This window comes from Xylophilus sp. Leaf220 (assembly GCF_001421705.1).
Lineage (GTDB): Bacteria > Pseudomonadota > Gammaproteobacteria > Burkholderiales > Burkholderiaceae_C > Xylophilus.
This window is the reverse complement of the sequence record NZ_LMKO01000025.1, coordinates 115344-171746: the sequence shown is the minus strand read 5'-3', so window position 1 is coordinate 171746 and position 56403 is coordinate 115344. Positions and strand designations below refer to the sequence as shown.

General features: G+C 69.3%; 50 protein-coding genes and 3 tRNA genes (2 of these 53 running past the window's edge). 15 read left to right on the top strand and 38 right to left on the bottom strand.

Translation table 11 applies throughout. The features are described from left to right. The 6 genes from ASE76_RS17235 to hda form a co-directional block, all read right to left on the bottom strand. Positions 1-373, bottom strand: partial view of a glucose-1-phosphate adenylyltransferase gene (locus ASE76_RS17235; protein WP_082448683.1) — the 5' portion only. It extends 974 nt beyond the left edge of the window; the window shows 373 of its 1347 coding nt (coding positions 1-373); the start codon lies at positions 371-373; its stop codon lies beyond the left edge, outside the window. A 10-nt stretch (positions 374-383) separates the two neighbouring features. After that, positions 384-2375 carry a 1,4-alpha-glucan branching protein GlgB gene (gene glgB, locus ASE76_RS17230; protein ID WP_156362849.1) on the bottom strand — a complete coding sequence of 664 codons (1992 nt, stop codon included), beginning with the start codon at positions 2373-2375 and terminating at the stop codon, positions 384-386. A 242-nt stretch (positions 2376-2617) separates the two neighbouring features. Then, positions 2618-3133 carry a 2-amino-4-hydroxy-6-hydroxymethyldihydropteridine diphosphokinase gene (folK, locus tag ASE76_RS17225; protein WP_055842356.1) on the bottom strand — a complete coding sequence of 172 codons (516 nt, stop codon included), beginning with the start codon at positions 3131-3133 and terminating at the stop codon, positions 2618-2620. Beyond that, a complete protein-coding gene (pcnB, locus tag ASE76_RS17220) occupies positions 3130-4809 on the bottom strand; it encodes a polynucleotide adenylyltransferase PcnB (RefSeq protein WP_055842355.1) in 1680 nt (559 codons plus the stop codon). The genes folK and pcnB overlap by 4 nt, the downstream gene beginning before the upstream one ends. Further along, positions 4806-5534 (bottom strand): HAD family phosphatase, encoded by a 729-nt coding sequence (locus ASE76_RS17215; RefSeq protein WP_055842352.1) that lies wholly within the window; start codon positions 5532-5534, stop codon positions 4806-4808. Before ASE76_RS17215 ends, pcnB begins: the two co-directional genes overlap by 4 nt. A gap of 46 nt (positions 5535-5580) precedes the next feature. Further along, positions 5581-6270, bottom strand: coding sequence for a DnaA regulatory inactivator Hda (gene hda, locus ASE76_RS17210; protein ID WP_055842349.1), 690 nt, complete (start codon positions 6268-6270; stop codon positions 5581-5583). Positions 6271-6479: 209 nt separating this feature from the next. On the opposite strand from hda, the gene purM reads away from it, so the two are divergent. Then, positions 6480-7526: a phosphoribosylformylglycinamidine cyclo-ligase gene (gene purM / locus ASE76_RS17205; RefSeq protein WP_055842346.1), complete on the top strand. Its 1047-nt coding sequence runs from the start codon at positions 6480-6482 to the stop codon at positions 7524-7526. Between the two features lie 103 nt (positions 7527-7629). Beyond that, positions 7630-8715, top strand: a complete 1086-nt coding sequence (locus tag ASE76_RS17200) for an AI-2E family transporter (protein ID WP_055842343.1) — start codon at positions 7630-7632, stop codon at positions 8713-8715. Positions 8716-8800: 85 nt separating this feature from the next. On the opposite strand, the gene ASE76_RS17195 is transcribed toward ASE76_RS17200, so the two are convergent. Continuing rightward, positions 8801-9652 (bottom strand): SirB1 family protein, encoded by an 852-nt coding sequence (locus ASE76_RS17195; RefSeq protein ID WP_055842340.1) that lies wholly within the window; start codon positions 9650-9652, stop codon positions 8801-8803. 95 nt (positions 9653-9747) lie between these two features. Further along, positions 9748-11313 (bottom strand): murein biosynthesis integral membrane protein MurJ, encoded by a 1566-nt coding sequence (gene murJ, locus ASE76_RS17190; RefSeq protein WP_055842337.1) that lies wholly within the window; start codon positions 11311-11313, stop codon positions 9748-9750. A gap of 135 nt (positions 11314-11448) precedes the next feature. Here murJ and rpsT point away from each other — a divergent pair, with 135 nt between their 5' ends. Next, on the top strand, positions 11449-11757 hold the full coding sequence (gene rpsT, locus ASE76_RS17185; protein ID WP_201781881.1) for a 30S ribosomal protein S20: 309 nt from the start codon (positions 11449-11451) through the stop codon (positions 11755-11757). Between the two features lie 128 nt (positions 11758-11885). Here the strand turns inward: rpsT and ASE76_RS17180 are convergent, their stop codons facing one another. Beyond that, a complete protein-coding gene (locus ASE76_RS17180; RefSeq protein WP_055842331.1) occupies positions 11886-13916 on the bottom strand; it encodes a UvrD-helicase domain-containing protein in 2031 nt (676 codons plus the stop codon). 10 nt (positions 13917-13926) lie between these two features. Then, a complete protein-coding gene (locus ASE76_RS17175; RefSeq protein WP_055842328.1) occupies positions 13927-14253 on the bottom strand; it encodes a DUF3579 domain-containing protein in 327 nt (108 codons plus the stop codon). Between the two features lie 268 nt (positions 14254-14521). On the opposite strand from ASE76_RS17175, the gene ASE76_RS17170 reads away from it, so the two are divergent. The 4 genes from ASE76_RS17170 to ASE76_RS17155 all read left to right on the top strand — a co-directional run bounded on the left by ASE76_RS17170 (position 14522) and on the right by ASE76_RS17155 (position 17816). Beyond that, a complete protein-coding gene (locus tag ASE76_RS17170) occupies positions 14522-15730 on the top strand; it encodes an aspartate aminotransferase family protein (RefSeq protein WP_055842325.1) in 1209 nt (402 codons plus the stop codon). A 75-nt stretch (positions 15731-15805) separates the two neighbouring features. After that, a complete protein-coding gene (gene argF, locus ASE76_RS17165) occupies positions 15806-16762 on the top strand; it encodes an ornithine carbamoyltransferase (protein WP_201781880.1) in 957 nt (318 codons plus the stop codon). Between the two features lie 26 nt (positions 16763-16788). Next, complete coding sequence (locus ASE76_RS17160) at positions 16789-17484, top strand: hypothetical protein (protein ID WP_055842322.1); 696 nt, start codon at positions 16789-16791, stop codon at positions 17482-17484. After that, the gene (locus ASE76_RS17155; RefSeq protein ID WP_055842319.1) at positions 17481-17816 is read left to right on the top strand and encodes a YkgJ family cysteine cluster protein; all 336 of its coding nucleotides are present in this window, start codon (positions 17481-17483) and stop codon (positions 17814-17816) included. Before ASE76_RS17160 ends, ASE76_RS17155 begins: the two co-directional genes overlap by 4 nt. Before the next feature lie 135 nt (positions 17817-17951). Here the strand turns inward: ASE76_RS17155 and ASE76_RS17150 are convergent, their stop codons facing one another. The 8 genes from ASE76_RS17150 to ASE76_RS17115 all read right to left on the bottom strand — a co-directional run bounded on the left by ASE76_RS17150 (position 17952) and on the right by ASE76_RS17115 (position 30124). Next, positions 17952-19184, bottom strand: coding sequence for an FAD-dependent monooxygenase (locus ASE76_RS17150; RefSeq protein ID WP_055842316.1), 1233 nt, complete (start codon positions 19182-19184; stop codon positions 17952-17954). A gap of 55 nt (positions 19185-19239) precedes the next feature. Further along, the gene (locus tag ASE76_RS17145; RefSeq protein ID WP_168389268.1) at positions 19240-22227 is read right to left on the bottom strand and encodes an EAL domain-containing protein; all 2988 of its coding nucleotides are present in this window, start codon (positions 22225-22227) and stop codon (positions 19240-19242) included. A 291-nt stretch (positions 22228-22518) separates the two neighbouring features. After that, positions 22519-22818, bottom strand: a complete 300-nt coding sequence (locus ASE76_RS17140) for a hypothetical protein (RefSeq protein ID WP_055842310.1) — start codon at positions 22816-22818, stop codon at positions 22519-22521. A 13-nt stretch (positions 22819-22831) separates the two neighbouring features. Then, positions 22832-24712 (bottom strand): ferrous iron transporter B, encoded by a 1881-nt coding sequence (locus tag ASE76_RS17135; protein WP_055842308.1) that lies wholly within the window; start codon positions 24710-24712, stop codon positions 22832-22834. Next, positions 24709-25002 (bottom strand): FeoA family protein, encoded by a 294-nt coding sequence (locus ASE76_RS17130; RefSeq protein WP_055842303.1) that lies wholly within the window; start codon positions 25000-25002, stop codon positions 24709-24711. The genes ASE76_RS17135 and ASE76_RS17130 overlap by 4 nt, the downstream gene beginning before the upstream one ends. Positions 25003-25191: 189 nt before the next feature. Next, a complete protein-coding gene (locus tag ASE76_RS17125) occupies positions 25192-28065 on the bottom strand; it encodes an aconitate hydratase (protein ID WP_055842302.1) in 2874 nt (957 codons plus the stop codon). Between the two features lie 371 nt (positions 28066-28436). Next, positions 28437-28742, bottom strand: coding sequence for an H-NS family nucleoid-associated regulatory protein (locus ASE76_RS17120; RefSeq protein WP_055842297.1), 306 nt, complete (start codon positions 28740-28742; stop codon positions 28437-28439). A gap of 74 nt (positions 28743-28816) precedes the next feature. After that, positions 28817-30124 (bottom strand): hemolysin family protein, encoded by a 1308-nt coding sequence (locus ASE76_RS17115; RefSeq protein WP_055842294.1) that lies wholly within the window; start codon positions 30122-30124, stop codon positions 28817-28819. 23 nt (positions 30125-30147) lie between these two features. On the opposite strand from ASE76_RS17115, the gene ASE76_RS17110 reads away from it, so the two are divergent. Further along, complete coding sequence (locus ASE76_RS17110) at positions 30148-30990, top strand: symmetrical bis(5'-nucleosyl)-tetraphosphatase (protein WP_055842291.1); 843 nt, start codon at positions 30148-30150, stop codon at positions 30988-30990. A 112-nt stretch (positions 30991-31102) separates the two neighbouring features. On the opposite strand, the gene ASE76_RS17105 is transcribed toward ASE76_RS17110, so the two are convergent. Both ASE76_RS17105 and ASE76_RS17100 read right to left on the bottom strand, forming a co-directional pair. Further along, positions 31103-32692 carry a DEAD/DEAH box helicase gene (locus ASE76_RS17105; protein WP_082448681.1) on the bottom strand — a complete coding sequence of 530 codons (1590 nt, stop codon included), beginning with the start codon at positions 32690-32692 and terminating at the stop codon, positions 31103-31105. 131 nt (positions 32693-32823) lie between these two features. Continuing rightward, entirely contained in the window at positions 32824-33705 is an 882-nt protein-coding gene (locus ASE76_RS17100) for a neutral zinc metallopeptidase (RefSeq protein WP_055842288.1), read from the bottom strand. A gap of 267 nt (positions 33706-33972) precedes the next feature. Here ASE76_RS17100 and ASE76_RS17095 point away from each other — a divergent pair, with 267 nt between their 5' ends. Next, complete coding sequence (locus ASE76_RS17095; protein WP_055842283.1) at positions 33973-34809, top strand: alpha/beta fold hydrolase; 837 nt, start codon at positions 33973-33975, stop codon at positions 34807-34809. A gap of 89 nt (positions 34810-34898) precedes the next feature. Here ASE76_RS17095 and ASE76_RS17090 read toward each other — a convergent pair whose 3' ends face one another. The 4 genes from ASE76_RS17090 to ASE76_RS17075 form a co-directional block, all read right to left on the bottom strand. Continuing rightward, entirely contained in the window at positions 34899-35261 is a 363-nt protein-coding gene (locus ASE76_RS17090) for a hypothetical protein (RefSeq protein ID WP_156362845.1), read from the bottom strand. Positions 35262-35394: 133 nt separating this feature from the next. Then, complete coding sequence (gene dcd / locus ASE76_RS17085) at positions 35395-35961, bottom strand: dCTP deaminase (protein ID WP_055842278.1); 567 nt, start codon at positions 35959-35961, stop codon at positions 35395-35397. A 129-nt stretch (positions 35962-36090) separates the two neighbouring features. After that, positions 36091-37392, bottom strand: coding sequence for a guanine deaminase (guaD, locus tag ASE76_RS17080; protein ID WP_055842275.1), 1302 nt, complete (start codon positions 37390-37392; stop codon positions 36091-36093). Between the two features lie 85 nt (positions 37393-37477). Continuing rightward, positions 37478-38584 carry a BMP family ABC transporter substrate-binding protein gene (locus ASE76_RS17075; RefSeq protein WP_055842273.1) on the bottom strand — a complete coding sequence of 369 codons (1107 nt, stop codon included), beginning with the start codon at positions 38582-38584 and terminating at the stop codon, positions 37478-37480. 385 nt (positions 38585-38969) lie between these two features. On the opposite strand from ASE76_RS17075, the gene ASE76_RS17070 reads away from it, so the two are divergent. From ASE76_RS17070 to ASE76_RS17060, 3 genes are all read left to right on the top strand, one after another. Next, a complete protein-coding gene (locus ASE76_RS17070; protein WP_055842264.1) occupies positions 38970-40280 on the top strand; it encodes a dicarboxylate/amino acid:cation symporter in 1311 nt (436 codons plus the stop codon). Between the two features lie 24 nt (positions 40281-40304). After that, a complete protein-coding gene (locus ASE76_RS17065) occupies positions 40305-40775 on the top strand; it encodes a CYTH domain-containing protein (protein ID WP_055842261.1) in 471 nt (156 codons plus the stop codon). A gap of 268 nt (positions 40776-41043) precedes the next feature. Beyond that, complete coding sequence (locus ASE76_RS17060) at positions 41044-41802, top strand: CHASE3 domain-containing protein (protein WP_156362843.1); 759 nt, start codon at positions 41044-41046, stop codon at positions 41800-41802. A gap of 32 nt (positions 41803-41834) precedes the next feature. Here the strand turns inward: ASE76_RS17060 and ASE76_RS17055 are convergent, their stop codons facing one another. The 3 genes from ASE76_RS17055 to ASE76_RS17045 form a co-directional block, all read right to left on the bottom strand. Then, a complete protein-coding gene (locus tag ASE76_RS17055) occupies positions 41835-43433 on the bottom strand; it encodes a PepSY domain-containing protein (protein ID WP_055842255.1) in 1599 nt (532 codons plus the stop codon). A gap of 15 nt (positions 43434-43448) precedes the next feature. Then, entirely contained in the window at positions 43449-45632 is a 2184-nt protein-coding gene (locus tag ASE76_RS17050; protein WP_055842252.1) for a TonB-dependent siderophore receptor, read from the bottom strand. 306 nt (positions 45633-45938) lie between these two features. Next, on the bottom strand, positions 45939-46298 hold the full coding sequence (locus tag ASE76_RS17045) for a hypothetical protein (RefSeq protein WP_055842249.1): 360 nt from the start codon (positions 46296-46298) through the stop codon (positions 45939-45941). A gap of 144 nt (positions 46299-46442) precedes the next feature. Between ASE76_RS17045 and ASE76_RS17040 the strand changes: the two genes are divergently transcribed. Beyond that, positions 46443-47414, top strand: a complete 972-nt coding sequence (locus ASE76_RS17040) for a class I SAM-dependent methyltransferase (RefSeq protein WP_055842247.1) — start codon at positions 46443-46445, stop codon at positions 47412-47414. Positions 47415-47432: 18 nt separating this feature from the next. Here the strand turns inward: ASE76_RS17040 and ASE76_RS17035 are convergent, their stop codons facing one another. The 9 genes from ASE76_RS17035 to folC all read right to left on the bottom strand — a co-directional run bounded on the left by ASE76_RS17035 (position 47433) and on the right by folC (position 54009). After that, positions 47433-47768 carry a hypothetical protein gene (locus ASE76_RS17035; protein ID WP_055842244.1) on the bottom strand — a complete coding sequence of 112 codons (336 nt, stop codon included), beginning with the start codon at positions 47766-47768 and terminating at the stop codon, positions 47433-47435. A 181-nt stretch (positions 47769-47949) separates the two neighbouring features. Next, positions 47950-48026: transfer RNA gene (locus tag ASE76_RS17030), tRNA-Asp, on the bottom strand. Positions 48027-48080: 54 nt separating this feature from the next. Next, positions 48081-48156, bottom strand: a tRNA-Glu gene (locus ASE76_RS17025). A gap of 26 nt (positions 48157-48182) precedes the next feature. Then, a tRNA-Ala gene (locus ASE76_RS17020) sits at positions 48183-48258 on the bottom strand. 75 nt (positions 48259-48333) lie between these two features. After that, positions 48334-49722 carry a glutamate--tRNA ligase gene (gene gltX / locus ASE76_RS17015; protein ID WP_055842241.1) on the bottom strand — a complete coding sequence of 463 codons (1389 nt, stop codon included), beginning with the start codon at positions 49720-49722 and terminating at the stop codon, positions 48334-48336. 20 nt (positions 49723-49742) lie between these two features. Then, on the bottom strand, positions 49743-51254 hold the full coding sequence (gene purF / locus ASE76_RS17010) for an amidophosphoribosyltransferase (RefSeq protein ID WP_055842238.1): 1512 nt from the start codon (positions 51252-51254) through the stop codon (positions 49743-49745). Positions 51255-51267: 13 nt separating this feature from the next. Further along, complete coding sequence (locus ASE76_RS17005) at positions 51268-51756, bottom strand: CvpA family protein (RefSeq protein ID WP_055842235.1); 489 nt, start codon at positions 51754-51756, stop codon at positions 51268-51270. 12 nt (positions 51757-51768) lie between these two features. Then, a complete protein-coding gene (locus ASE76_RS17000; RefSeq protein WP_055842232.1) occupies positions 51769-52674 on the bottom strand; it encodes an SPOR domain-containing protein in 906 nt (301 codons plus the stop codon). 15 nt (positions 52675-52689) lie between these two features. Then, positions 52690-54009 carry a bifunctional tetrahydrofolate synthase/dihydrofolate synthase gene (gene folC, locus ASE76_RS16995; RefSeq protein ID WP_055842229.1) on the bottom strand — a complete coding sequence of 440 codons (1320 nt, stop codon included), beginning with the start codon at positions 54007-54009 and terminating at the stop codon, positions 52690-52692. A gap of 73 nt (positions 54010-54082) precedes the next feature. Between folC and ASE76_RS16990 the strand changes: the two genes are divergently transcribed. Then, positions 54083-54433, top strand: coding sequence for a Spx/MgsR family RNA polymerase-binding regulatory protein (locus ASE76_RS16990; protein ID WP_055842224.1), 351 nt, complete (start codon positions 54083-54085; stop codon positions 54431-54433). Positions 54434-54580: 147 nt separating this feature from the next. Continuing rightward, positions 54581-55336, top strand: coding sequence for a glycine zipper 2TM domain-containing protein (locus ASE76_RS16985; protein WP_055842222.1), 756 nt, complete (start codon positions 54581-54583; stop codon positions 55334-55336). A gap of 117 nt (positions 55337-55453) precedes the next feature. Here ASE76_RS16985 and ASE76_RS16980 read toward each other — a convergent pair whose 3' ends face one another. Both ASE76_RS16980 and ASE76_RS16975 read right to left on the bottom strand, forming a co-directional pair. Then, positions 55454-56299, bottom strand: coding sequence for an anti-sigma factor domain-containing protein (locus ASE76_RS16980; protein WP_055842219.1), 846 nt, complete (start codon positions 56297-56299; stop codon positions 55454-55456). After that, a protein-coding gene (locus tag ASE76_RS16975; RefSeq protein WP_055842215.1) for an RNA polymerase sigma factor crosses the window boundary here: on the bottom strand, positions 56296-56403 show its 3' end. Its footprint extends 477 nt past the window's final position; the window shows 108 of its 585 coding nt (coding positions 478-585); the start codon falls outside the window, past its right edge; its stop codon occupies positions 56296-56298. The genes ASE76_RS16980 and ASE76_RS16975 overlap by 4 nt, the downstream gene beginning before the upstream one ends.

Below are 56403 nucleotides of genomic sequence, written 5' to 3'. Positions count from 1 at the left end.
AGACGGCCACGATGTCGGGCCTGAAGCTCTCGATCAGGTGCAGGTTCTGGTACACGGCATCGGCCGTGCCCTGGAACCACTCGGGCCCGTTGCGCATCTGCGGCGGCACCACCGTCACGAAATGGTCGGGACCGAAACGCGGCATCGTCCACGCGGTGCGCACATGCTCGATCAGCGACTGCGATTTGTACTGCACCAACAGGTAGATCGAGAAGATGTCGGAGTTGATCAGATTCGAAAGCACGAAGTCGACCACCCGGTGCTTGCCGTTGAACGGCACTGCCGGCTTGCAGCGGTCGGTCGTGAGGGGATGCAGCCGGGAGCCTTCGCCCCCCGCCATCACGAAGGCCAGGACGTTCTTGGTACTGTGCATGGTCGGCTCCTCAGTTGGAGATGGATGGATTCGCGCTGCCCGCAAGCCGCGCCGCGGAATGCGTGGGGCCGCCGTCGGAGAGCATCACCACCGCCAGCGGCGGCAGTGTCACCAGCAGGCTGTGGCCATGGCCGCCGCAGGCGATCGGGTCGGCATCGCGGCCGCCGAGGTTGCCCATGCCGCTGCCGCCGTAGATGGAGGCATCGCTGTTGAGCAATTCGGTCCAGTGGCCGCCGCGCGGCACGCCGATGCGCAGGGCCTGCACCGGCGATGCGGTGAAGTTGCAGAGCACCAACACGTCGCCCTGGCCGTCGCCCGCATGGCGGAAGAAGTTCATCACCGTCGGCAGGCCGTGTTCGGCATGGGCCCACGAGAAACCCTCGGCCGCGAAATCGCGGCGGTGCAGCGCGGGCGTTTCGCGGTAGACGCGGTTGAGGTCGGCCACCCAGCGGCCGATGCCCGCATGCAGCGGCCGCCCCCACAGGTACCAGTCGAGCGTGCCCTCGTGGGTCCACTCGGCTTCCTGGCCGAATTCGCCGCCCATGAACAGCAGCTTCTTTCCGGGATGGCCCCACATGAAGCCGTACAGCAGCCGCAGGCCTGCCGCCCGCTGCCAGTCGTCGCCCGGCTGGCGCTCCCACAGGCTGCCCTTGCCGTAGACGACCTCGTCATGCGACAGCGGCAGCATGAAGTTCTCGTCGAAGGCGTACCAGAACGAGAAGCGCAGTTCGTCCTGGTGGTACTCGCGGTAGAAATGCGGCCGCTCGATGAAGCGCAGGGTGTCGTTCATCCACCCCATGTTCCATTTCATACCGAAGCCCAGCCCCCCGTGGTCCACCGGACGCGACACGCCGCCCCAGCTGGAGGACTCCTCCGCGATCATGTGCACGTCGGGGAAGGCCGCGTACACGGCGGTGTTGAGTTCCTGCAGGAACTTGACCGCGGCCAGGTTCTCGTTGCCGCCATGCTCGTTGGGCAGCCACTGGCCCTCTTCCCTGGAAAAATCCAGGTAGAGCATCGACGCCACCGCATCGACCCGCAGCCCGTCGAAGTGGTAGTAGTGCAGCCAGAAGAGCGCATTGCCGATCAGGAAGTCGCGCACCTCGTAGCGGCCGTAGTTGAAGATCAGGCTGTTCCACTGCGGGTGGAAGCCCAGGCGCGGATCGGCATGCTCGTAGAGGTGGGTGCCGTCGAAAGCGCCCAGGCTGTGCGCATCCGACGGGAAGTGCGACGGGACCCAGTCGAGCAGCACGCCGATGCCGTGCTGGTGCAGCGTGTCGACCAGCGCCATCAGGTCCTGCGGCGTGCCGTAGCGGGCACTGGGCGCGTAGTAGCCGGTGACCTGGTAGCCCCAGGAGCCGTAGAACGGGTGCTCGGCCACCGGCATCAGCTCGACGTGGGTGAATCCGAGCGCGGTGCAGTGGGCCGCCAGGCGGCGTGCGATTTCGCGGTAGTTGAGATAGTTGCCGTCGTCGTCGCGCTGCCAGGAGCCCAGGTGAACCTCGTAGACCGCCATCGGCTGGTCCAGCGCCTGGCGGGAGGCGCGGCCGGCCATCCACTCCGCATCGCCCCAGGCGTAATCGAGCGTGGCGACGCGCGAGGCGGTGAGCGGCGGGCACTCGGTCTGGAAGGCATGCGGGTCGGCCTTGTCGAAGGCATTGCCTTCGGGCGGCTGGATCCGGAATTTGTAGCGCTGGCCAATGTCCACGCCGGGGATGAAGCCGTGCCACTGGCCGCTGCCGTCGTCACTAGGGGCGAGCGGCTGGGGCTCCCAGCCGTTGAAGTCGCCGATGACCCCGACGGCGCGGGCATTGGGCGCCCAGACGCCGAAGCGGACACCGCGCTGGCCGTTCTGCGTATCCGGGTGGGCGCCGAGCGTGGTGAACGCCTGGTGGTGGGAAGCCGCGCGGATCGGCAGCGGGGCCGCCACAGCGGTTTGCACAGACGCGCCCCACTCCTCTGGCCCGGTGGAGACAGGAAGCGCAGCGTCTGGCAATTGCATAGAAAACCTTGTCCGGAGAAGCGGCTGAAGTGCCGTCGATGAGTGTCTGCTGCACTGCACCACCTCTGCGCCGGACGGCGGTTTCTCGGTTTGTAGGCGCATGCCGACAACCGGCCGGCACCCCGTTCCCACCCGATGCAGACGGCTGCCATGTGACGCGAGTCGACCGACGCATTCGCCACAACGCTATGCTTTCAATAGCATCAAGTCGTTGCAGCACGCCGGCTACAGCCCTTTTTTATCTAGAAAGGTCGCTGCGGCAGCTTCTCGATGGCCTGCCCCGCCACGGCGGCGAGGGCTTGCGCCGGCACCAGGGACGGTGCGATCTCGGCCAGCGGTACCAGCACGAAGGCCCGATCGCCCATGCGCGGATGCGGCACCTGCAGCTCGGGCAGCGCGATCTGCGCGGTCCCGTACAGCAGCAGGTCCAGGTCCAGGGTACGGGGTGCGTTGGGCCAGGGCCGGGTACGGCCGGCACCGGCCTCGATGGCCTGGAGCTGGCGCAGCAGGTCCAGTGCCGGAAGGGCGGTGTGCACTTCGGCCACCGCGTTGACGTAGTCGGGCCCCGAGGAATCGACCGGCGCGGTGCGGTAAAGGGCCGACCGCTTCGACACGTCGGTTCCCGGCAGGGCGGCGATCGCGTCGAACGCGGCGCCCACCGCGGCGAGCGCATCGCCCAGGTTGGCACCCAGGGCGACATAGGCCACCACGACGGGCGCCTCGTCGCCCACGCCCGCAGGCGGCGCCGGCGCGGTCACACCCCGTCGCTGCCGGTGCCGCCGTCGCGCGGGCCGGCACTGCCGCCGGAGGGCTTGCGGCGACGGCGGCGCTTGCGGGGCGCGCCGGTGGCATCGCCCTCTTCCCCTGCGGCGGGCGCTGTTCGGCCATCAGTGTCTTGCTGCGCCGCATCGGCCGGACCCGTCGCGGTGCGGGACGGGTCCTGCAGCGGCTCGGCGCCGTCGCGCTCGGGCGCGCGGTTGCGCACGCGGGGCGGGTGCGGTGCGGCTGCGGCGCCCTCGCCTGCGGCGGGCTTGCGGGTCCGGACCTTCTGCTCCTCGCGGACCTGGTCGACCAAATCCTGGCGGCGCAGATCGTCTGCGGTGCTGAACTCCTGCCACCATTCCGCCAGCGCCTCGTCGACCTCGCCGATGTCGGCGCGCAGCCGCATGAAATCGAAGCCGGCGCGAAAACGCGGCTGCTCGGCCAGGCCGTAGGGGGTGCTGCCGGTGCGCTTCTCGAAACGCGGCTGCATGACCCAGATCTCGCGCATGTCGGCGGCCAGCTTGCCGCGGCCCGACACGTCGCCGATGCGCTTGTCGAACACCTCGTCGATCGCCTCCTGCAGCGCCGGGAACACCGGCTGGCGCTGCTGCTCCACCCGGCGGTTCCAGCCGGTGCGCACGTCGTCCCACAGTACGGTGGCCAGCAGGAAGCTGGGCGCCACCGGCTTGCCCTCGCCGACGCGGCGATCGGTATCGAGCAGGGCGGCCTTCACGAAGGGCTGGTCGGCGCGCTCCACCACCACGTCGAGCAGCGGGTAGATGCCGCGGGCCATGCCGAGCTTGCGCAGTTGCTCGACGCTGGCGATCGCATGGCCGGTCTGCAGCAGCTTGAGCATCTCGTCGAACATGCGGCTCTGCGGCACGTCGGCCAGCAGGGCTTGGGAGGCGACCAGGGGGGCACCGGTCTTGGCATCCAGCGTGAAGCCCAGGCCGCTCAGCTTGGCGGCGAAGCGCACCGCGCGGATGATGCGCACCGGGTCTTCGCGGTAGCGGGTGGCGGCGTCGCCGATCATCCGCAGGGTGCGTTTCTTGGCGTCCTTGAAGCCGCCGTGGTAGTCGACCACGGTCTGCGTCTCGGGGTCGTAGTACATCGCGTTGACGGTGAAGTCGCGGCGGGTGGCGTCCTCGTTCTGCGGGCCCCAGACGTTGTCGCGCAGCACCCGGCCGGTGGAATCGACCGCATGGGTCATGCCGGCCAGTTCGCTCTTGCTGGTCTTCTCGTTGCCGGCCACCTGTTCGGCGGCGGCGTTGTCCATGTAGGCGCGGAAGGTCGAGACCTCGATCACCTCGTGCTCCCGGCCCCGGCCGTAGACCACGTGCACGATGCGGAAGCGCCGGCCGATGATGAAGGCGCGCCGGAACAGGCCCTTGACCTGCTCGGGCGTGGCGTTGGTCGCCACGTCGAAGTCCTTGGGCCGCAGGCCGACCAGCAGGTCGCGCACCGCGCCGCCCACCACGTAGGCCTCGAAGCCGGCCTGCTTCAGGGTGCGCACCACCTCGACCGCCCGGCGGTCGACCAGGTCGGGGTCGATGTTGTGCACGCTGGCGGGCACCTCCTCGCGCTTGCCGAAGCTGGGCCGCTTCGGGGCCTTGGCGCCCGCGGAGGCCGGGGCCTTCTTGCCCAGCAGCTTGTCGATGAACTGTTTGATCATTTTTCTTCTTCGGTGGCGCCCACGGGCGCAAAGAGGTCCAGGATGCGCCAGCCGCGCTCGGCGGCCAGGGCGCGCAGGCGCGGGTCGGGGTTGGTGGCGACCGGATGGTCGACCTTCTCGAGCAGGGCCAGGTCGTTGAGGGAATCGCTGTAGAAGGTGGTCTCCACGTCGGCCCAGCGCCAGCCGCGCGCGTCGAGCCAGGCCTCCATCCGCAGCACCTTGCCCTCGCGGGCGGAGGGCACGCCCTCGATCGCGCCGGTGATCCAGCCGTCGGCGCCGCGGGCCAGGTCGACCGCGATCAGCTCGCGCACGCCGAGCGCCTGGGCGATCGGCCGGGTGACGAAGGCGTTGGTGGCGGTGACGATCACGATCTCGTCGCCGGCGGCGCGGTGCGCCTCGACCAGCGCACGGGCCGCAGGCAGCAGCACCGGGCCGATCACCTCGGCCATGAAGCGGCGGTGGGCGGCATCGGCCGCCTCGGGGCCCTGCAGCCGCACCGCATCGGTCGCGAAGCGCACGTAGTCGTGGATGTCGAGCGTGCCGGCGCGGTATTGGGCGAAGAATTCCGCGTTGCGGCGGGCGAAGGCCACCGGATCGGTCCAGCCGAGGGTGGTGGTGAACGCGCCCCAGGCGTAGTCGGAATCGATCGGCAGCAGCGTGTGGTCGAGGTCGAACAGCGCCAGCCGGGGGCGCGACGAGGGAGAGGGGGAAGCGGCTTCGGCCATGGCTAGGAAGGCGGCAGGAGAGGACAAGGAAGCGAAGCGGCCGCGTTCATTCGGACGCGAGCATCGCCTTGAGCAGCGGGATGGTGACGGCGCGCTGGGTGCGCAGGGCATAGCCGTCGAGGCTGTCGAGCAGCTGCATCAGGCTGCCCAGGTCGCGGCTGAAGCGGCTGAGCATGAAATCGACCACGTCGTCGCCCAGCACCACGCCGCGGGCGTCGGCCGCCTGGCGCAGCACCGCGCGGCGCTCGGTCTCTCCCAGCGGATGCAGCTGGAACACGTGGCCCCATCCGAGCCGGGTGCGCAGGTCTTCCCGCAGCCGCAGGTCGGCCGGCGGCAGGGCGCCGGCGGCCAGCACCCAGCGAGCGCGGCCGTCCTTCGGCGTGAGGGCGTTGACGAACCAGTTGAAGGCGGTGTGCTGCTGGGCCGCGTCGTAGAGGTGGACGTCGTCGAGCAGCACCGCCGTCCAGTCCTCGTCGTACTCGGCCCCGCCCGACGCGGCGTCGAGCCAGCCGACCGTCGCGCCCTGGTCGCGCAGCGCCTGGCGGGCGGCCTGCAGCAGGTGGGTCTTGCCGCTGGCGGCGTCGCCCCAGAGATAGGCGGGCACCGGCGCCCGGTTCGCTTCGCCGGCACCCGTCCAGAGCTGCAGGTGCTCCAGCGCCGCCGCGTTGGGGCCGGGCCAGAAGTTCGCGAGCGTGGGGCCGGCGGCCAGGCCGATGTCGAGCGCGATCTGCTGCATGCGGGCGTGCCTCAGCGCGGCGCGCCGGGGCGCGGGCTGTGGAAGGGCAAACGGTGAAAGAGCTGCGGCATGGACGAGGGGCAAAGGAACGGCGGGAAGCGAGCCCTTAAAATCAGCCACAAATTCTAGTCGCCCGGCGCTCCCGTGCCCGGCGCACCCGCCCTGCCCTCACCGGCGCCTGTCTTCCCCTCCATCCTCGACCACACGCCATGAGTTCTTTCGCGCCCTCCACCTCCCCCCTGTCGTACAAGGACGCGGGGGTCGACATCGACGCCGGCGACGCACTGGTGGAGCGCATCAAGCCGCTGGCCAAGAAGACGATGCGCGAGGGCGTGCTGGCCGGCATCGGCGGCTTCGGCGCGCTGTTCGAGGTGCCCAAGCGCTACAAGGAGCCGGTGCTGGTCTCCGGCACCGATGGCGTCGGCACCAAGCTGCGCCTGGCCTTCGAATGGCAGATGCACGACACCGTCGGCATCGATCTCGTGGCCATGAGCGTCAACGACGTGCTGGTGCAGGGCGCCGAGCCGCTGTTCTTCCTCGACTACTTCGCCTGCGGCAAGCTCGACGTGGACACGGCCGCGGCGGTCGTCGGCGGCATCGCCCGGGGCTGCGAACTGAGCGGATGCGCCCTCATCGGCGGCGAGACGGCCGAGATGCCCGGCATGTACCCCGACGGCGAGTACGACCTGGCGGGCTTCGCCGTCGGCGCGGTCGAGAAATCCAAGATCCTCACCGGCCAGAGCGTGGCCGCGGGCGACGTGGTGCTGGGCCTGGCCTCGGCCGGCGTGCATTCCAACGGCTTCAGCCTGGTGCGCAAGGTGATCGAGCGGGCGGCAGCCGACCTGCCCGCCACGCTCGACGGCCGGCCGTTCCGCGAAGCGATCATGGCGCCCACCCGCCTCTACGTGAAGCCGGTGCTCGAGGCGCTGGCCGTCCACCCGATCAAGGCGCTGGCCCACATCACCGGCGGCGGCCTGCTGGAGAACATCCCGCGGGTGCTGCCAGAGGGCACCGCCGCCCACCTGCAGAAGGGCAGTTGGCCGCAGACCGAGCTGTTCGCCTGGCTGCAGAAGGTGGCCGGCATCGACGACATCGAGATGAACCGCACCTTCAACAACGGCATCGGCATGGTGGTGGTCGTGGCCGCCGAGCATGCCGAGGCGACCGCCGCCACGCTGCAGGCCGCCGGCGAGCAGGTGCACCGCATCGGAACCATCGCCCCGCGCGCCGATGGCGCCGCCGTCGTCGTGGTCTGACGCCGCATACTGCTGCGACGCGCGGTGGATTCCACCGCGTGCCCCGCCGGGCGACGGCGCCGCCGCCCGGAGTTCCGACCCTCTTCCTGACTGTCGCGCACGCATGAGACCTCTTCCGCCCGCATCCGGCGCCGATCCGCTTCCGGCACGCACCGGCGTCACGGTGGCCAGCTACGTGCTGATCGCAGCGATGCTGCTGCTGGTGATGGTGCAGGGCCTGCTGGCGGGCCTGCTGTGCGTCTGCGTCGGCTTCCTGGCGACGCGCTGGATCGCCCGCGGGTTCTGCCGGCTGTGGCGCTCCCGCAAGCGGGCCGTGCCGCCCGCGGCCGGCTGCAGCGGCCGCACCGTGTCGCCGGGCGCGCAGATCGCCGCGGCGGCGCTGGTCATCGCGGCGCCGATCCTGATGCTGTCGGCGGCGCTGTCGCAGTCGCGCACCTTCATCCTGCATGCGCCCGAGCAGTACCGCGAGCTGCTCGACCACACCGCCCGCACCGTGCTGGAGTTCCGCGAGAAGCTGCCGCCCGAGATCGGCCAGCACCTGCCCGACGGTGCCGACGACCTGCAGCGGGTGGTGGCGCACTACCTGCGCGCGCAGGCCGGCTCGCTGGCGATCACCGGGCGGGCCTGGCTGCATGCGCTGCTCTTCGCCTACGTGGGCCTGATCGTCGGCGCGCTGGCGGGCTGCGCCCGGTCGCCCACCGCGCGCGGGCCGCTGTCGGCGCAACTGCACCGGCGCATCACCCTCTTCGGCGAGGCCTTCGGCCAGATCGTGGCGGCGCAGTTCTGGATCGCGGCCTTCAACATGGTGCTGACCGCCGTCTTCCTGCTGGGCATCCTGCCGCTCTGGAACATGGAGCTGCCCTATGCGCCGGCGCTGATCACCCTCACCTTCCTGGCCGGGCTGGTGCCGATCGTGGGCAACCTGCTCTGCAACGCGGTGATCACCGTCGTCGGCCTGTCGGTGTCGCCGGCCACCGCGGCGGCCTGCCTCGGCTTCCTGATCCTGATCCACAAGGCCGAGTACCTGATCAATGCCAAGGTCGTCGGGCAGCGCACCCACATGGCGGTATGGGAACTGCTGGCGGTGATGTTCCTGGCCGAAGCGGTCTTCGGGCCCGCGGGCCTGGTGGCGGCGCCGCTTTTCTACGCGTACCTGAAGAAAGAGCTGGAAGTGGCGCGGCTGGTGTAGCGCTGAGGCGGCGTCAAATTGCTATTAAAGCAATAGCTAAATGCCGGCACCGCACACCGGCTACGGCCACTTTTTATCTGAAACCTCAGTTGAGGGCCCGGCGCAGTTGCAGCACCCGCTCCTCGACCAGGTCGATGTCGAGCGCGTCCTCGGCGTGGGCCAGGTAAGCCTCCAGGTCCACCACCGCCTCGGCGCCACGGCCCTGCTCGGCCAGGGCCAGACCGCGGTCGCGCTGCTCGGCCCAGGCCTTGGGCAGCAGGGCGACCAGCCGGTTCTGCACCGCCACCAGCCGCGCCCAGTCCTGCTGTGAACGGTGGATCTCCTTCAGGTTGCGCAGCATCCTGGCCAGGATCTCGCGGGGCGTGGCGGCCTGCAGGAACAGGCCGAGCGGCACGTCGAAATCCTCCACCAACCCGCTGCGTCGCTTGTAGGGCTCCAGCCGCTCCGACAGCTCTTCGCGCGAGAGCGAATGGCCGTTGAACGGGTCGAGCACCACCTGCCCCTTCGGCAGGTTGATCTTGACCATGAAGTGCCCGGGAAAGCTGATGCCCCGGGCGTGCAGCGACAGGCCCTGGGCCAGCTCCATCCACAGCACCGCGAGCGAGATGGGGATGCCGCGGCGGGTGCGCAGGACCGCGTTCAGATAGCTGTTGTCGGGATCGTAGAAATCGTTGACGTTGCCGCCGAAGGCTAGGTCGTGGAAGAAGAACTGGTTGAGCACCCGCAGCCGCTGCAGGGCGGGCGCATCGGCCGGCAGGCGGCGGCGCAGGCGGGCCAGCAGCTGGTCCACGTCGCCCAGCACCTGCTGGATGTCGAGGTCGGGGTACTCGTCCTGCGCCACGCTGACCGTGGCCTCCAGCAGGGGGAATTCGTCGTCGCTCTGGACGAGCGCGGCGAAATATTCGAGCGGCGTGGGGGCCGTAAAGCGAAGGTCCATGGACCATTCTGGCGGCGCCCGCCCGAACGCGTCAAGCGGGGCCGCCGGAGGCCCGGTGGCGGCAGACCCGGCGCGGCCAGGGCACCCCGCGGGGGTCAGCGGCGCAGCATCTGCCGCAGCTTGATGCCCGCGGCCCAGGCGGCCAGCAGGTAGAGCACCATCGACGCCGCCACCACGCCCGCCAGCAGGCCGGCCCGGCGGAACTCGGTCGCCTGCAGGCCGATCCAGTCGAAGCGGTTGAGCATCCACACCAGGAAGATCGCCAGGATGGCGCTGGCGGCCAGCACCTGCATCAGGAACAGGCCCCAGCCCGGCAGCGGCCGGAAGCTGCCGCGCCGCACCAGGCCGACCAGCAGCCACAGCGCGTTGACCACCGCGCCGATGCCGATCGACAGCGTCAGCGCCGCATGCTGCAGCAGCGGCACCAGCAGGTAGTTGAGCACCTGGGTCAGCACCAGCACGCAGACGGCGATCCGCATCGGGGTGCGCATGTCGTGCTTGGCGTAGAAGCCGGGTGCCAGCACCTTGATCGCCACGATGCCGACCAGGCCCGCGCCATAGCCCATCAGCGCCACGGTGGTCTGCTGCACGTCCTGCGGGGTGAAGGCGCCGTGGTGGAACAGCACCGCCACCAGCGGCCGGGAGAACACCAGCAGGGTCACCATGCAGGGGACCGACAGCAGCACCACCAGGCGCAGGCCCCAATCCAGCATCGCCGAATAGCGGGCGTCGTCCTTCGCGGCGCGGGCGCCGGCCAGCTGCGGCATCAGCACCACGCCCAGCGCCACGCCCAGCAAAGCGGTCGGGAACTCCATCAGGCGGTCGGCGTAGACGATCCAGCTGACGCTGCCCGGCGCCAGATGCGAGGCGATCTGGGTGTTGATCAGCAGCGAGATCTGCGCGACGCTGACGCCCAGCAGCGCCGGCAGCATCAGCCGCATCACGTTGCGGGTGGCGGGATCGGTCCAGGCAGCGCGGATCGCCGCGCGGCTGGCGCCGATGTCGGGCAGCAGGCCCAGGCGCTTGAGCGCCGGCAGTTGCAGGCCCAACTGCAACGCACCGCCCACCAGCACGCCGACGCACTGCGCGTAGATCGGCTCGAACCCGTGCCGCGCGAACCAGGGCGCACCCCAGACGATCGACAGGATCAGCGACACGTTCAGCAGCACCGGCGTGGCCGCCGGCACCGCGAAGCGCCGCCAGGTGTTGAGCACCCCGCCCGCCAGCGCCACCAGCGACATGAAGCCGATGTAGGGGAACATCCACCGCGTCATCGTCACCGCCGCGCCGAAGCCCTCGGGCGTCTGCCGCAAGCCGCTGGCCATCGCCCAGACCAGCAGCGGCGCCGCCGCCACACCCGCGATGCTCAGTACCAGCAGCGTCCAGGCCAGCAGGGTGGAGACATGGTCGATCAGCGCCTTGGCCCCCTCGTCCCCCCGCTCCACCCGCGCCGCGGCCAGCACCGGTACGAAAGCCTGGCTGAACGCCCCTTCGCCGAACACCCGGCGAAACAGGTTGGGGATGCGAAAGGCGACGTTGAACGCGTCGGTCAACGCGCTGACGCCGAACACCGAGGCCATCAACAGCTCACGGACCAGCCCCGTGATGCGCGAGGCGAGCGTGAACAGCGAAACGGTGGAAGCGGCTTTGAAAAGTGACACCGCGCGAGTGTAGGGGCCCGACCGGCATCGCCCTCTGCAAGAGGGTGGGCGGCCACACACAGTGGGGAAGCCTGGGGGTGGGATATAATTTTTGGCTTTGCTGCAACATCCTCAGACCACCTAAGGAACCGAATCATGGCAACCAAGCCGAAGAAAAAGAACCCGCGCCTCGCGTCGGGCCGCAAGCGCGTCCGCCAGGACGTCAAGCTCAACGCTGCGAACACCTCGCTGCGCTCCAAGTACCGCACGGCGGTGAAGAACGTCGAAAAGGCTGTTCTCGCCGGCGATAAGACCAAGGCTGCCGAAGCCTTCGCCCGCGCCCAGAGCGTGGTCGATACCGTGGCGGACAAGGGCATCTTCCACAAGAACAAGGCCGCTCGCGACAAGAGCCGCCTGGCTGCGAAGGTCAAGGCCCTCGCAACCGCAGCCACCGCGGCCGCCTGACCGAATCAGGCATCGCACGAGCAGGCTCTTCATCAGCCCGCTCGCCGTTTGCAACGGGTGCGCTGCAGCAAAGTGAAAAACCGCCTTCGGGCGGTTTTTTCATGGGCGCTCGCTTTCCATAACGAACCCTACGCTGCCGGCAGCGACAGCCCCATCCGCGCCACATAGTCGCTCGGCCGCCGTGCATCCACCAGCAGCGTCAGCGCCTTGCGAGCCCGGGTGATCGCGACGTAGAACAGGTTTTCCTCGTCCGAAGTGCGCGCGTCGGCATCGGGGAACACGCCCTGCGCCAAGAAGGGCAGCAGCACGTGGTCGAACTCCAGCCCCTTCACCGCCGCCGCGGCGGCCAGCGTCAGCGGGGTCTCGCGCCCCGGCGCGGCCCGGCGCTGCTCGGTGGCGTTGAGCTGGTGGAAGAAGGCCGAGGCCGATCCGGCACGCGCCGCCAGGTGGCGCAGGCCCTCAATGTTGCGCAGCGCGGCGGCCCGCCGCTCCGGCCGCACCAGCGCCTGCGCCACGAACCACGGCATGTCGAGCGCCGCCAGGAATCGGTCGAACAGCTCGGGCCCGGCGCCGGGCGCGACGCCCTCCACCACCGCGACCGCCGCCCGCAGGCGGCGCGCCACGGCCGGCTCGGCGGTGCGCAGCACGTGGTTCTCCAGGAAGCGCGGCAGGTTCTCGCTGTTGTCGTGGAAGTGGCGGATCGCCGTCGCCAGCAGGGCCGGCTGCGACTGGTCGTCCTGCTCGGGGTCTTCGTCCAGGCGGGTGCCGCAGAAGAAGACGAAGGATTCGACCATGCGGGCCAGCGTGTCGCGGTCGCGCAAACTCTCGAAATCGCGGGTGGCGATGGTCAGCAGGCCGCGCACCAGCAACACCTCGGGGCGCAGCAGGTAGCTGTCGAAGCCGGTGGTGCGGTAGGGCAGGCCGGCGTCGACCAGCGCGTTCTCCAGCAGGATCGACTGGTCCTCGTGGCGCAGCAGCACCGCCTGCGCGCCGAGGGCCTTGGCGCCGCGGCCGAAGCCGCGCAGGGCCGTCAGCACCTGCGCCACGCAGGCGTCCTCGTCGGCGTGGGACAGCACCGCCACCGCGGTGTCGTGCGCGCTGGACGACACGATCTTCTGCCGGGTGAAGCGCGCCGCGCCCCGGGCCAGCCGCTCGTGGAAGCGGAAGCTGGTGCCGAGCCGGTAGGTCGCGATGTAGCGGCCGGTCTCGTCGGCGATGCGCTCGCCCAGGAAGGCCGGGTCGGCGCCGGCGGCGGCATGGATCACCTGGTGCACGTCGCCCACACCGCAGAACTCGCAGCGCTGCGAGCGCAGCAGCCGGCGCAGGATGCGGAACATGGCCTCGTTCATGTCGTGCATCTCGTCGACCATCAGGACCCGCAGCCGGCCCGGCCAGGCGGCGGGCACCGGGTCGGCGTCGCCCTCCTCCTCACGCATAAACTGGCGGGCCAGGTCATAGGTGGCGTCGCCAGGGCCGCGGAATGCCGGGTGGTCGGGATGGCCGCCACGGCGGATGCGGCGCTCGTAGGCGGCGAAGGTGCACAGCGCGGTGTACTCCATGCCGTACTGCTCGGCGTGCTGCGGCGCCAGCAGGCCCTCGGGCGGATCGCGGTCGAGCTGCATCGTGCCCTTGAGCCACAGCGCATGCTCCAGGAAATCGGCGACGAAGGCGGCGTCGCCGGCGGACGGCACCTGCAGCGCGTCGTACCAGCGGCTGTCCTCCTGCTGGGCCAGCATCCGCTCGACCGCCTCCCAGACGCGGGGCCGCAGCTGCTCCGGCGTATGCAGCCGCGGCACCGGCGCACCTTCCATCCGCAACAGCACCGCGGAAGCGAAGGCCTCGAAGGTCGAGACCTGGAACAGCTTGGCGACCGGCACCGGCACGCCGATGGTGCGCAGCGCGTTGCGCAGGGCCACGCAGGCGGCGTCGGTGTAGGTGAGCACCAGGCAATCGCGCGGATCGATGCCCTGCTGCCAGGCCTCCGCCAGGCGCAGGGCGAGCGTGGTGGTCTTGGCGGCGCCGGCATGGGCCTGCACCAGCACGGTGGGCTGCGGCGCGGACTGGATCGCGCGCTGTTCGTCGGTGGGGACCAGGCCGCCGGGCGGCGGGGAGAAGCGGGGACCGGCCGGATCGTGTCCACCGGCAGCGGTTGCGTCCATGCGGGAAAGCCTAGCGGCGGGCCGGCACCGGAGCGTCGGGCAGCAGGCAGGCCTCGGTGACCTGCAGGTCGTTGTCGCGGGCGAAGTTCATCACGAAGTCCCAGGCCATCGCATCGTAGGTGCGCAGGTCGGGGTGGACGACCACGCACTTGGTGCCGTTGAGGTTGGTGGGAATGCACCACGGCGAGTAGCCCAGGTGGCTGCCCGGGCGCGGGCCGCCGGGGCGAAAGCTGCTCATGACGCCCGCCAGGCGCTCGGCCCAGTCGCTCGGGCGAAAGGTGCGACCATCGCTCGTGACGCCCTGGATGAAGACTTCTTGTGCTTTGTAGGCGACCATCGTGGCGGGGGCTGGTGGGAGGGGCGGCGGCCTGCAGGGGGGCTTGCGGGCCGGGTGGTGATTCTAGCTCTTATAGAAGACTGGACCCCGGGATAACCCGACGTGGCGGGCGGCATCGCTCTGATGCACAAACGTCACCAACGCCCGCGGTGCCGGCCCCTAGAATCGCATTTCAGCGGCGCGCGCTTCGCTGAACCCACTATTTACGGGCCCCTGTCGCACCCCGGTGCCGCAGCCCACTCTCCCCGGTTTCTCGGAAAGGAAACGCATGACCGCCTCGACAGCGCCCACCTCGCCCCACGTGATGAACACCTACGGCCGCCTGCCGATCGCACTCGATCACGGCGACGGCGTATGGGTCTGGGACACCGAGGGCCGACGCTACCTGGACGGCCTGGGCGGCATCGCGGTCAACACACTGGGCCACAACCATCCGAAGCTGGTGCCCGCGCTGCAGGACCAGATCGCCAAGCTGATCCACAGCTCCAACTACTACCACGTGCCCGGCCAGGAAGCGCTGGCGGCCCGGCTGGTGGAGCTCTCGGGCCTGACCAACGCCTTCTTCTGCTCGACCGGCCTGGAAGCCAACGAGGCGGCGCTGAAGCTGGCGCGCAAGTTCGGCCACGACAAAGGCATCGAGCGGCCCGAGATCGTGGTCTACGAGCATGCCTTCCACGGCCGCTCGATCGCGACGCTGTCGGCCACCGGCAACCCCAAGGTGCAGGCGGGCTTCGGTCCGCTGGTCGAGGGCTTCATCCGGGTGCCGCTCAACGACATCGCCGCGCTGAAGGCGGCCACCGAGGGCAACCCCAACGTGGTGGCGGTGTTCTTCGAGACGATCCAGGGCGAAGGCGGCATCCACGCGATGCGCTGGGAATACCTGCGGCAGGTGCGCGCCCTGTGCGATGCCAACGACTGGCTGATGATGATCGACGAGGTGCAGTGCGGCATGGGCCGCACCGGCAAATGGTTCGCCCACCAGTGGGCGGGCATCCTGCCCGACGTGATGCCGCTGGCCAAGGGCCTGGGCTCGGGCGTGCCGATCGGCGCGGTCGTGGCCGGCCCCAAGGCGGCGAAGATCTTCGGCCCGGGCAACCACGGCACCACCTTCGGCGGCAACCCGCTGGCGATGCGTGCCGGTGTCGAGACCCTGCGCATCATGGAGGAAGACGGCCTGGTCGAGAACGCGGCCACCGTCGGCGCCCATCTGAAGGCGGGGCTGGAGCGCGAACTGGCCGGCCTGCCCGGTGTGAAGGAAGTGCGCGGCCACGGCCTGATGCTGGGCATCGAGCTCGACCGGCCGTGCGGCGTGATCCTGCAGCGCGCGGCCGAGGCCGGCCTGCTGCTCTCGGTCACCGCCGACAGCGTGATCCGCCTGGTGCCGCCGCTGATCCTGACCGCCGACGAAGCCGACCAGATCGTGGCGATCCTCGTGCCGCTGGTGAAGGCCTTCCTGGCCGAGCCGCAGGCCGCGTAACGGGGCACTGCCACCCCCTCCCCCATTGCGCCGCGGCCCGTCCGCGGCGCACCCGTTTCCAGACCCCGAGCCGATATGCAGCAATCTCCGATCCGCCACTACCTGCAGTTCAAGGATTTCAGCGCCGACGACTACGCCTGGATCTTCCAGCGCGCCGCGCAGATCAAGCGCAAGTTCAAGGCCTACGAGAAGTACCACCCGCTGGCCGACCGCACGCTGGCGATGATCTTCGAGAAGGCCTCCACCCGCACCCGGGTGAGCTTCGAGGCCGGCATGTACCAGCTGGGCGGCACGGTGCTGAACCTGACCACCGGCGACAGCCAGCTGGGCCGGGCCGAGCCGATCGAGGACAGCGCCCGCGTCATCAGCCGCATGGTCGACGTGGTGATGATCCGCACCTTCGGCCAGGACCGCATCGAGCGCTTCGCCGAATTCTCGCGGGTGCCGGTGATCAACGGGCTGACCAACGAGTTCCACCCCTGCCAGATCCTGGCCGACATCTTCACCTTCCTGGAGCACCGAGGCCTGGGCGACGACGGCCTGCCCGACCTGGCCCGCCTGGCCGGCCGCACCGTGGCCTGGGTGGGCGATGGCAACAACATGGCCAACACCTGGCTGCAGGCCGCCGCCCTGCTCGGCTTCACCGTGCACATCAGCACGCCGAGCGGCTACGAGATCGACCCGGTCACCGCCGGCGTGCAGGCGGGCCAGGGCTACCGCGTCTTTCAGGACCCGATGGAGGCCTGCCGCGGCGCCGACCTGGTCACCACCGACGTCTGGACCAGCATGGGCTACGAGGACGAGAACGAGGCCCGCCGCACCGCCTTCGCCGACTGGCGGGTCGATGCCGAGATGATGGCAGCCGCCCAGCCCGACGCGCTCTTCATGCATTGCCTGCCGGCGCATCGCGGCGAGGAAGTCGACGCCGACGTGATCGACGGCCCGCAGTCGGTCGTCTGGGACGAGGCGGAGAACCGGATGCATGTGCAGAAGGCCTTGCTCGAATTCCTGCTGCTCGGCCGGGTGCAGTAAGCAAGCGCCACAGGAAGGACACCACCGTGCGACACGCCGCCCACGCTTCGCTGCTCGACCAATGGCACGCGCTCGGCGATGCGCTGGAGCGCACCGGTCCGCCGGGCGGCGCCGGCGAGGCCTGCTGGCAGCGCGAGGGCCGGCACCTGCTGCGGGCCTGGTCGGCCTGGCCGCGCCGCTACCACGACGCCGGCCACCTGGCCGCCTGCCTGGGCCACCTCGACGCCCTGCCCGCGCCGCCGCAGGACCCGCAGGCGGTGGCGCTGGCCCTCTGGTACCACGACGCGATCTACTCGCCCTGGAGCCGCAAGAACGAGGCGCGCAGTGCCGAATGGGCCCGGCGCTACCTGCGCAGCCAGGGTCTGGCCGAGCCGCTGCTGGCCGCGGTGGAGCGCCACATCCTCGCCACCCGGGACCATGCGGCCACCGACGACCCGGACACCGCCTGGGTGCTCGACATCGACCTCGCGGTGCTCGGCGCCGCGCCCGCGGTCTACCAGGCCTTCGAGCAGGGCGTGCGCCAGGAATACCGCTGGGTGCCGTGGCCCCGCTATGCCGCGGCCCGCACCGCGGTGCTGCAGGGCTTCCTGCGCCGACCCCGCATCTACCTGCATGCGGATTTCGGTGCGGGGCGCGAAACGCCGGCACGGCAGAACCTGGAGCGCGCCATCGACGCGCTGGCCCAGGGCCGCCTGTACGCCGCAGCCGTCGCCAAAACGTGAGCGCCACCGGCGACCACCCCTGCCTTTCCTGCGGCGCCTGTTGCGCGTCGTTCCGGGTCGACTTCTCCGCCTGCGAGGTCGACGAGCACGGCGGCAGCGTGCCGGCCGGCCTGGCGGTCGAGGTGATCGGCGACACGGTGCGCATGCGCGGCACCGACCACGCCCCGCCCCGCTGCGCCGCGCTCACCGGCCGCATCGGCCAGCGCGCGGCCTGCGGCATCTACGAATGGCGGCCGTCGCCGTGCCGCGCCTTCGCTGCCGGCAGCGATGCCTGCGGCCATGCGCGCAGGCGCCACGGGCTGCCGGTGCTGGACGACCGGGCTTGCTGGTAGCCCCGGGCTGCCGGGGCAGCCCAGGTGCAGGGTTACGAATGAAAAATGGCCGGAGCCGGCGTGCGGCGCCGGCCATTAGCTACCATTTTCATAGCACTTAGGTTTTTCGCCTCGCCGGATCGGGTCGGACGCGCATCAGACCTTCGCACCGTACAGCCACGGCTGGTCCAGCAGCCGCTCCCCCAGCACCGCCATCGCCATGTCGCGGCCCCAGCGCACCGGGCCGCTGGCGTGGAAGACGCCGGCATTGCGCTGCGCGACCGCCTGCACCCGCGCCACCCGCTGCCAGCGCCGCTGGGCGTAGCTGCGCAGCCGCAGCGGCACCTCGACCGCGTCCATCGCCAGCGCGTCGCCGAGCACCGCGGCATCCTCGATCGCCATGCCGGCACCCTGCGCCAGGTAGGGCAGCATCGGATGGGCCGCGTCGCCCAGCAGTGCGACGCGGCCCTGCGCCATCGCGGACGGGCCGGCGACCGGGGGCCGGTCGCAGAGCATCCACAGCCGCCAGTCGGCCACCGCTTCCTGCAGCGCCCGCAGCGGCGCGCAGGCGCCGGCCAGCGCGGCGGCGGGGCCGCCCGGCGGCGCGTGCTGGCTCCAGTCGCGCGGGTCGGCCACCGCCGGCAGGGCCGTATCGGCTTGCACCAGCAACACCACGTTGAGCCATTCGCCGCCGCGCACCGGGTACTGCACCAGGTGCATCCGCGGACCGAGCCAGACGGTGACCTGGCTGCTGCGGACGTTCGCGGGCAGGTCGGCCTGGCGCAGGAGCGCGCGGTAGGCGGTATGGCCGGTGACGCGCGGCGCGGCATCGTCGGGTACGACCGCCGAACGCACCTGGCTCCAGAGGCCATCGGCCGCGACCAGGGCATCGCCCTCCACCTGCACGGAAGCGGCCCGTGCGCCGTCCGGCCCGGTTCGCTCGGTGCCGATGCAGACCGTGTCGGACTGCGGGGCCACCCGGGTGACGCGGGTGCCGAGATGGATCACCGCTTCTGCCTGCGAGCGCACCGCGCCCAGCAGCAGCGCATGCAGATCGGCGCGGTGCAGGGTGGCATACGGCGCGCCGTAGCGGGTGCGTGCCTGCGCTCCCAGCACCAGCCGCCCCAGCACGCGGCCGGAAGCGGCGCTGCGGATCTCCAGCCGGTCGGGAAATGCCGACACCGCCTCGAGCGCATCGCCCAGCCCCCAGGCCTGCAGCAGCCGCGTGGCATTGGGGCCGAGCTGCAGGCCGGCGCCCGCTTCCGCGAAGGCCTCGGCGCCTTCGAAGACCCGCGCCCGCCAACCGGCCCGCACGCAGGCCAGGGCTGCCGCCAGCCCGCCGATGCCCCCGCCGGCGACGAGCATCTCCTGGGAGAAGCGCACGCTCATCGCGAGCCGCGCGGCGGCTGCACCGCCTTCATGCCGCGGCGCACGGTCGATCCGCTCATGCGCCGAGGCCCTGCGTACGCTCGAACGCCTCCATCGGCATCGGCTTGCCGAACAGGTAGCCCTGGAACGCCCGGCAGCCGTGCGCCACCAGGAAATCGCGCTGGCTTTCGGTCTCCACGCCCTCGGCGACCACATGCAGATCGAGGCTGGCCGCCAGCGCGAGGATGGTGCGGACGATGGCCGCGTCGTTGGGGTCGGTGAGCACGTCGCGCACGAACGAACGGTCGATCTTCAGCTGGTCGAGCGGCATCCGCTTCAGGTAGCCGAGCGAGGAGAAGCCGGTGCCGAAATCGTCCAGTGCCAAGCCGATGCCGCGCGCCTTCAGCCGCGCCAGCTTGGTCAGCACTTCCTCGGTGTCGTGGAACAGCAGGGTCTCGGTCAGTTCGAGCTTCAGGCGCCGCGGGTCGGCGCCGGTGCGGGCCAGGATCGCCTCGGTCTCCTCGATGAAATCGGGGTGGCGGAACTGCCGCGCACTCACGTTCACCGCGATGTCGAGGCCCCGGGTGTCCGGCCGGGCCGCCCAGGCGACCAGTTGCATGCAGGCCTCCTGCAGCACCCAGCTGCCGATCGGCAGGATCAGCCCGGTTTCTTCGGCCAGGCCGATGAAGCCGGCCGGCGGCACGGTGCCGCGCACCGGATGCTGCCAGCGCAGGAGCGCCTCGGCGCCGGTGAGCGTGCCGTCCTGCTGCACCACCGGCTGGTAATGCAGCGCGAGCTGCCCCTCGCTCACCGCATCGTGCAGGTCGGCCTGCAGCGCGGTGCGCTCGGCCAGGCTCTGCTGCATCGCAGGATCGAAGAAGCGCACCGTGTTGCGGCCGGCCAGCCGCGCCTCCTCGCAGGCGAGGCTGGCGCGGGTCAGCAGTTCCTCGGGCGCGACCGGCGGGCCGCCGAACAGGGCGATGCCGATCCGCGCGGTGCCGTGGTGCTGGCGGCCGCCGAGCGAGAGCGGCGCGGCCAGCGCCAGCAGCAGGTCGCGGGCGATCTGCTCGGCCTCGGCCTGGGCGCCGGCGGCGTCGTTGGCCAGGGCCTCGAGCAGCACCGCGAACTCGTCGCCGCTCTGGCGGGCGACCGTCTGGTGCACCGGGACCACGCCGGTCATCCGCTCCGCCGCGGCGCGCAGCAACTGGTCGCCCACGTCGGGACCCAGCGTGTCGTTGATGTTCTTGAAGTGGTCCAGGTTGATCGACAGCAGCGCGCCGTGGCCCGCCGCCGCGATCGCCTGCGGCAGCACCGCCTGGCCCAGGCGCACCGCCAGCCGGCGCCGGTTGGGCAGGCCGGTGAGGCTGTCGTAGTAGGCGAGCCGCTCGATGTCGCGCTGGGCGCGTTTGCGCTCTGTCACGTCGCGCGCCACGCCCAGCACGCCGTAGACCTCGCCGTCGGCATCGCGCAGCGGCGTCTTGATCAGGTCGAAGATGCCTTCGCGGTGGTGGCGCAGCGTGTGCATCGGCTCTTCTCCGCGCAGCGACTCGCCGGTCTCCATCACCAGGCGGTCCTGCTCGCGGAACATCGCGGCGAAGGCGGGTCCGACCAAGCCGTCGTCGCCCTGGCCCAGGATCTCTTCCTCGCGCCAGCCGTAGAACGATTCGAAGGCCTGGTTGCACGACAGGTAGCGGCCGTTGCGGTCCTTGGAGAACACCATGTCGGGAATCGCCTCGAACAGGCTGCGCAGCTGCGACTCCTTGTGGGCCAGCGCCTGCTCGGCCTGCCGGTGCTCGGTGACGTCCACCACGTAGACCACCGCGCCGGTGACGGTGCCCTGCATGTCGTGCTCGGGCACCAGAGTGCTGTGGCGCCGGCGCATCTCTCCGTTCTCCAGCGCGACGTCGGCCTCGTAGACGACGCGCTCGCCGGCCAGGGCGCGCGCCAGGTAGGGCTGCATCTGGGCGTAGCGCACCGCGGGGATCACCTCGAGGAAGGGCTTGCCGACGAAATCGGCCGCGGCACCGCCGTACCACCGGGCGTGGTTCTCGTTCATGTAGCGCACCCGCAAGGACCGGTCGAGGCGGGTGATGTCGCCCGGGATGTGGCTCAGCACCGCCTGCCATTCCTCGTCCTTCTGGTGCACCTGCTGCTCGGCCAGGCGGCGCTGGGTGATGTCGAACATCAGCCCCTCGACCACGATGGAGCCGTCGTCGACCCGGCTGCCGCCGGCGCTGATCCGCATCCAGCGCAGCTCGCCGTCGGCCCGGCGCATCCGCAGCTCGACGTCGAGCGAGGTACCGTCGCGCAGGGCCGCGTCGCGCTGCGCGACGAAGCGCGGCCAGTCCTCCGGCACGATCTGCGCGAACCAGGGCTCGGGCTCGCGGTACAGGTCGGCCGCGCGCAGGCCGTGCAGCCGCTCGATGGCGGGGCTGACGTAGGTCACCCGCCATTTGTTCCGCAGATCGAGCACCACCTGGAACAGCACCGCATGGACCAGGTGCGCACCGATCGGATGGTCGTCCACGCCGGTCTGCGCCGTCTGGCCGATCCGCTGCGCGGCCATGCTCATCAGCAGCAGGCAGGCGCCCAGCCGCAGCGCGGCCGCGGCACCGGGCGCCGCCATGCCGATCACCGCGGGGCCCAGGCTATCGGCCGCCGCGCTGGCCGCCAGCAGCAACGCCACGCCGACGAGCCTGCGCACCGGCCAGGCATGCCGGGTCCTCGACGGCAGCAGCACCGCGGCGAGCCCCGCCGCCTCGGCCAACCGCGCCACGATCCAGAAGCCCTGGTGCGCGCCGCCGCCGGCCACGCCTGCGATGCCGGCACCCGCTGCGGCGACCAGAAGACCGCACACCGCAGAGCAGGCGAACGCCGCGGCCAGGGCCGGCGACCCGGGCTGCGGCTGCGCGCTGCGCAGGCCCAGCAGCACCGCGGCCACCGCACCCGCGCACACCGCCGCCAGCTGGAGGATGAAGCCGAGCGCCGCATACGCCGCCGCGGCCGGCAGGTCGTGCGCGGCGGCCAGGACGGGCTGCGCGGAGACCGTCCAAGGCACGGTCATGCCGAGCACGACCGCCGCCGCCGAAGACACCCGACCGACCGCGCCCTGCTTCCTCGCCATGCAGAAAGCGGCTGCGCATTGGAGCGCAGCACGCGCGTCGGGAAACTTCGTGTGCATTACGTGGGGTTCGGGCGGGTTCTTGCGGAAAGTATGCGCGAAAAACCGGGGCCGGAAGAATCGGTGAAAGCGTGCGTTTTGGCAGCGTCTGAAGCCGGCCGGCAGGAGGGCCGTCACCGCAGGCCTGTCCACTGCGGCCAGGACGTCGCGCACTGCCCGCAACCGGGCGATCCGTCAGGGGCGGCGCACCACCGTGACCGGCTTTTCGCCTCCGGGGACCGGCCGTCGGGCCGTGGCCTTGTCGGCCGCTCCGGGGGCGGCGCAGCTGCCGCAGCTCTCGCAGGAGCCGCATCCCGGCGCGTTGCCCACCACGGCGGCTATGCGCTCGGCGCCTTGGGCCCTCAGCCCCAGCCGCCGCGCACCCCGCGCCAGGGCATCGGCCAGGGCCCGGCGACCGCGTGCGGGCATCCAGTACCAGACCGCCCAGGCAGCGGCGCCCAGGACGATCAGCGCGACGGCGATGTTCTGCGACATGGAAGGCGTGTCCTCAGGCGAGCGCCAGCGTGATGCGGTAGGCGACGAAGCTCGCCGCATAGGCCAGCGCGAAGAGGTAGCCGGCCATGATCAGCGCATAGCGCCAGGAGTTGGTCTCGCGCTTGACGGTGGCCAGCGTCGACAGGCACATCGGCGCGAACACGTACCAGACCAGCAGCGACACCGCGGTCGCGAAGGACCAGCTGGCCGCGATCACCGGCTCGAGCGCCGCCGCCGCGTCGTCACCGGTCGCCGACATGGCGTACACCGTGCCGAGCGCTCCGACAGCCACCTCGCGCGCGGCCAGGCCCGGCACCAGCGCGATCGAGATCTGCCAGTTGAAACCGATCGGCGCGAAGACCACCTCGAGCGCCCGGCCGATCATGCCGGCCAGGCTGTACTGGATCGCCGGGCCGGTGGCGCCTTCAGGCGGCGACGGGAAGGTCGCGAAGAACCAGAGCAGCACCGTCAGCGCCAGGATCATCGTGCCGACGCGCTTCAGAAAGATCATCGCGCGCTCCCACAGGCCGATGGCCAGTTGCCGCGGATGGGGCCAGCGGTAGGCGGGCAGTTCCATCAACAGGGGCGACTGGCGCTGCGTACCGCGCATCTGCTTGAACACCCAGGCGACCGCCATCGCCGACACGATGCCGCCGACGTACAGCACGAACAGCACCACGCCCTGCAGGTTGAAGACGCCGCCGACCGTCTGCGCCGGGATGAAGGCCGCGATGAGCAGCGCATACACCGGCAGCCGCGCCGAGCAGGTCATCAGCGGCGCGATCATGATCGTCACCAGCCGGTCGCGCCAGTTGGTGATGGTGCGGGCCGCCATCACGCCGGGAATCGCGCAGGCGAAGCTGGACAGCAGCGGAATGAACGAGCGGCCCGACAGGCCCACCGTGCCCATCAGCCGGTCGAGCATGAAGGCCGCGCGGGGCAGGTAGCCCGAATCCTCCAGCGCCAGGATGAAGAGGAACAGGATCAGGATCTGCGGCAGGAACACCACCACGCCGCCCAGGCCGGCCACGATGCCGTCGGCCAGCAGGCTCTGCAGGATGCCGTCGGGCACGTGGGCCTTGACGAACTCGGCCACGGCTTCGGTCGCGCCCTTGATCGCCTCCATCGGCACCTCGGCCCAGCTGAAGACGGCCTGGAACATCAGGAACAGCAGCACCGCCAGCAGCAGCGTGCCCCACAGCGGGTGCAGCACGATGCGGTCGATCGCATCGTCGCGGTGCAGGGCCGTGGGTGGCTCCTGCACCGCGACGGACAGGATGCGGCGCACTTCGACCTGGGTGTCCTGCACGTCGGCCAGGGCCGGCGCCTGCCAGACCGCACCTGCACCCGCGGCCACTGCGGCACCGGATGCGGCGGACGGGTAGGAGTCGAGTGCCGCGACAAGGGCCGCGGCGCCGTCGCCGCGGATGCCGACCGTCTCGATCACCGGCATGCCGAGCTCGCGCGACAGGGCCGCGCTATCGACCACGATGCCGCGGCTGCGGGCCATGTCGCTCATGTTGAGCGCCATCACCATCGGCAGGCCGAGCTTGCGCGCTTCCAGCACCAGCCGCAAGTTGAGCCGCAGGTTGGTGGCGTCGGTGACGCAGACCAGCAGGTCCGGCAACGGCTCGCCCGGACGCTGGCCGGTGACGATGTCGCGGGTGACCGCCTCGTCGGCGCTCATCGCGTTCAGGCTGTAGGCGCCGGGCAGGTCAAGCACCTGCACCTGCCGGCCCGACGGCGTGCGCAGCCGGCCCACCTTGCGCTCGACGGTCGCGCCGGCATAGTTGGCCACCTTGGCCCGGCTGCCGGTCAGCAGGTTGAACAGCGCGGTCTTGCCGCAGTTGGGGTTGCCCAGCAGGGCGACGCGCAGTGCGCCGGCGGTGCTCATTGCAGGACCCCGGCAGGAGCGACCTGGATCAGCGCAGCCTCGTGCAGACGCAAGGCGAAGGTGCTCTGCCCGATCCGCACCGCCAGCGGTTCCCGGCCCGGGAAGCCGAATGCGATCACCCGCACCTGCTCGCCGGGCACGAAGCCGATCTCCACCAATCGCAGGACCAGCTCAGCATCTTCCGCATCGACCGGCGGACGCACCGACAGCACGGTGGCGGGCGCGTTGCGCGCCAGTTCGTCGAGGCGGATGGAGGTGCCCTGCACGGGCGAGGGAGAGGAGGAAGGCATGTACGGAATGGAGCCGGTGCGACTGTGCGGAAATGCTGATGGTAGCAATTCCTGTTTAGCGCATCGCCCTGCGCATCCGCCCGCCCTGCCCGGCGTGCTGGTTTTGACCCCGCCAGTAAAAAGAGCCACCCACAGGTGGCTCTTGCCGAACCGGCGCGCGCGTGCCGTATCCGGCCGACGCCTACGCCGTCACGCCTGGACCAGCAGTTGCCGCAGCACGAACGGCAGGATGCCGCCGTGGCGGTAGTAGTCGACCTCCACCGGCGTGTCGATGCGCAGGATCACCTGCACCTCCTGCCGGGAACCGTCGGCGCGGGTGATGCGCAGCAGCGCTTCGCTCTGCGGCTTGAGTTGCGGATGCGGCACCACGTCGATCCTCTCGTTGCCGGTCAGTCCCAGGCTCTCCCAGGAATCGCCCGCGCGGAACTGCAGCGGCAGCACGCCCATGCCGACCAGGTTGGAGCGGTGGATGCGCTCGAAGCTGCGCGCGACCACCGCCTTGATGCCGAGCAGCTGGGTGCCCTTGGCGGCCCAGTCGCGCGAGGAACCGGTGCCGTACTCCTCGCCCGCGAACACCACCGTCGGAATGTCCTCGCGGATGTACTGCATCGCGGCGTCGAAGATGAACTTTTCCTGGCCCTGGTCGGCGCCGTCGCCCTGGTACAGCGTGAGGCCGCCCTCCTTGCGGGAGCCGTCGGCGCCGGCCGGGATCATCAGGTTCTTGATCCGCACGTTGGCAAAGGTGCCGCGCATCATCACGTCGTGGTTGCCGCGCCGGGCGCCATAGCTGTTGAAGTCGGCCTTCTGCACGCCGTGCTCCTTCAACCACTGGCCGGCCGGCGAGCTTTCCTTGATCGCACCGGCAGGCGAGATATGGTCGGTGGTGATCGAGTCGCCGAAGAGCGCCATGATGCGTGCGCCTTCGACCTGCACCTGTCCCTCGGAGCCGGTGTTCTCCAACTCGAAATCCTCGAAGAACGGCGGCTCGGCGATGTAGGTGCTGGTGGGCCAGTCGTAGCTCTGGCCGGTGGTGCCCTTGATCTTTTCCCAGAGCGCGCCGGGTTCGGTCTTGACCTTGGCGTAGTTGTCGCGGAACGCGCCGCCGTTCATCGCGAATTTCATCAGGGCGTGGATCTCGTCGCTGGTCGGCCAGATGTCGCCCAGGTAGACGTCGCGGCCGCCGGTGCCCTGCCCCACCGGCTGGGTCATCACGTCGGTCAGCACCGTACCGGCGATCGCATACGCCACCACCAGCGGCGGGCTCGCCAGGAAGTTGGCCTTCAGGTTCGGGTGGATGCGTGCCTCGAAATTCCGGTTGCCCGACAGCACCGCCGCACAGACCAGATCGTTCTTGGTGATCGCGTCGTTCAATTCGGGCGTGAGGTCGCCCGCGTTGCCGATGCAGGTGGTGCAACCGTAGCCGGCTAGGGCGAAGCCGAGCTTCTCCAGGTAGGGCAGCAATCCCGTCGCGGTGAGGTACTCGGTCACGATGCGGGAGCCGGGCGCCAGCGATGTCTTGATGTGCGGCTGAACGGTCAACCCCAGCTCCACCGCCTTCTTGGCCAGCAGGCCGGCGGCCAGCAGCACGCTCGGGTTGGAAGTGTTGGTGCAACTGGTGATCGCCGCGATCAGCACGTCGCCGTTGCCCACGGTGATGCCCGGGCCTGCCGTCGTGCGGGCGCGCGGATCGGATTCGGCCGTCTCCAGCGTCGGGGTGTTGCCGACCATCTCGACCACATGCCGCGCCGCACCCGCCGGCTCGGGCTTCTCGGCCGGCGTATCGCGGGATGCGGACGGCACCAAGGGATAGCGGGTGTGCAGTCGGTCGGCCGGCTGGTTGAAGCCGTTCTCCGCCGCGGGCCGCGAGAACAGGGTGGCGAATTGGCTCGACACGTGCGTCAGCTCGATCCGGTCCTGCGGCCGCTTCGGGCCGGCTAGGCTCGGCGTGACGCTGGACAGGTCGAGCCGCACGACCTGGGAATAGTCGATCTCGCCGGCCAGGGGCACGCCGAACATCTCCTGCGCACGGAAGTACGCCTCGAATGCATCGATCTCGGGCTGGGTACGGCCGGTGCCGCGAAAGTATTCGATCGTCTTCTCGTCCACCGGGAAGAAGCCCATCGTCGCGCCGTACTCGGGCGCCATGTTGCCGATGGTCGCCCGGTCGGGCACGGCGAGGGTGCGGGCGCCTTCGCCGAAGAATTCGACGAACTTGCCGACGACCCGGTGCTTGCGCAGCAGCTCGGTCACCGTCAGCACCAGGTCGGTAGCGGTGACGCCCTCGCGCAGCTTGCCGGTGAGCTCGAAGCCGACCACGTCGGGCGTCAGCACATACACCGGCTGGCCGAGCATCGCCGCCTCGGCCTCGATACCGCCCACCCCCCAGGCCACCACACCGATGCCGTTGACCATGGTGGTGTGGCTGTCGGTGCCGACCAGGGTGTCGGGATAGTGCACGCCGTCGGCACGCCGGTGCACGCCGCGGGCCAGGTACTCCAGGTTGACCTGGTGGACGATGCCGAAGCCGGGCGGCACGACGCCGAAGGTGTCGAACGCCTGCATGCCCCATTTCATGAACTGGTAGCGCTCCTGATTGCGCTGGAACTCGAGCTTCATGTTCAGGTCGAGCGAATTCTTCTGGCCGTAGTAGTCGACCATGATCGAGTGGTCGACCACCAGGTCGACCGGCACCAGTGGCTCGATCCGCTTCGGGTCCTTGCCCAGACGGGTGGCGGTGCTGCGCATCGCGGCCAGGTCGGCCAGCAGCGGGACGCCGGTGAAATCCTGCAGCACCACCCGGGATACGACGAACGGAATCTCTTCGACCCGCTCGGCGTTGGGTTTCCAGCCGGCGAGCTGGGCGACATGCTCCGCCGTGATTTTCTTGCCGTCGCAATTGCGCAGCAAGGATTCCAGCACGATGCGAATCGACACCGGCAGGCGCTTGACCCCGGGGAAGGTGGTGCCAAGCACCGGAATGGAATAGAAGCCGCCCGTCTTGCCGGAAGCGGTGTCGAAGGTCTTGAGGGTATCGGGAAAGTCGTGGGGGGCGATCGTGGTCATCTGGCACTCCTGGTCGGTGGCTGTCGTGGCATCGACCATTCTGTCAGCGCGAGCGGTCCCTGTCGTTACGCGGTGTGGAAGACATTTACCGGGACTTGCCTTTGGCTATCGCAACAGCCGGCTTCTCGAACCTGGAACTCCGAATCCACCAAACTCAGCAAACGGGAATTGCCGCCAAGAAGCGATGGCGCCTTCCTCGATGCATATTCGGCTGAATCATATTGTTACTTTTCAGCACCCGGACGCAAAATACCCACGCCTCTTTCGATGCGTGGGGTATTCCGTCGCTTGGACAACAGCCGGATCGGGACGATTAGCCCGGCAGCGCCGAATAATCCGTCCACCCTGGTTCGGCCTGTGCCGAGCGGGATTTAGTCGGCGATGGCGAAGCGGGCGCGGTCTTCGTTCTGGATCCAACGCGGCGCCTTGCCGCGGCCGGTCCAGGTGGCACCGGTGGCAGGGTCACGGTACTTGGCAGCTACCTTGCCGCCCTTGGCGCTGGATGCGGCACGGGTGCGGGTGGCAGGTGGGAACACGTCTTCGGCGGTCAGGTCGAATTCTTCGATGATGCTGCGAACACGGGACACGGCATCCGATGTTTCGCGCTGGCGTGCGTCCTTGATTTGGTTTTCAAGTGCTTCGCGCTGCTTGATCAGGTCTTTGTAGGAGGTCGTCATGGCATGCCCGGAGTTAGTTTGCAAATCATCATTATAGATAATAGGTGGCTGCCGAACGCAAGACCCCAAAAAGATTAACCCGTGGTCGCCGATTCCGGCGGCAGCATCGCCATCACTTTATCGATGCGCTTGCCGTCCAGATCCACCACCTCGAATATCCAGCCGGCACACTCGATCTGTTCGCCGGTGACCGGCAAGCGACCCGATTCCGACATCAGAAGCCCGGCCAGCGTGTTGTAGAGATTGCGGTCCTCGCCCGGCAGATCCCGAATATCCAGACGCGCTTTGAGTTCGCCGATCGGCATCAAACCGTCGAGCAGCCAGGAACCGTCGCCCCGCTGCGTGGCCCATGCCTGGGCTTCGGCCCCGGGCTGCAGCTCTCCGGTAATCGCCTCCAGCAGGTCGCGGGGAGTCATCAGGCCCTGCACCACACCATATTCGTCGACTACGAACACCATGCGGCCCGACTGCGCCCGGAACTGCTCCAGCAACTCCATGCCCGAGAGCGTTTCCGGCAGGAACGACGCCGGCAGTACATAGGATTCGATCGGTCCGGCCGAATCGGCTTCGAGCGCCAGCAGATGCGAGAGGCTCACAATGCCCACCACGTCGTCCAGCGAGCCCCGGCAGACGGGGTACCACGAGTGGGACCCACGGTCGCCTCCCTTGACCGCATGCTCCAAGGCGTCGCGCACCGTGGCCATCGCCGGCAGCCATTCGATGTCGGCCCGCGGAACCATCAGCGAGGTGAGTGGCCGGTCGTCCAAGTGGAACACGTTCTGCACCATGCGGTGCTCCTGGTGTTCGATGATGCCGGCGTCCACGCCTTCCTCCAGGCTGGCGACGATTTCCGCTTCGGTGACCGGCCGCTCGGCGGCGTTGTCGACCCGCAGCAGTTTCAGCACCGCATGGGTGCTGAACGACAGGAGGTGCACGAAGGGCTTGGCGATCGTCGCCACCCAGGTCATCGGACGCGACACCCACAGCGCCACCTTCTCGGGATAGAGCTGGCCGATGCGCTTGGGCACCAGTTCGCCGAAGACGATGGTGATGAAGGTGATGATCGTCACCACGATCGCGGTGGCGCCGATCTCGGCGGCCCGCGCCGGGGCGCCCACGGTCTGCAACAACACTGCGACGTCGTCGCTGAACGCAGCCTCGCCGAGGATGCCGTTGAGCATGCCGATCGAGGTGATCCCCACCTGGACCGACGACAGGAACTGCGTGGGATTGTCGAGCAGGGCCAGGGCCGCCGACGCACCCTTGTCGCCCGATTCGGCCAGTGCGATCAACCGCGCGCGCCGGCTGGAGGCCAATGCCAGTTCGGACATGGCGAATACGCCGTTGAGAAGTGTCAGCAGCGCAATGAGCAAGAAATCCATGCAGGCCAGTAGAGAATCGGGGCATGTCAATGTACCTGATAGGCGATATACAAGGTTGCGATGCGGCACTCGTGTCCCTGATGCAGGAAATCGGGTTCTCGCCGAGCCGCGACACGCTCTATCTGCTGGGCGATCTGGTCAACCGGGGCCCGGCTTCGGCCGCGGTGGTGCGCCGGGCGATGAAGGATGGCGACGCGATCCGCTGCCTCCTCGGCAACCACGACCTGCACCTGCTGGCGGTGGCCGAAGGCGTGCGCAAGGCCCACCGGGCCGACACCCTGGCCGACCTACTGGCGGCCCCCGACCGCACGGCCCTGCTCGACTGGCTCCGGCACCAGCCGCTGGCCTACCGGCTGCAGCACGGCCAGCAGGACCTGCTGCTGGTCCATGCGGGCGTGCTGCCGCAGTGGAGCGCGGACGACACGATGGCCCGGGCGGCCGAGGTCGAGGCGCAGTTGCAGGGGCCCGATCCGACCGGGTTTCTGTCGCGCGTCTTCGGCAACATGCCAAACGCATGGCACGACGACCTGCGGGGCACGGAGCGGCTGCGGGTGATCGTGAACGTGCTGACCCGGCTGCGCTTCTGCCACCCGGACGGGCGGATGGATTTCGATGCGAAGGAAGGCGCGGCCAAGGCACCCGAGGGTCTGCTGCCGTGGTTCGACCTGCCCGGTCGTCGTACGGCAGAGCAGACGGTCGCCTTCGGCCATTGGTCGACGCTGGGCTGGATCGACAGGCCGCGGTTGCTGTCGCTCGACACCGGGTGCGTCTGGGGCGGATGCCTCACGGCAGTACGGCTGGGTGCGACGGCGGCCGAGAACGAGCGTATCGACGTGGAATGCGAGCAGGCGCAGGTGCCGGGCTGAACCGACCGGACCCGCGCCGCAAGGGCCGGTCGCCGTCGCTCGTCCAGCCGCCAAAAGAAAAACGGCCGACAGGCCGTTTTTTCTTCGGTGTGAACGCCGCGCGTCCGGCGGCTCAGGACTCCGACGTCTCCGGTGCAGGCTCGGCCTCGGGCCGCTGCGCCACGACCGGTTGCGGTGGCGGCGCGGGCTGTGCCTCGACCGCCTTAAACAGCGCCGCGACTTTCCGCTTCGGCTTGATGTTGGCCGAGATGCTGCGCGCCGGGCGCGCGCTGGCCTCCCACGAGGGCGCCTCTTCGCGCGCCGACGGCTCGTAGGGCTTCTCGAAGAAGGCGTCGCGCGGGGCCGAGGGGGCGCGGAAGTAGCGCTGCTCGCGTTCGGCGCGCGGGGCACGGGCCTCGCGCGATTCACGGGACTCCCGTGGCTCCCGCACGTCGCGCAGGCCGTTGCGGGGCACCGGTGGCACCATGCCGCTGACCGGGCCGTCGCCCTCTTCCGCACCGGGCTCGCTGCGGTAGAGGCGGCGACCGTCGTTGATGCGGCCGCGCGGCATGTCGTCCTCGAACTCCACCGGCTCGATCTCGAGCTTGGTGTTGATCAGCTTCTCGATGTCGGCCGCCAGGCGCACATCGTTCGGGCCGCTGCCGACGAAGGTGACCGCCAGGCCGGACGCGCCCGCACGTCCGGTACGGCCGATGCGGTGGACGTAGTCTTCGGCGTTGAACGGAATATCGAAGTTGAAGACCGCCGGCACGTCCTTGATGTCGAGTCCGCGCGCGGCCACGTCGGTGCAGACCAGCAGGTCGACTTCGCCCTTCTTGAACGCATCGAGGGCCTTCAGCCGCTCGTCCTGGCTCTTGTCGCCGTGCAGCGCGGCCGTCTTCAGGCCTTCGCGCTCCAGGGACCGTGCCAGCCGTGCGCAGCCGAGCTTGCTGTTGACGAAGACGAAGGCCTGCTTGATGCCGCGCTGGCGCAGGATCTGCTGCAGGGCGCGGCGCTTGTCGTCGTCGCGCACGCTGAAGAAATGCTGTTCGACGGTGGAAGCGGTGGCGTTGGAGCGCGCGACCTCGATCGTGACCGGGTCCTGCAAGTAGCTGCTGGCCAGGCGTTTGATCTCGGGCGAGAACGTGGCGGAGAACAGCAGCGTGGTCCGTTGCTTGGGCAGGAACGACAGGATGCGCTGCAGATCGGGCAGGAAGCCGATGTCGAGCATGCGGTCGGCCTCGTCGAGCACCACGTACTCGACCTGGTTCAGCACCGCGTTCTTGGCTTCGATGTGGTCGAGCAGCCGGCCCGGCGTGGCGACCAGCACTTCGACGCCCTTCTTCAGCTCCAGCGTCTGCGGCTTCATGTCCATGCCGCCGAACACCACCGCGCTGCGCAGGTTGGTGTACTTGGCATAGAGCTTGACCTGCTGGGCGACCTGGTCGGCCAGCTCGCGCGTCGGCAGCAGCACCAGGGCCCGCACCGGATGGCGCGCGGGAGAGGTGGAAGCGTTCTGGTGTTTCAGCATGCGCTGCAGCAGCGGCAGCGAGAAAGCCGCGGTCTTGCCGGTACCCGTCTGGGCGGCGCCCATCACGTCGCGGCCCTGGAGCACCACCGGAATGGCCTCCGCCTGGATCGGCGTCATGGATTCGTAGCCCATTTCGGCTACTGCGCGGGCGAGGGGTTCGTCCAGCGCGAGTTGGGAGAAGGAGGTCGTCATGAAGCCTTCTATTGTCGCACTGCTGTGCCGGCAGGCGTCAAGACGCGGATGCGGCCTTGCAACGACCCTGCCTTTGCTATCGAATCCATAGCTGGATGCCGGCATCCGGCGCCGGCCCGCGGCCTATTCGATTACAAACTTCGCGCGTTGAAGGTGTCGCAGGTCTTGATGTCGCCGCTCTGGTAGCCGGTGTTGAACCAGCGCTGGCGCTGGGCGCTGGAGCCGTGGGTGAAGCTGTCGGGCACCACCGCCCGGCCGGCGGAGCGCTGCAAGGTGTCGTCGCCGATCTTCTCGGCCGCGTTCATCGCCGCGGCGATGTCGCCCGGGTCGAGCCACTGCTTGGACTGCTGCGAGCGCTGCGCCCACACCCCGGCGAAGCAATCGGCCTGCAACTCCACCCGTACGCTGGTCGCGTTGTTCTGCGACTGGCTCTGGCGGCCGCGCAGCGCATCGACCTTGGCGGTGATGCCCAGTTCGTCCTGCACGTGGTGACCGATCTCGTGGGCGATGACATAGGCCTGGGCGAACTCACCGGGCGCGCCGAGCTGGTTCTTGAGCGTGTCGTAGAAACCCAGATCGATATAGACCTTCTTGTCGCCCGGGCAGTAGAACGGGCCCATCGCCGACTGGCCGGTGCCGCAGGCGGTCGGCGTGGCGCCGCGGAACAGGACCAGCCGCGCCGGCTGGTAGGTGCCGCCCTGCTCGCGGAAGATCTGGCCCCAAACTTCTTCCGTATTGCGCAGCACGGTGGAGACGAAGGCCGCCTGCTGGTCGTTGGCGGGCGGCGCGTGCGCCGGTCCCTGGTGCTGGGCCTGCGGCGCAGGCGATCCGCCGCTGAGCATGCTCAGCATGGTGAGCGGATTGATGCCCAGCACCCAGCCGCCGATCAGGGCGACGGCGATCGTGCCGATGCCGATGCTGCGCCCCCCGATACCGAAGCCGCCACCCCCTCCGCCGCCTTCGCTGCGCCGGTCCTCGACGTTGTCGGATTGTTCGTTGCCTTCCCAGCGCATGCGTAGCTCCTGTGCCGGGAAAGGGTTTCCGGCGAAGCGCCGATGGTAGCGGCGGCGATCCGGCGCATTCGCCGGGGTTTCCTTCCGTAGCAATTGCCGCGCGGCGCAGGTGCCGTCCGAAATCCCGCGCGTCGGCAGGCAGGTGGACTACCGATGCCTGCGGCGGCGCCTCACATCGCGGCCGTGCGCCGCTCCGAACACTGTTGGCCTGACAGCGGCGATGGACATGTCCGCTCGAAAACATCCACCTCCATACGAAAGGTTCTTATGAGCATATTGACTATTCCTGGCAATTCCGGCGAGAACGTAGACCTGCACTACGTGGACCTCGGCCAGGGCCGGCCGGTGGTGCTGATCCACGGATGGCCGCTGTCGCACAAGTCGTGGGAGTACCAGCTGGCCGAGCTGCCGAAGCACGGCCTGCGGGTCATCGCCTACGACCGCCGCGGCTTCGGCGAGTCGTCCAAGCCCTGGAACGGCTACGACTACGACACCCTGGCCGACGACCTGCATGCGCTGCTGGAACACCTGGACGTGAAGGACGCGGTGCTCGTCGGCTTCTCGATGGGCGGCGGCGAAGTCGCACGCTACATCGGCCGCCACGGCCAGAGCCGCATCGGCGCCGTCGTCCTGATGAGCGCGGTGACGCCCTATCTGTTGAAGACGGCCGACAACGCCACCGGCGTCGACAAGAGCGTCTTCGACGAGATGGTCGACGGACTGCAGGGCGACCGGCCCGGCTTCCTGGAAGGGTTCGGCAAGAAGTTCTTCGGCGTGGGCCTGCTGAGCCATCCGGTCAGTTCCGCGACCCTGGATTGGGCACAGAGCCTGGCCCTGCCCGCCTCGCCCAAGGCCACGGTCGATTGCGTGCGCGCCTTCAGCGAAACCGACTTCCGTGCAGACCTGGCCAAGATCACGGTGCCGACGCTGATCATCCACGGCACCGACGACGGCACCGTGCCACCGGCCGCCAGCGGCGACGAGGCCGCCAAGGCGCTGCCGTCGGCCGAATACAAGCGCTACGACGGCGCCCCGCACGGCCTCTTCGTCACCCACAAGGACCAGTTGAATGCCGACCTGATCGCCTTCAGCCAGAGCCGCTGACCGTCTGCTCCACACCATGCAAAACGCCGACCTGCCGGTCGGCGTTTTGCATGGTGCGATGGACGACGCTGCCGGCGTCGACAAGGGCCTCAGCGGCTGTAGGTGTAGCCCACCGGCACGAAACCGGCGTCGCTGGCGACGAACGTGTTCCGGGCCGCCACCGACGACACGGCCAGCGTATCGATGCGGGCATCGTTCCCTGCGGGCGACCGCTCCATCTGCTCCTTGACGCAGGCGGCGTGACCACCGACGCCCTGCGCGCCCAGGCAGTGCGCTACGGCGATGCGCTGGCCCTGCGCATGGTTGTCGCGCTCGTGGGCCTTGTCGACCTGGGCCTGCGCCACCATGCCGACGGCGCCGAGCTGGATGGCGATCAGGACTGCACCGACCGATCCCACCACGATGGCGAAAGGTGCGTCGACGAGTTGGGCGATTTGTTTGAATGCGGACATGGTGGCCTCCTGCTGGAATGGCTCCATGCTATTTTGTTACGTAACTTGCACCCCGGGCGGACTTCGTATCGACTCGTAGGACAAATCCGAAAGCGGCGTACGCCGGCCGTGACCGGGCAAATTGCGTTCTCAGTCAGGCCCGCGGCAGGGTCACGCCGTGCTGGCCCTGGTACTTGCCGCCCCGGTCCTTGTAGCTGGTCTCGCAGACTTCGTCGCTCTCGAAGAAGAGCACCTGCGCGCAGCCTTCGCCCGCGTAGATCTTGGCCGGCAGCGGCGTGGTGTTGGAGAACTCCAGCGTCACGTAGCCTTCCCACTCGGGCTCGAACGGGGTGACGTTGACGATGATCCCGCAGCGGGCGTAGGTGCTCTTGCCCAGGCAGATCGTCAGCACGTTGCGCGGGATGCGGAAGTACTCGACGGTCCGTGCCAGCGCGAAGCTGTTGGGCGGGATGATGCAGTAGTCGCCGTGCATGTCGACGAAGCTCTTCTCGTCGAAGTTCTTCGGGTCCACCACCGTGCTGTGGATGTTGGTGAAGACCTTGAACTCGGGCGCGCAGCGGATGTCGTAGCCGTAACTGCTGGTGCCGTAGCTGATGATCTTCTTGTCGCCGTTCTGGCGCACCTGGGCCGGCTCGAACGGCTCGATCATGCCGTGCTGCTCGGCCATGCGGCGGATCCACTTGTCGCTTTTGATGGTCATGGAAAACGGGCCTTCGGCAGAGAAAACAAAGCCGGCGATTGTCGCACCGGCGCCGCTGCCGATCTTATCGACCTTTGCTCCTCTTTCGATAGCTACAGGCCGGCACGGGACGCCGGCTGCAGCCACTTTTCATTCGGAACCGGCCGCCGAAGCCTGCGAGATGACGGTGCGCTCGATCAGCCGGTCGTCACCCAGCACGATCATCGCGAAGAGCAGTTCGTCCAGGTTCTGCGCCTGCGCGGTACGCCGGGCCAGCAGCGGCGTTGCCTTCGGGTTCAGCACCACGAAGTCGGCCTCGGTGCCCGGCTGCAGGCTGCCGATGGTGCCGCCCAGGCCGAGCGCCGCCGCGGCGCCCGCTGTGTGCTGCCACCAGAGATGCTGCGGCGACAGGCTCAGGCCCGGCTTCGTCTGGCCCTCGCGGCCGACGTAGTAGGCGGCCAGCATCGTGGCGAACGGGCTGAAGCTGGTGCCGCCGCCCACGTCGCTGGCCAGGCCGTAGCCGAAGCCGACCCGGTCGGCGCCCGCATAGTCGAAGAAGCCGCTGCCGAGGAACAGGTTGCTGGTGGGACTGACCGCGGCGACGGTGCGGCGGTCGCGCATCAGGGCACGGTCGTCGTCGTCGAAGTGGATGCAGTGGGCGTAGACGGCCCGCTCCCGCATCAGGCCGAAATCGTCGTAGACCGCCAGGTAGCTGCGCGACGCCGGAAACAGCTCCCGCGCCCAGGCGATCTCGCCCAGGTTCTCGGCCACGTGCGACTGGATCCAGGTATCGGCGTACTGCGCCGCGAGGTCGCCCGCGCCGCGCAGCTGCGCCTCGGTGCTGGTGGGTGCGAAACGCGGCGTGATCGCGTAGCCCAGGCGGTCGACGCCGTGCCACTTGCGGATCAGCGATTCGGTGTCCTGCAGGCTCTGCTCGGTGCGGTCGCGCACGCCGTCGGGCGAATGGCGGTCCTGCAGCACCTTGCCGGTGATCAGCCGCATCTGCCGGCGCTGCGCCTCGGCGAACAGGGCATCGACCGACTGCGGATGCGAAGTAGCGAAAGTGAGCGCGGTGGTCACGCCGTTGCGCAGCAGCTCGTCGGCGAAGAACGTGGCCACCTCGGCCGCGAAGGCCGGGTCGTCGAAACGCGACTCGTGCGGGAAGGTGTAGGTCTCCAGCCACGGCAGCAATCCCTCGGCCGGCGCGCCGACGATGTCGGTCTGCGGATAGTGGATGTGCATGTCCACGAAGCCCGGCGCCAGGATGCGGCCTGGCAGATGCTCCACCGGCACCTGCGGATACCGTGGCGCCACCGCACCGTAGGCACCGGCCGCCAGCACCACCTGCCGGCCCTCGGCGTCGGGCCCCACGACCAACAGCCCGTCCTCCTCGTAGAGGGCGGAACGGTCGTCGGCGAAACGGAGAAGGGCGGCGCGGTAGGCGTGGGTCATGGGAGAAACTTTAAGCAAATGGCAGGCCGCGCGCATACGCGGCCACGGATAGGCCGTATGCGGCCGGGGCGGTGCGGTCGGCGCATCAGCGCCCCACCCGCCCCTGTACGCCCTCGACCAGCCAGTTCATCTTCAGGATCTGCTCGTCCGACAGTTGCGTACCTCGTGCGATCGCCACCGTGCCGGTGTTGTCGCGGATGTCGGCGGCGACGGCACGGAAGGGCTGCAGGGTGCCGGCGGCGATGTCCTTCTGGCGGGCGAGGACCTCGTCCTGTACCGGCCGGGGCACCGTGCGGCCGAAGTCGCCGACGCGGATCATGCCCTCCTTCACCCCGCCCCAGAGGTTGCCCGGAGCCCAGGTGCCGTCGACCACCGCCTGCACCCGGCGGGTGTAGTAGTCGCCCCATTGGTGGGTGACGGCGACGATCTGCGCGTCGGGTGCTATCGCACGCATGTCGGAGTGGTAGGCGACGGCCCACTTGCCGCGCTCCTGCGCCGCGGCCATGACGGCGGTAGAGCCGGTGTGGAAGGCGACGACGTCGGCCTGCTGGTCGAACAGGGCCATGGCGGCGTCGCGCTCCTTCGGCGGGTCGAACCAGGCGTCGAGCCACACCACCCGGACCTGGGCCTTCGGATCGACGGAGCGCATGCCGAGGGCGAAGGCGTTGATGCCCTGCAGCACCTCGGGGATCGGGAAGCCCGCCACGTAGCCGGCGACGTGGGTCTTGCTCATCCGGCCGGCGGCGATGCCGGCCAGGTAGCGGCCTTCGTAGTAGCGGGCGTTGGCGGTCGCCACGTTGGGCGCCTGCTTGTAGCCGGTGATCGATTCGAACTTCACGCCGGGAAAGTCGCGCGCCACCTTCAGGGTCGGCTCCATGTAGCCGAAGCTGGGGGTGAAGATGATGCGGTTGCCCTGCCGGGCCAGGTCGCGGATCACCCGCTCAGCGTCGGCGCCTTCGGCCACGTCCTCGACGAAGCTGGTCTGCACCCGGGTGCCGAGGGCGCGCTGCACCGCCTGGCGTGCGTCCTCGTGCTGGCGCACCCAGCCTGCGGCGGTGACCGGGGTCACGTAGACGAAGGCGGCCTTGACGGGCGGGGATGCGGCGGGCGGCGCATCCGGCGCGGCACGGGCGGGAAAAACGGCGGGAAAAGCCCAGGCGGCCGCGAGCGCGGCTACGAGGTTTTTGTACATGGTGGTCCTCTACATGGCCCCGAAAACGGAAACCCGCGCAGGCGGGGCACCGGCGCGGGAGCGCGATTCTAGCGACGCGCCCCAGGCCCTGCCGGCGCCGGGCTATGCGCAAAGGGAACGCGCGCCCTACCCGATCCCGCACGCATTCGCCCTGCGGGCAGGCTAAGTTTTCGATAGCCAGAAAGCATCGCGCCGCAGGGGCGGCCGCCGGACAATCCCTCCCGCCGCGGCCGACCGGGCGCGCCGGCCCCGGCGGCCGGCACGGCGGGCGACTACATTACCGGTCGCATGCCAACCGCCACCGGGGCGGCGGCGTGCCTGTCTGCTGGCCGTCACCATACCTTCCACAAGCGCCAGCGCTGCCGTCTTTTCCTGGAGCCCTCCCATGACCACTGCCCCACCCCTGGCAACCAAGAAGCCGTTCTACCGCTCGCTCTATGTGCAGGTCATCACCGCGGTGGTGATCGGCGTGCTGCTCGGGCATTTCTACCCGCAGGTCGGCGAATCGATGAAGCCGCTGGGCGACGGGTTCATCAAGCTGATCAAGATGATCATCGCGCCGATCATCTTCTGCACGGTGGTGGTCGGCATCGCCGGCATGGAGGACATGAAGAAGGTCGGCAAGACCGGCGGCCTGGCGCTGCTGTATTTCGAGGTGGTGAGCACCATCGCGCTGATCGTGGGCCTGGTGCTGGTCAACCTGTTCAAGCCCGGCGCCGGCATGAACATCGATCCGTCGACGCTCGACACCAAGGCCATCGCCGCCTACACCGGCCCCGGCAAGATGCAGGGCACGGTCGATTTCCTGCTCAACATCATCCCCAACACCTTCGTCGACGCGTTCGCCAAGGGCGAGATCCTGCAGGTGCTGCTGCTGGCGGTGCTGTTCGGCTTCGCGCTGCACAGGTTCGGCGGCCGCGGCACGCTGGTGTTCGATGTGATCGAGAAGGGCTCGCACGTGCTCTTCGTGATCGTCAACTACATCATGAAGCTGGCGCCGATCGGTGCCTTCGGCGCGATGGCGTTCACCATCGGCAAGTACGGCGTCGGCTCGCTGTTCTCGCTCGGCAAGCTGATGGGCGTGTTCTACCTCACCTGCCTGCTGTTCATCTTCGTGGTGCTGGGGCTGATCGCGCGGTTCCACGGCTTCAGCATCTGGAAGTTCATCAAGTACATCCGGGAAGAGCTGCTGATCGTGCTGGGCACCTCGTCTTCCGAGTCGGTGCTGCCGCGGATGATGGAGAAGATGGAGCGGCTCGGCGCCAGGAAGACCTGCGTCGGACTGGTGATCCCGACCGGCTACTCGTTCAACCTCGACGGCACCTCGATCTACCTGACGATGGCGGCGGTCTTCATCGCCCAGGCGACCAACACCGACATGACCCTGGTGCAGGAAATCACGCTGCTGGCCGTGCTGCTGCTCACCTCCAAGGGCGCGGCGGGTGTCACCGGCAGCGGCTTCATCGTGCTGGCCGCGACGCTGTCGGCCGTCGGCCACGTGCCGGTGGCCGGCCTGGCGCTGATCCTGGGCATCGACCGTTTCATGTCGGAAGCGCGGGCGCTGACCAACCTGATCGGCAACGGCGTGGCGACGCTCGTCGTCGCCAAATGGACCGACGAGCTCGACGAACAGCGGATGCGCGCGGTGCTGAACAACGAGCCGGTCGAAGAACTCAAGGGCCCGGACGCGCCCTGAGCGCCGCCGTTCGGAACACCCACCATGGCCGTCGAGATCGAACGCAAGTTCCTGGTGACAGGCGACGCCTGGCGCACCGCGCCCGGCACCCGCTACAGCCAGGGCTACCTGAACCGCGACAAGTCGCGCACGGTGCGGGTTCGGATCGCGGGCGACCAGGGCTTTCTCACCATCAAGGGCGTGTCGGTCGGCGCGACCCGGGCCGAGTTCGAATACCCGGTGCCGCTGGCCGATGCCGAGGCGATGCTGCTGCTGTGCGACGGGCCGGTAGTGCGGAAGACGCGCCATGTGGTGGTGCACGCCGGCATGGCCTGGGAGGTGGATGCGTTCGAGGGCGACAACGCGGGGCTGGTGGTCGCGGAGATCGAACTGGCATCGGAAGACCAGGCCTTCGCCCTGCCCGACTGGGTGGGTGCGGAGGTCACGGGCGATGCCCGGTATTTCAATTCGAACCTGGCGGTGCGTCCGTTCCGTACCTGGAACAACGGCGGCTGAGGGGCTGGCCGCGTTTTGTATCGCCGGCGGCGACCGTCGCCAGTATGTGGATGAAAAAGGCCGGCAGCCGGCTTCCTGCGCCGGCCTCTAGCTATCCAATCGATAGCAATCAGTTTTACCCGGTAGACGGCAGCCGACACCGTTCCAGGCGCCGCCTACAAGACGTTACGCGGTCTTCTCGCTGTCCGGCACAGGCCGCCCCCCTAGGCTCCCGCCATCCAGGCATGCGCCTCGCACCGCCTTTCCGCCGCCCGACCCGCCACCCACCGTGAACGACTCCGCCCTGTCCCCACCCGCCTCTGCCTCCGCGCCGGGCTTCGCCGGCATTCGCTGGCCCCGTGCGCGTCGATGGCGGGTACCGCCGCGGCGGGTGCTGGTCTGGTCGGTGGTCTCCGCGGTCCCGATGGCGATGGTGATCGCGATCGGCGCCTATCTTTCGCACCACCTGCACCAGCAACTGGTCGAGAGCCGTTACCGCGTCGACTACACCTACCAGGTGCTGGGCGAGGTCGACCGGCTGTTCATCTCGCTGCAGGATGCGGAGACGGGCCAGCGCGGCTTCGTGATCACCGGCGACGACGAGTACCTGACGCCGTACGGCAACGCCATCGGCAATGCGCCATTGGCCTTCGCACGGCTGCGCGAGCTCTTGGTCGGCAGCGCGATCCAGGCGGCGCAGATGGACCGTTTGCAGTCGCTGATGGACGCGAAGCTCGAAGAAATGGGCAAGGCTGTCGCGGCACGTCGCACCAGCGGCTTCCCTGCCGCAGCCGCCGTGATCGCCACCGGCAAGGGCAAGCAACTGATGGATGCGGTGCGCGACGAGGTCGCCCAGATCGTCGCCACCGAGAACCGGCTGTTGCGGGAGCGCCAGCAGGTCGCCCAACAGCGGGAGCGCGAGTTGCTCTACACCGGACTGTACGTCGCGCTGCTGTCGATCCTGATCCGCCTCGGCCTGGCCGTGACGCTGATGCAGATGCGCAAGCGGGGCAAGGCACCGGTGGGCATGGGGCTCAGCGGACGCTGAGCGCCTGCCGGGCCACGCGGCGCTTGACCCTGTCAGCGACGCGCCACGGCAGGCGCGGCTGGGGTCGCCTCGTTCTCCGCCCACTGCGCCCCGGGTGACCGAATGCTGCGCAGTTTGGTCCCCAGCCTGCGCCATCCGATCACCACGCCGGTCAGGCTGAGGGCGGTCCCGCCCAGGCTCAGGACCAGCAGCACGACGTCCCACGCCGGCCGCCGGTCCAGCAGCGGCAGCCAGTCCCAGCTGTGCAGCATCGCGAACAGCCACCGGCTGGTGCGGCGGTGGCTGTCGGTGCGGCCCAGGACCCCGCCGGTGAGCGGATCGACGTGCACCCAGGTCGCATGGGTGTCGGCGAAGACCACGCGGAGAGCCGGCAGCGGCCGGTCGGTGCCGCCGGTCATGGTGTGCGCCTCGCGGCTGTAGTAGTAGAGGTCGTGGGCGTCGAGCCGGTCGATGCGCGCGACCGGGGCCCGCAGGAGTTGCGACGCCGCCGCGCGCACCATTTCCGCATCGAGCGTGCGCGGCGCGGCGTCGGCCGTGTCGAGCAGCGCCGGCCTCCCCTGGACACCTTGCGCCAGCGCGGTGGTGCGGCCGAGGATGCGCATCCAGCGTAGCTCCCGCACGCCGGGGCCCGCGGCTGCCAGCAGTGCCTGCGGCGTCGCATCCTCCGCCGACCACGACAGCGCGCCGCCCTGCAGCCCCTCGGTGCGCAACGGCGGCGCGCCGCTGTCGAAGATCTTCCACGGGTTCATCGACATCAGGCCGCTGAAGATCCAGGTGATCGTCGTCAGCGCGAACAGCAGGCCCGCCACATGGTGCCAGCGCATCGCGCGGCCCTGGTACGGCGAACGGGCTCCGCTGCGGTAGGGCTGCCGGAAGCGCCAGCGCAGCAGGCCGACCACCGTGCCGGTGACCGCCGCGGCGATGCCGAGGATCGAGAGCCCGTCGACGATCGCCGCCCAGTAGCCGTCGAAAACGGTGCCGCGCAGCGGGTACAGCCAGTGGATCCAGGTGCCGACGTAGTTCCAGAGCCGCTCGGCCCGCGGCGCATCGCGCACCACCTCGCCGGTCTGGCCGGAGATGTAGAGCAGCGTCGCATCGGCGTCCGCCAGCTGCACCCGGTGCAGCGGCCGATGGGCGTCCAGGCCGCGCGAATGGGTGAAGGCGTCTTCGTCGATCGTGCCCTCGTACCGCAGGCCGACGCCCGGCCCGGCATAGGTGGCCGCCGTGGCCAGGGCGCGCGGCGCATCCACCGCGGGCAGTCGCTCGCCGGTCAGGGCGTCGATGACGACGACGATGCCTGCGCCCCGTGCAGTCGACATGCCGGGCGCGGCCACGGTTGGCGCCAACGGCGTCGCCAGATAGACCGCGCGCCCGCCGCTGGCCTGCGCCAGCCGCAGCTCCCGGACCGGCTCGCCGATGCCGGCCACCCGCAGCGCCTGCAGGGGCGGCAGCACCGGCGCCGCGGCGTCGAGCGGCGGCAGGTGCGCCAGCCGTTCGGATTCGGTGAGCTTGGGATAGCCCACGTACATCATCACCATGCCGGAGACGAACCACATCGCGAAGAACGCGCAGGCGACGATGCCCACCCAGCGGTGGACCAGGAACAACCAGCGTTTGGCGTGGGTGCGCATCGGATGCCCCGCCGCTCAGAACGCCACGCGCAGCGCGATGTCCGCAGTGCGGGGCGCGCCCAGGTAGGCCTGGGTGCCGACGTTGGCGGCGTACACCCGGTCGGTCGCGTTGCGCAGCCGGCCGACCAGCGACACACTGCGGCTCACCTGGTAGCGCAGGCCCAGGTCCAGCAGCGCATAGGCCGGCCAGTACTGCGTGTTGGCCGCATCCGCGTAGACTTGGCCGACGCGGCGGATGCCGACGGTCGCCTCCCACGCCGGGGTGAATGCGTAGGACGTCCAGAGGTTGGCCACGGTGCGCGGCGTGTTGACCGGCGTCTTCCCGTCCAGCACCAGGCCGCCCTGCCGGAAGCTGTCGTACTTCGCATCGACATAGGCCAGGTTGGCCTGCACCGACCAGCGCCGGCTCGGCTGCACCCCCACCGCCAGTTCCGCGCCGCGGGACGATTGCCGGCCGGCCAGCACTGTCAGCGCGCTGTTGGCCGGATCCTGCGAGGCCACGTTCTTGCGGACGATGTCGTACACCGCGAGCGTCGCCGTGCCCTTGCCCTGCCAGAAATCGAGCTTGGTCCCGACCTCGGCCTGGCGGCCGGTCGTCAGCGCGCTGTTGTTGCGCACGTCGGCGAACGATGCGGTCGAGAGGATGCCCGACGGCGGATCGGCGGCCGTCGCATACTGCGCATAGGCGCTGGCACCGGGCGCCACGTCCCACACCAGGCCGATGCGGCCGGTGGTGGGCGCGTAGCCGCGGGCGAAGCTCGCCGGGGCGGCGGCGGTGACTTCGCGGCGGTTGGTCAGGTCGAGGTCGATCCGCTCGTGGCGCGCGGCGGTCACCAGGTTCAGCGCGGGGAGCAGTGCGGTGCGGTTCTCCAGATACAGCGCGGCGGTGGTGATCCTGTTGTCGCGGTCGGGTCTGAAGCCCGGCGACATGCCGGGGATGTCGAAGAAGCGCTCGGTGCCGAAGCGGTACGGGTCGACCGTGCTCACCGTGGTGGCGAGGCTGTTGGGGAACCGGGTCTGCCGGTTGACGCTCACATCGAGCCCGAAGGACCAGTCGCTGCGCAGGCCGGCCAGCCGCCCCTTGTAGGTGCCGTCGATCCGGTCGCCGACCAGTTGCTGGTCGTGCCGCTGCAGCAGCGCGCTGGAGCGGATCACCGCGGTGTTGGCCGCATTGAAGCGGTAGGTCTCCACGTTGCGGTAGTCGCGCAGGGCGTCGTAGGCATAGAAGGTGTTCTGGAACTGCAGCGCATCGCTCGCCCGCCAGGTGGTCAGCGAGCGCAGCCACTGCACCCGCTGCGCGTACACGCCGTCGGTGCTGTTGTAGTTCTTGAAGCGGGTGCCCTCGTCCACCCGTAGCCTGCCGACCGCGGGATTAAGCACCGGCGTACCCCAATAGGGCCGGTCGACCTGCTCGTCCTGGAATTCGTAGGCCAGCGTGTGGGTCCAGCCGCGGCCCAGGTCCAACAGCAGCGAGGCGGCGAGCTGGGTGGAGCGGCTGCGGGTGCCGTCGGTCCAGCCGCCGGCCTCGCGGTGGTTCAGGTCGATGCGGGCGTAGTGGTCGCCGGCGCCGGACCCGTCGCCGGCCACGCGGCGGTTGAGGCCGAACGAGGCTTCCTTGAGCCCGTAGCTGCCGAGCCGCAGTTGCGCTTCGGATATGTCGCGCCGCACGGCCAGCTTGGTGATGTAGTTGAACGATCCCCCCACCGCGCCCGAGCCGAAAAGAAAGCTCGACGGCCCGCCGATCGCCTCGACCCGGTCGTAGATCCAGCTGTCCACCGGCCGTGCCGCGATCGAGTACTGCAGGTTGACGCCGTTGAACATCTGGCCGATCGAGCCGCTGTTGAAGCCGCGGTAGCTCACACCGATGCTGCCCGGCGCGTTGTGGGCGGTGACTCCCGGGATGGCGCGCAGGATCTCCTGCGTGTCCTGGGCGCCGCGCGCGTCGATCGTGGCCCGGTCGACGACCGTGACCGTGGCCGGCGTCTCGCGCGGCGTAAGGCCCAGGCGGCTGCCGGTGTCGCTCGGCGTGTCGAGGTCGAGCACGCCGTTGGGGATCGGCACCGAGTCGGAGACGACGACGGTGGGCAGCGCCGCACCGGTGGCGGGCTGCGCATGGGCGGGGATACCGATCGCGGCGGCTGTGCAGGTCAGCCCCAGGGCCAGTGCGAGCGGATGCGGGGAGTGATGGTTCGAAGGCATGGTGGCGCCGGTGAAGGACCCACGGACATGCGCCGGGGCCTCGGGAAAAGGGATCGGAGGCGTGCCGCGTGACCGTGCGCACTGCCGCCGAGAGAAGGAATCGCAGCCGTAACTACCGACGCGGATCGTCGGCGCCCCGCCCGCAGGGCGCAACGCCGCCGTTACCGCACGCTGCCGATGGGTTGCGGCGACGGCCCGGTCACTTGCGGCAGCGTGCCACGGCGAGAGGACCGCGTCGCGGGATGGCGGGGTTTCCGAGGACCGGCCCGCATTCGGGGCCTGGTCCGGAGGACGCGATGCCGGGCGTCAGGCTCGCGCGGGGGGCCCGCGGGCCGGCAGCGGCGCGCCGACCAGGGCGGCGATGTGCGCAGCGGCGATCGGCTGCAGCGCATGGGCCAGGGGCTGGGGCACCTCCGGCAAAGCCCCGGTTTCCGTGAACGGCACCGTGGCCGCGAAGCAGAGCGAACAATCGAGCGCGTGCTGCCCGACCTCCACCGCCGTGCCGTCGTCGCTGGTGACGACGACCTTCACGCTGCCGCCAGCGGCGCAGACGATCTCCATCGCCACCGGATGGACCACCGGCGAGGCACCGGCGACGCACAAGGTCATCACGAACCACGCCAGGGCCAGGCGGGCCAGTAACGAGGAGGTGCGCAGAAGGTGCATGGCCCGCATTATTGGCGATTGCGGCCTTCCGGCGGCGCTTTATCGCAGGGCGAAATGTCCTACCTGTGCTCCGGTGCGACACAATCGCGGCCCTGCCCTGGCCTGCCCTGGCCTATCCCCCCGCCCTGCCGACCTCCAACTCCCATGCAAGCCCTGCTAGACGCCATCGCCACGATGCCCCTGCCCACCGACGCGGAACGCATCTTCCATGGCCGCGGCGGGCTGCATCCCGGTTGCACGCATCTCTCGCTCGATTTCTTTGCGCCGGTCTGGGTGCTGACCAGCTTCCAGCCGATCGCAGAAGACGCGTTGGCGCGCGTGGACGCCGCGCTGGAGCAACGGTGGCAGCAGCTGTCGCCCGGCGCGCCGCTGAACTGGGTGTTCCAGTGCCGCCACGAAGGCCGGAGCGACACCCGGACCATGGCCGGTACGGTGCCCGATCCGCATTGGGTCACCGAAGCCGGGGCGCGCTACCGCGTCCATGTCGGCAAGGGCCAGAACCACGGACTGTTCCTGGACATGGCAGCCGGCAGGCGGTGGGTGCAGGAATACGTCGCGGCACGGGCGAACACCCGGTCGCGGGTGCGGGTGCTGAACCTGTTCGCCTACACCTGCGCCTTCTCGGTCGTCGCCCTGCAGGCCGGCGCCCGGCAGGTGACCAACCTCGACATGAGCCAGGGCGCGCTCGGCATCGGCCAGCAGAACCACCGCGCCAACGCGGTCATGGCCAACGCCAGCTTCCTGCCGCACGATCTGTTCAGTTCGTGGGGAAAGATCAACCGTTCCGGCCCTTATGGCCTGGTGATCGTCGATCCGCCCAGCTACCAGAAGGGCAGCTTCGTCGCGACGAAGGACTATGCCCGGCTGATCAGGCGCCTGCCCGACCTGCTGGAGCCCGACGGCCATGTGCTGCTGTGCCTCAACGCGCCCGAGTTGGGAACGGCGTTCCTACAGGACCAGATGCGTGCGCTGGCGCCGGAATTGGCCTTCGTCGAACGGCTGGCCAATCCGCCGGTCTTCGCCGACGTGTCGGAGGAGCGGTCGCTCAAGGTGCTGGTGTATCGCGCGCCGCCGCTGGATCCGCCAGGGGAGGCGCCGCCCTCAACCGAAGCCTGACGCCGCGCACGCCGGCACTCACATCCTCAAGCCCCCGACATACTTCTGGCTCTTCTCGGTGCGGCCGCGCAGGATGGGCGCTTCGGCTGGACGGTCAGCGCCATCGCTCAGCGGTCCGGCGCTCCGGGCATTGGGAGCCACGGCCGCGGTTTTGGCGTCGATGAAAAGCTTGTCGGCCCACTCGACCAATTCGGGGCGGGCGGTCTCGGCGGCCTTCTGCGCCGAGTAGTTCTTGATGTGCAGGGCGTAATCGTCGTTCACCGCCATCCATTCCACGTCCGTGACACGCCCGGTGATACGGCGGAGGAGGACATGCAGATGGGCCGCTATCGCCAGTCTCTCGTTGTACGTCATGGCAGCTTTCGCGTTCTTGCACCACAGGCAGGCTCGGGGCAGACGACCTGCGCCCGATCCTGCGCATCTCGCAATTTGCATACCCGGGTACAAAATTGCCGCGAAAACTGAAAGCGGAAATAAGAAAACGAAAAGGGTCGCACCATTGCTGATGCGACCCTTTGATTTCCTCGCGGAAATTTGGCGGAGTGGACGGGACTCGAACCCGCGACCCCCGGCGTGACAGGCCGGTATTCTAACCAACTGAACTACCACTCCTGGTAGGCAGCTTTCGTGCCCGCAGCGAACTGCGGGAACCAAGCGCTACAAACTTGGCGACCCTACGGGGATTCGAACCCCGGTACTCACCGTGAAAGGGTGATGTCCTAGGCCTCTAGACGATAGGGTCAAAACCTTGGAACTTCCGAACAGAAATGGTGGAGGTAAACGGGATCGAACCGATGACCTCTTGCATGCCATGCAAGCGCTCTCCCAGCTGAGCTATACCCCCATCTGTCTTCAACCTGCTTTGCGTTTTGCGCATTGCTTGTTGTCAACTTCTGAGCCTCGAATTATATACAGGTTTTCAGCGCTTTCGCAAACGCTCCAACAAAATTTGCCGATCGAGCAATTCGAGCACCGCATCGACCGACGGCGTGTGCGCCGTACCGACCGCCAGCACCCGCACCGGCATCGCCAGCTGGGGCATCTTGATGCCGTGGGCCGCGAGCGTTTCCTTGATCGCCGCAGAGATCGCGGGCCTGGTCCATTCGCAGGTGGTGAGCTTGTCGGCCAGCGTGTCGACGGCAGGCAGCGCGGCGGCGGTCAGGTGCTGGGCGCGCTCTTCTTCAGAGGCGGGCACCTCGTCGTAGAAGCGTGCGGCCCACTCTGCCAGGGAGACGGTCGTGTCGCAACGGTCCTTCAGCAAGCCGCAGATGCGCGGCAGCCGGTCGTCGGCTTCCACGCCCAGGCGGCGGAGCTGCTCGGCGACCAGGGGCGCGAGCGCATCGTCGGCCATGGCCTTCAAATGCTGGGCGTTCACCCAGCGCAGCTTGGCCTCGTCGAACTGGGCGGCGCTGCGGCCCAGGTGGTCCAGGTTGAACCACTCGAGAAACTGCGCGCGGCTGAATATCTCATCGTCGCCGTGGCTCCAGCCCAGACGGGCCAGGTAATTGACCATCGCGTCGGGCAGGTAGCCCTCGTCGCGGTACTTCGTCACCGGCTTGGCGCCGCTGCGCTTGCTCATCTTCTCGCCCTGCTCGTTCAGGACGGTGGGCAGGTGGGCGTACACCGGCGGCGTCTTGCCGAGGGCTTCGAAGATGTTGATCTGGCGCGGCGTGTTGTTGACGTGGTCGTCGCCCCGGATCACGTGGGTGATGGCCATGTCGATGTCGTCGACCACCACGCAGAAGTTGTAGGTGGGCGTGCCGTCGGGCCGGGCGATCACCAGGTCGTCCAATTCCAGGTTCGAGATCTCGATCCGGCCCTTGACCTTGTCGTCCCAGGCCACCACGCCCTCCTGCGGGTTCTTGAAACGCAGCACCGGCTGCACGCCGTCGGGAATGGCGGGCAGGGTCTTGCCGGGCGCGGGGCGCCACGTGCCGTCGTAGCGCGGCTTCTCTTTGGCGGCCATCTGCTTTTCGCGCAGCGCGTCGAGCTCGGCCACCGAGGTGTAGCAGGGATAGACATGGCCCGCGGCCTGCAGTTCGGCCAGCACCGCCTTGTAGCGCTGCATCCGTTCCATCTGGTAGAACGGGCCTTCGTCGTGGTCTAGGCCCAGCCAGGCCATGCCTTCCAGGATCACGTCGACGGATGCCTGGGTGGAACGCTCGACGTCGGTGTCTTCGATCCGCAGCACGAAGTCGCCGCCGGTGGATCGGGCGAAGGCCCACGGGTACAGGGCCGAGCGGATATTGCCGAGGTGGATGAAGCCGGTAGGCGACGGGGCGAAGCGGGTACGGGTGCGTTGGGTCATCGTGGAACGGGGTGCCGGCGTCAGGCGGGTTGTGCGTTGGGCAGGGCCAGGCGCGAGGTGTCGTCGTCGGCGAAGGGCTCTTCCTGGCCGATCCGCGCTTCGTTGATGCGCGTGATGTCGTCGGGATTGATGTCGCCAGTGACGTAGATGCCGTCGAAGCACGACGCATCGAAGCCGCTCAGCTTGGGGTTGAGCGAACCGATTGCCTTCTTCATGCCCTCGACGTCCTGGTAGATCAGCGCGTCACAGCCGATCAGCTGGCGCACCTCCTCGACGGTGCGGCCGGACGCGACCAGCTCGGTGCTGGTCGGCATGTCGATGCCGTAGACGTTGGGGTAGCGCACCGGCGGCGCGGCACTCGCCAGGTAGACCTTGTTGGCGCCGGCGTCGCGGGCCATCTGCACGATCTCGCGGCTGGTGGTGCCGCGCACGATCGAGTCGTCCACCAGCAGCACGTTGCGGCCCTTGAATTCGCTGCCGATCACGTTGAGCTTCTGGCGCACCGATTTCTTGCGCACGCCCTGGCCCGGCATGATGAAGGTGCGGCCGACATACCGGTTCTTGACGAAGCCTTCGCGGTACGGGATGCCGAGCAGGTGCGCGAGCTGGGTCGCGCTCGGGCGGCTCGATTCGGGGATCGGGATCACCACGTCGATCTCGCTCGGCGGCACGGTAGACACCACCCGCTTGGCCAGGGCCTCGCCCAGGTTCAGGCGGGCCTGGTAGACCGAGATGTCGTCCAGCACCGAATCGGGCCGCGCCAGGTACACGAACTCGAAGATGCACGGATAGAGCGCCGATTGGGCCGCGCACTGCTGCGCATGCAGCGTGCCGTCGGTGTCGACGAAGATCGCCTCGCCCGGCTCCACGTTGCGCTCGAACACGTAGCCCGAACCTTCGAGCGCGACCGATTCGCTGGCCACCATGACGGTGCCGTCGGGGCTGCGGCCGATGCACAGCGGCCGGATGCCGAACGGGTCGCGGAACGCCAGCAGGCCGTGCCCGGCGATCAGCGCGACCACCGCGTAGGAGCCTTTCACCCGCTTGTGCACATGGCGCACCGCGGCGAACACCTCTTCGGCCTGCAGCGGCACGCCGCGGGTCGAGCGCTCAAGCTCGTGCGCGAACACGTTGAGCAGCACTTCGGAATCGCTGTCGGTATTGGTGTGGCGGTGGTCGGTGAGGAACAGCTCGCCGCGCAGCTCGGCGGCGTTGGTCAGGTTGCCGTTGTGCACCAGCACGATGCCGAACGGCGCGTTGACGTAGAAAGGCTGGGCCTCTTCCTCGCTGTAGGCGTTGCCGGCGGTAGGGTAGCGGACCTGGCCCAGGCCGATGTTGCCCGGCAAGCCTCGCATGTTGCGGGTGCGGAACACGTCGCGCACCATGCCCTTGGCCTTGTGCATGAAGAACTTGCGCTCCAGCTGGGTCACGATGCCGGCGGCATCCTGCCCGCGGTGCTGCAGCAGCAGCAGTGCGTCGTAGATGAGCTGATTGACGGGCGTCTTGCTGACTACGCCAACGATTCCACACATGGGAGCACCAACCTTATTGAGGGAGAAAACGAACCAACGCGTCGGGCAGCACCGGCGTCAGTGCTGCCAGCCCCGTGCGGAGCAGCGGCGCACTCTGCGACGCCTGCCACCACGGCATGTCCTTGAGACCGGTCATCTCGATCACCACCGTCGCGGCCAGCAGCAGAACGCCGGCCCGCACCACACCGAACACCGCGCCCAGGCTGCGGTCCACCGGGCCCAGGCCCACGGTGGAGACCAGCTTGCGCATCAGCGAGGCCATCAGGCCGCATGCAAAAGCCGCGCCGATGAAAACGATCACGAAACCCGCCGCGTACCGGGCCGAATCGCCCGGATCGCCGAAGGGCAGCCAGTCGGCCATCGCCGGCGCCCACCACTGGGCACAGAAGAACGCCACCACCCAGCCGAGAAGCGACAACACCTCGAACACCAGCCCCCGCCAGAGCCCCAGCAGGAGCGACGCGAGCAGGACCGCCGCGAAAATCCAATCGACCGCAGCCATCGCGCGGCGAACTCACAGCGCGAGGATGCTCGCGGGCAGATCGAGCCCGCGGATGCGCGCCGCCGCCTGGTCGGCCTCGGCCCGGTTCGCGAACGGACCCACGCGCACCCGGTGGCGCTTGCCGTCCTTGGTGTCGACCGACTGCACATAGGTCTTGAGCCCGCTGCGGGCCAGCTTGGCGCGCGCTTCCTGCGCCTTGGCGGTGTCGCCGAAGGCGCCGACCTGCACGACGAACCGGGCGGCTGCGGCATCGGATGCAGCGGCGGCCGGAGCGTTGTCGGCCACGACGGCGGCCGGCGGCACGGTGCGGCCTTCCAGCAGCGCCCGGGCGCGGGCCGCATCGTCGGCACGGGCCACGGCGGCGGGAGCCGGGCGCGCTTCGGCCTTCGGCTCGGTCTTGGATTCAGGCTTTGCCTCGGGCTTGACTTCGCGTTTCGGAACGGCGGCGGCCACGTGCGGCGCCTCCACCTTCGGCGTGGCAGGCTCCTTGCGCGTCTCGGCGACCGGGCTGTCGGCAGGCTTGGCAGCAGGCGGCTTTCCAGCCGGTGCGTTCACCGGGGCCGAAGAAACGATTTCCTCGCCCTCGTCGAGCCCGGCGGACAATGCGGGCGCGGGCTGCTTCTTGGCGGCTTCGGCCTCGGCAGCCGCGCGGTTCTCCGGAAGCACCAGGGCGGGCGTCTTGTTGCGGTCGGGGATGGAGATCGGGATGTCGACCGGGATCGGCCGGGGCTGCGTGTCGAACAGCATCGGGAAGCCGATCACGCCGAGCGCCACCAGCACCGTGGCACCGATCAGCCGGTGGCGGGCACGCCGGCGCAGCACGGCGGCACTCTCGGCCTGCGGCATCCGGCGGGACCGCGGCGCCTTGGTGTCGTCCTGCCCTTTGCGGCCTGGCCAGCGGAACTTGAAAAAAGCCATGAAGTGCGAAGGGAGCTAACCGAGGTGCTTGGCGTGCAGGCGCGGAACGCCGTCCTGCAGCACGCCACCCACGGTATGGAACGAGCCAAAGACCACGATTCTATCAGCCGGGTCCGCGGCGGCCACCGCCGCATCCAGGGCCGCCTGGGGGCCCGGGAAGGCCTGCGCGGGCACGTTGCGGCGTCCGCCGGCCACCATCTGCAGCGCGTTCCATTTGCCGCAGAGGTGGGTGGCGGTCTCGGCGCGGGGGATCGGCAGGTCGGTGAAATACCAGCGATCCACCAGGGGAGAAATACGCGCCAGCATCTGCCCCAGGTCCTTGTCGGCCATGGCACCGAAGACGGCGTGGGTCGTCGGGAAGAAGCCCATCGCGTCGAGGTTCTCGGCCAGGGCCGCGACCGAATGCGGGTTGTGGGCCACGTCCAGCACCAGCGTGGGCTGGCCCGGCACGATCTGGAAGCGGCCGGGCAGCTCGACCAGGGCCAGACCGGTGCGCACCGCCTGGGCGGTGACCGGCAGCCGGTCGCGCAGCGCCTCGAACGCCGCCAGCACACCCGCGGCATTGACCAGCTGGTTGGCGCCGCGCAGGGCCGGGTAGGCCAGCCCGCTGTAGCGCCGGCCCCGGCCGGCCCAGCCCCACTGCTGCTTGTCCCCGGAGATATTGAAATCCGTCCCGGTGCGCCAGACGTCGGCGCCGATCGCCTCGGCATGGCGCAGCACGCTGGCGGGCGGCGCCGGGTCGCTGACGACCGCCGGACGGCCGGGCCGCAGGATGCCGGCCTTCTCGAAACCGATCAGCTCCCGGGTGTTGCCGAGGAAGCCGGTGTGGTCGATGTCGATGCTGGTGATGATCGCGCAGTCGGCGTCGACGATGTTGGTGGCGTCGAGCCGGCCGCCCAGGCCCACCTCCAGCACCACCACGTCGAGGCCGGCCTGCGACAGCAGCCGCAGGATGACCAGCGTGGTGAACTCGAAATAGGTGAGCGAGACCTCGCCCGCACCCTCGCCGCCCTGGGTGCGCGCCTGCTCCACCGCGGCGAAGTGCGGCAGCAGCGCCTCGGCCGACACGATCTCGCCGCGCACCCGGCAGCGCTCCTCGAAATGCACCAGATGGGGCGAGGTGTAGAGGCCCGTCTTCCAGCCGGCCTGCAGCGCGATCGATTCGAACATCGCGCAGGTGGACCCCTTGCCGTTGGTGCCGGCGACGGTGACGACCGGGCAGTCGAAGCGCAGATCCAGGCGGCGGGCCACTTCGCGCACGCGGTCGAGCCCCATTTCGATCCCGATGGGGTGCAGGCGCTCGCAGTGGGCGAGCCAGTCGGACAGTGTGTGCATGGGAGCGGGATTGTCGCCCACCGGGGATCGGGCCGACACCCGGGTGCAGGCCGACCTGGCGACAATCGGGGCCATGACCCTCCTCTACGGCATCCCGAATTGCGACACGGTGAAAAAGGCACGTGCCTGGCTGTCCGACCACGGCGTCGCCTACCGCTTCCACGATTTCAAGAAGGACGGCGTGCCCGAGGCGGCGCTCGACCGCTGGCGCGCGGCCGTGGGCGACGAGCTGCTGCTGAACCGCCGCGGCACCACCTGGCGCGGCCTGGACCCGGCCGCCCAGGCAGCGGCCGGCACCGAGGCCGGCGCGCGCAGCCTGATGCTGTCGCATGCCAGCGTCGTCAAGCGCCCGGTGGTCGAATGGCCCGACGGCCGCGTCACCGTGGGTTTCGACGCCCTGGACTGGCAGGCGCGGATCGGTTGACCGCGGCGCTTTACCCGCGCTTCGTCAACCGCGGGCCGGCGACGAACATTTACAGAGCTTCACCGGTCCGGCGGCACGGAACCCCGCCCAGGTCCCTAGACTCCAATTTCCGAAGGAGCGCAGGCGCGCTTCGATGAAGGACTCCTTATGAAAACGGTATTGGCTTTCACCACCCTGGCCCTGGCCGCCGGCGGCGCCGTCGCGCAAAACGGCAGTTCCGGGGAGATGGGGCGTGTGCTCTCCGTCACGCCGGTCGTCCAGCAGGTGGCGGTGCCGCAGCAGTACTGCGGTACCCAGCAGGTGGTGACCCAGGCGCCGCGCACCGGCGCGGGCGCGGTGATGGGCGCGGTGGCCGGCGGCGTGCTGGGCAACGCGATCGGCCACGGCGGCGGCCGGGCGGCGGCCACGGCGCTGGGCCTGGTGGGCGGCGCGGTCCTCGGCAACAACATCGAAGGCCCCGGCGCCACCCAGGTGCAGAACGTGCAGAACTGCTCCACGCAGACCTCGTACGAGAACCGCACCGTCGGCTACGACGTCGCCTACGAATATGCCGGCCGCCGCTACAACACCCGCATGGCCAGCGACCCGGGCCAGTGGGTGCCTGTGCAGGTCGGGGCCGTCCAGAGCAACGGCTACGACGGAAACGGCGGATCGAGCTACAGCACCCAGCAGCCGGCCTACCAGAACCCCGCCCCCGCCTATACCCAGGCACCGGCCTATGCAGAGCCCGGCGTCGTGGTGCCCTCGTACTACAGCGCGCCGACGACGGTCATCGCCTCGCCGCCGGTGGTGTACGCCCCCAGCTACTACGCTGCGCCGGCCTATGCCCCCGCCTATGTGGCACCGATCGGCATGTCGCTCAACCTGGGCTACAGCCGGGGTTATGGCCGGGGCTGGCGCTGAGCGCCTGCTACAGGCCTCGAAACTGAAAAAGGAGCCCCTGGGCTCCTTTTTTCATGCCGATCATGGCGGTGGCCGGCACCAGTCGCCGGCCTCCAGCTATCGAATCGATAGCACCGCCTAGAGCGTCGTCTTCAGCAACGGTCCCTTGAACAGGATCGGCCCGGTCGGTCCGCTGCCGGGCGGCACGCCGCCCTTGGGCTCCAGGCTGATCGCGAGTGCCGGCACGTCGGCCACCTGGCCGGCGGCTGCGCTGACCTGCATCATCCGGTCGGGGCCCATCACGCCGAGCGACTGGGGTCCGCCCGACGGCGGCAGCGCCCACAGTTGCAGCGACTTGTCGGAAGCTTCCTGGTAGCCGCCCACCCGCTTCATCGTCAGCTGGCGCTTGACCGGGTCGAAGGTGACCAGGATCGACGCGGCCGCCGCGTCGTCCTGCAGCACCGCCACGTACTCCAGGTTGGCCGATTGCTGCAGCTGCACGGAGGTCTGCTGCAGCTGGGCGGATGTCTGCTGGAGTTGCGCCGTCAGCGTGGCCTCCTGGGTGCGGGCCTGGGCCAATGCCGTGCCCTGCTGTTCCACCTGGCCGTCGAGCCGCACCGCGACCAGCACCGCCGCCGCCGCGGCCAGGCCACCGGCCATCGCCGCACTGCGCCACAGGCTCAGCGCCCGGCGGAGCTGCTCGACCAGCGCGGAAGAGGGGGAACTGGTGGCCGCGGCCGCCTGCTGCCGGACCGAGTTCAGCTGGATCTCGATCCGCTTCCAGACGTTGGCACTCGGCCGGTCGGCCGGCAGCAGCTCGGTCATCGAACCGAAGCACTCCTGCCAGACCAAGGCGCGGGCCCGGATCTCGGCATTCTCTCGGGCCATCGTCTCGAAGCGTCGGCGCGCGCCGCCGCGCAGGGTGCCCAGCGCGTGGCTGGCAGCCAGCTGGTCGAGGAGATCCGGGTTGTTGCGGAGGTTCATGCGTGCCTCGCCATGCACTGGCGCAGTTGCTCCAAGCCCCGGCGGATCCAGGTCTTGACGGTGCCCAGGGGTAACTTCAATTGCGTGGACAGCTCGCCGTGGCT

Coding starts and splice junctions, on each gene's coding strand:
- ASE76_RS17135 (WP_055842308.1), bottom strand. CDS start 24,712: ATGAGCACCGCCGGCGCACTGCGCGTCGCCCTGCTGGGCAACCCCAAC.
- ASE76_RS17070 (WP_055842264.1), top strand. CDS start 38,970: ATGACCACTGCCCCACCCCTGGCAACCAAGAAGCCGTTCTACCGCTCG.
- ASE76_RS17035 (WP_055842244.1), bottom strand. CDS start 47,768: ATGACGTACAACGAGAGACTGGCGATAGCGGCCCATCTGCATGTCCTC.
- pcnB (WP_055842355.1), bottom strand. CDS start 4,809: ATGATCAAACAGTTCATCGACAAGCTGCTGGGCAAGAAGGCCCCGGCC.
- ASE76_RS17140 (WP_055842310.1), bottom strand. CDS start 22,818: ATGTCGCAGAACATCGCCGTCGCGCTGATCGTCCTGGGCGCCGCTGCC.
- ASE76_RS17005 (WP_055842235.1), bottom strand. CDS start 51,756: ATGGCTGCGGTCGATTGGATTTTCGCGGCGGTCCTGCTCGCGTCGCTC.
- ASE76_RS17145 (WP_168389268.1), bottom strand. CDS start 22,227: ATGACCGTGCCTTGGACGGTCTCCGCGCAGCCCGTCCTGGCCGCCGCG.
- ASE76_RS17110 (WP_055842291.1), top strand. CDS start 30,148: ATGTCAATGTACCTGATAGGCGATATACAAGGTTGCGATGCGGCACTC.
- argF (WP_201781880.1), top strand. CDS start 15,806: ATGCAGCAATCTCCGATCCGCCACTACCTGCAGTTCAAGGATTTCAGC.
- purF (WP_055842238.1), bottom strand. CDS start 51,254: ATGTGTGGAATCGTTGGCGTAGTCAGCAAGACGCCCGTCAATCAGCTC.
- ASE76_RS16980 (WP_055842219.1), bottom strand. CDS start 56,299: ATGAACCTCCGCAACAACCCGGATCTCCTCGACCAGCTGGCTGCCAGC.
- ASE76_RS17045 (WP_055842249.1), bottom strand. CDS start 46,298: ATGCACCTTCTGCGCACCTCCTCGTTACTGGCCCGCCTGGCCCTGGCG.
- ASE76_RS17170 (WP_055842325.1), top strand. CDS start 14,522: ATGACCGCCTCGACAGCGCCCACCTCGCCCCACGTGATGAACACCTAC.
- ASE76_RS17090 (WP_156362845.1), bottom strand. CDS start 35,261: ATGTCCGCATTCAAACAAATCGCCCAACTCGTCGACGCACCTTTCGCC.
- ASE76_RS17000 (WP_055842232.1), bottom strand. CDS start 52,674: ATGGCTTTTTTCAAGTTCCGCTGGCCAGGCCGCAAAGGGCAGGACGAC.
- gltX (WP_055842241.1), bottom strand. CDS start 49,722: ATGACCCAACGCACCCGTACCCGCTTCGCCCCGTCGCCTACCGGCTTC.
- guaD (WP_055842275.1), bottom strand. CDS start 37,392: ATGACCCACGCCTACCGCGCCGCCCTTCTCCGTTTCGCCGACGACCGT.
- ASE76_RS17050 (WP_055842252.1), bottom strand. CDS start 45,632: ATGCCTTCGAACCATCACTCCCCGCATCCGCTCGCACTGGCCCTGGGG.
- purM (WP_055842346.1), top strand. CDS start 6,480: ATGAGTTCTTTCGCGCCCTCCACCTCCCCCCTGTCGTACAAGGACGCG.
- ASE76_RS17115 (WP_055842294.1), bottom strand. CDS start 30,124: ATGGATTTCTTGCTCATTGCGCTGCTGACACTTCTCAACGGCGTATTC.
- hda (WP_055842349.1), bottom strand. CDS start 6,270: ATGCAGCAGATCGCGCTCGACATCGGCCTGGCCGCCGGCCCCACGCTC.
- ASE76_RS17130 (WP_055842303.1), bottom strand. CDS start 25,002: ATGCCTTCCTCCTCTCCCTCGCCCGTGCAGGGCACCTCCATCCGCCTC.
- ASE76_RS16990 (WP_055842224.1), top strand. CDS start 54,083: ATGACCCTCCTCTACGGCATCCCGAATTGCGACACGGTGAAAAAGGCA.
- ASE76_RS17120 (WP_055842297.1), bottom strand. CDS start 28,742: ATGACGACCTCCTACAAAGACCTGATCAAGCAGCGCGAAGCACTTGAA.
- ASE76_RS17125 (WP_055842302.1), bottom strand. CDS start 28,065: ATGACCACGATCGCCCCCCACGACTTTCCCGATACCCTCAAGACCTTC.
- folC (WP_055842229.1), bottom strand. CDS start 54,009: ATGCACACACTGTCCGACTGGCTCGCCCACTGCGAGCGCCTGCACCCC.
- ASE76_RS17175 (WP_055842328.1), bottom strand. CDS start 14,253: ATGGTCGCCTACAAAGCACAAGAAGTCTTCATCCAGGGCGTCACGAGC.
- ASE76_RS17105 (WP_082448681.1), bottom strand. CDS start 32,692: ATGACGACCTCCTTCTCCCAACTCGCGCTGGACGAACCCCTCGCCCGC.
- rpsT (WP_201781881.1), top strand. CDS start 11,449: ATGGCAACCAAGCCGAAGAAAAAGAACCCGCGCCTCGCGTCGGGCCGC.
- dcd (WP_055842278.1), bottom strand. CDS start 35,961: ATGACCATCAAAAGCGACAAGTGGATCCGCCGCATGGCCGAGCAGCAC.
- ASE76_RS17195 (WP_055842340.1), bottom strand. CDS start 9,652: ATGGACCTTCGCTTTACGGCCCCCACGCCGCTCGAATATTTCGCCGCG.
- ASE76_RS17150 (WP_055842316.1), bottom strand. CDS start 19,184: ATGAGCGTGCGCTTCTCCCAGGAGATGCTCGTCGCCGGCGGGGGCATC.
- ASE76_RS16985 (WP_055842222.1), top strand. CDS start 54,581: ATGAAAACGGTATTGGCTTTCACCACCCTGGCCCTGGCCGCCGGCGGC.
- ASE76_RS17100 (WP_055842288.1), bottom strand. CDS start 33,705: ATGCGCTGGGAAGGCAACGAACAATCCGACAACGTCGAGGACCGGCGC.
- glgB (WP_156362849.1), bottom strand. CDS start 2,375: ATGCAATTGCCAGACGCTGCGCTTCCTGTCTCCACCGGGCCAGAGGAG.
- ASE76_RS17065 (WP_055842261.1), top strand. CDS start 40,305: ATGGCCGTCGAGATCGAACGCAAGTTCCTGGTGACAGGCGACGCCTGG.
- ASE76_RS17200 (WP_055842343.1), top strand. CDS start 7,630: ATGAGACCTCTTCCGCCCGCATCCGGCGCCGATCCGCTTCCGGCACGC.
- ASE76_RS17215 (WP_055842352.1), bottom strand. CDS start 5,534: ATGGCCGAAGCCGCTTCCCCCTCTCCCTCGTCGCGCCCCCGGCTGGCG.
- ASE76_RS17075 (WP_055842273.1), bottom strand. CDS start 38,584: ATGTACAAAAACCTCGTAGCCGCGCTCGCGGCCGCCTGGGCTTTTCCC.
- ASE76_RS17055 (WP_055842255.1), bottom strand. CDS start 43,433: ATGCGCACCCACGCCAAACGCTGGTTGTTCCTGGTCCACCGCTGGGTG.
- ASE76_RS17040 (WP_055842247.1), top strand. CDS start 46,443: ATGCAAGCCCTGCTAGACGCCATCGCCACGATGCCCCTGCCCACCGAC.
- ASE76_RS17180 (WP_055842331.1), bottom strand. CDS start 13,916: ATGGACGCAACCGCTGCCGGTGGACACGATCCGGCCGGTCCCCGCTTC.
- ASE76_RS17095 (WP_055842283.1), top strand. CDS start 33,973: ATGAGCATATTGACTATTCCTGGCAATTCCGGCGAGAACGTAGACCTG.